The sequence below is a fragment of the Pedobacter sp. HDW13 genome, from assembly GCF_011303555.1.
In the GTDB taxonomy this organism is placed as follows: Bacteria; Bacteroidota; Bacteroidia; order Sphingobacteriales; family Sphingobacteriaceae; genus Pedobacter.
In genome coordinates, this window is sequence record NZ_CP049868.1 from 4,324,074 (window position 1) to 4,381,744 (window position 57,671).

Annotated in this window: 45 protein-coding genes (2 of these 45 cut by a window edge); 26 read left to right on the top strand and 19 right to left on the bottom strand. The window is 39.5% G+C overall.

Going from position 1 to position 57,671, the window contains the following annotated elements:
- The 4 genes from G7074_RS18475 to G7074_RS18490 form a co-directional block, all read left to right on the top strand.
- Positions 1 to 1,054: the end of a zinc-dependent metalloprotease gene (locus tag G7074_RS18475; protein ID WP_166210449.1), read on the top strand. 1,499 nt of this gene lie to the left of the window's left edge; only the last 1,054 of its 2,553 coding nucleotides appear in the window; the start codon falls outside the window, past its left edge; its stop codon occupies positions 1,052 to 1,054.
- A gap of 19 nt (positions 1,055 to 1,073) precedes the next feature.
- Positions 1,074 to 2,159 carry a TlpA disulfide reductase family protein gene (locus G7074_RS18480; protein ID WP_124562659.1) on the top strand — a complete coding sequence of 362 codons (1,086 nt, stop codon included), beginning with the start codon at positions 1,074 to 1,076 and terminating at the stop codon, positions 2,157 to 2,159.
- Between the two features lie 154 nt (positions 2,160 to 2,313).
- Entirely contained in the window at positions 2,314 to 3,558 is a 1,245-nt protein-coding gene (locus G7074_RS18485) for an amidohydrolase family protein (RefSeq protein ID WP_124562658.1), read from the top strand.
- A 189-nt stretch (positions 3,559 to 3,747) separates the two neighbouring features.
- A complete protein-coding gene (locus G7074_RS18490) occupies positions 3,748 to 5,382 on the top strand; it encodes an ABC-F family ATP-binding cassette domain-containing protein (RefSeq protein WP_124562657.1) in 1,635 nt (544 codons plus the stop codon).
- A 63-nt stretch (positions 5,383 to 5,445) separates the two neighbouring features.
- Here G7074_RS18490 and G7074_RS18495 read toward each other — a convergent pair whose 3' ends face one another.
- The 5 genes from G7074_RS18495 to G7074_RS18515 all read right to left on the bottom strand — a co-directional run bounded on the left by G7074_RS18495 (position 5,446) and on the right by G7074_RS18515 (position 10,717).
- Positions 5,446 to 6,915 carry a TolC family protein gene (locus G7074_RS18495; protein ID WP_124562656.1) on the bottom strand — a complete coding sequence of 490 codons (1,470 nt, stop codon included), beginning with the start codon at positions 6,913 to 6,915 and terminating at the stop codon, positions 5,446 to 5,448.
- Positions 6,916 to 6,931: 16 nt separating this feature from the next.
- Positions 6,932 to 8,296 carry an HlyD family secretion protein gene (locus G7074_RS18500; protein ID WP_124562655.1) on the bottom strand — a complete coding sequence of 455 codons (1,365 nt, stop codon included), beginning with the start codon at positions 8,294 to 8,296 and terminating at the stop codon, positions 6,932 to 6,934.
- The gene (locus G7074_RS18505) at positions 8,289 to 9,293 is read right to left on the bottom strand and encodes an ABC transporter ATP-binding protein (RefSeq protein WP_166210452.1); all 1,005 of its coding nucleotides are present in this window, start codon (positions 9,291 to 9,293) and stop codon (positions 8,289 to 8,291) included. Before G7074_RS18505 ends, G7074_RS18500 begins: the two co-directional genes overlap by 8 nt.
- Positions 9,294 to 9,446: 153 nt before the next feature.
- Positions 9,447 to 9,758, bottom strand: a complete 312-nt coding sequence (locus tag G7074_RS18510; RefSeq protein WP_124562653.1) for a hypothetical protein — start codon at positions 9,756 to 9,758, stop codon at positions 9,447 to 9,449.
- 275 nt (positions 9,759 to 10,033) lie between these two features.
- Positions 10,034 to 10,717, bottom strand: coding sequence for a phosphonatase-like hydrolase (locus G7074_RS18515; RefSeq protein ID WP_124562652.1), 684 nt, complete (start codon positions 10,715 to 10,717; stop codon positions 10,034 to 10,036).
- A gap of 244 nt (positions 10,718 to 10,961) precedes the next feature.
- On the opposite strand from G7074_RS18515, the gene G7074_RS18520 reads away from it, so the two are divergent.
- The 4 genes from G7074_RS18520 to G7074_RS18530 are packed head-to-tail and all read left to right on the top strand — an operon-like array spanning position 10,962 to position 13,636.
- On the top strand, positions 10,962 to 11,759 hold the full coding sequence (locus G7074_RS18520) for an alcohol dehydrogenase catalytic domain-containing protein (RefSeq protein ID WP_205944090.1): 798 nt from the start codon (positions 10,962 to 10,964) through the stop codon (positions 11,757 to 11,759).
- 35 nt (positions 11,760 to 11,794) lie between these two features.
- Positions 11,795 to 12,025, top strand: coding sequence for a hypothetical protein (locus G7074_RS26750; protein ID WP_205944091.1), 231 nt, complete (start codon positions 11,795 to 11,797; stop codon positions 12,023 to 12,025).
- Between the two features lie 6 nt (positions 12,026 to 12,031).
- Positions 12,032 to 13,279 (top strand): MFS transporter, encoded by a 1,248-nt coding sequence (locus tag G7074_RS18525; protein WP_233603994.1) that lies wholly within the window; start codon positions 12,032 to 12,034, stop codon positions 13,277 to 13,279.
- 27 nt (positions 13,280 to 13,306) lie between these two features.
- A complete protein-coding gene (locus G7074_RS18530) occupies positions 13,307 to 13,636 on the top strand; it encodes a hypothetical protein (protein WP_124562650.1) in 330 nt (109 codons plus the stop codon).
- 38 nt (positions 13,637 to 13,674) lie between these two features.
- Here G7074_RS18530 and G7074_RS18535 read toward each other — a convergent pair whose 3' ends face one another.
- The 5 genes from G7074_RS18535 to G7074_RS18555 all read right to left on the bottom strand — a co-directional run bounded on the left by G7074_RS18535 (position 13,675) and on the right by G7074_RS18555 (position 19,656).
- Positions 13,675 to 14,421 (bottom strand): succinate dehydrogenase/fumarate reductase iron-sulfur subunit, encoded by a 747-nt coding sequence (locus tag G7074_RS18535; protein ID WP_124562649.1) that lies wholly within the window; start codon positions 14,419 to 14,421, stop codon positions 13,675 to 13,677.
- A 20-nt stretch (positions 14,422 to 14,441) separates the two neighbouring features.
- A complete protein-coding gene (locus G7074_RS18540) occupies positions 14,442 to 16,355 on the bottom strand; it encodes a fumarate reductase/succinate dehydrogenase flavoprotein subunit (RefSeq protein WP_166210457.1) in 1,914 nt (637 codons plus the stop codon).
- Entirely contained in the window at positions 16,352 to 17,017 is a 666-nt protein-coding gene (locus G7074_RS18545) for a succinate dehydrogenase cytochrome b subunit (RefSeq protein WP_166210459.1), read from the bottom strand. Before G7074_RS18545 ends, G7074_RS18540 begins: the two co-directional genes overlap by 4 nt.
- Before the next feature lie 46 nt (positions 17,018 to 17,063).
- Positions 17,064 to 18,494 carry an anion permease gene (locus tag G7074_RS18550; RefSeq protein WP_166210462.1) on the bottom strand — a complete coding sequence of 477 codons (1,431 nt, stop codon included), beginning with the start codon at positions 18,492 to 18,494 and terminating at the stop codon, positions 17,064 to 17,066.
- Positions 18,495 to 18,633: 139 nt separating this feature from the next.
- Complete coding sequence (locus G7074_RS18555) at positions 18,634 to 19,656, bottom strand: porin (RefSeq protein WP_166210465.1); 1,023 nt, start codon at positions 19,654 to 19,656, stop codon at positions 18,634 to 18,636.
- A gap of 454 nt (positions 19,657 to 20,110) precedes the next feature.
- Here G7074_RS18555 and G7074_RS18560 point away from each other — a divergent pair, with 454 nt between their 5' ends.
- Complete coding sequence (locus G7074_RS18560; RefSeq protein ID WP_124562644.1) at positions 20,111 to 21,490, top strand: sigma-70 region 4 domain-containing protein; 1,380 nt, start codon at positions 20,111 to 20,113, stop codon at positions 21,488 to 21,490.
- 277 nt (positions 21,491 to 21,767) lie between these two features.
- Here the strand turns inward: G7074_RS18560 and G7074_RS18565 are convergent, their stop codons facing one another.
- From G7074_RS18565 to G7074_RS18595, 7 genes are all read right to left on the bottom strand, one after another.
- The gene (locus G7074_RS18565; RefSeq protein WP_124562643.1) at positions 21,768 to 22,664 is read right to left on the bottom strand and encodes a DMT family transporter; all 897 of its coding nucleotides are present in this window, start codon (positions 22,662 to 22,664) and stop codon (positions 21,768 to 21,770) included.
- A gap of 451 nt (positions 22,665 to 23,115) precedes the next feature.
- On the bottom strand, positions 23,116 to 23,676 hold the full coding sequence (locus tag G7074_RS18570) for a DUF4256 domain-containing protein (RefSeq protein ID WP_124562642.1): 561 nt from the start codon (positions 23,674 to 23,676) through the stop codon (positions 23,116 to 23,118).
- Positions 23,677 to 23,698: 22 nt separating this feature from the next.
- Entirely contained in the window at positions 23,699 to 24,277 is a 579-nt protein-coding gene (locus G7074_RS18575; RefSeq protein ID WP_124562641.1) for a YdeI family protein, read from the bottom strand.
- 61 nt (positions 24,278 to 24,338) lie between these two features.
- Positions 24,339 to 24,728 carry a DoxX family protein gene (locus G7074_RS18580; protein WP_124562640.1) on the bottom strand — a complete coding sequence of 130 codons (390 nt, stop codon included), beginning with the start codon at positions 24,726 to 24,728 and terminating at the stop codon, positions 24,339 to 24,341.
- 6 nt (positions 24,729 to 24,734) lie between these two features.
- Positions 24,735 to 25,199 carry an SRPBCC domain-containing protein gene (locus G7074_RS18585; RefSeq protein WP_124562639.1) on the bottom strand — a complete coding sequence of 155 codons (465 nt, stop codon included), beginning with the start codon at positions 25,197 to 25,199 and terminating at the stop codon, positions 24,735 to 24,737.
- A 1-nt stretch (position 25,200) separates the two neighbouring features.
- Positions 25,201 to 25,530 carry a helix-turn-helix transcriptional regulator gene (locus tag G7074_RS18590; RefSeq protein ID WP_166210468.1) on the bottom strand — a complete coding sequence of 110 codons (330 nt, stop codon included), beginning with the start codon at positions 25,528 to 25,530 and terminating at the stop codon, positions 25,201 to 25,203.
- A 178-nt stretch (positions 25,531 to 25,708) separates the two neighbouring features.
- Entirely contained in the window at positions 25,709 to 28,036 is a 2,328-nt protein-coding gene (locus tag G7074_RS18595) for a TlpA disulfide reductase family protein (RefSeq protein WP_166210471.1), read from the bottom strand.
- 227 nt (positions 28,037 to 28,263) lie between these two features.
- Between G7074_RS18595 and G7074_RS18600 the strand changes: the two genes are divergently transcribed.
- Complete coding sequence (locus tag G7074_RS18600) at positions 28,264 to 29,307, top strand: NAD(P)-dependent alcohol dehydrogenase (RefSeq protein WP_124562636.1); 1,044 nt, start codon at positions 28,264 to 28,266, stop codon at positions 29,305 to 29,307.
- A gap of 189 nt (positions 29,308 to 29,496) precedes the next feature.
- Here G7074_RS18600 and G7074_RS18605 read toward each other — a convergent pair whose 3' ends face one another.
- A complete protein-coding gene (locus G7074_RS18605) occupies positions 29,497 to 29,964 on the bottom strand; it encodes an Lrp/AsnC family transcriptional regulator (RefSeq protein ID WP_124562635.1) in 468 nt (155 codons plus the stop codon).
- A gap of 323 nt (positions 29,965 to 30,287) precedes the next feature.
- On the opposite strand from G7074_RS18605, the gene serC reads away from it, so the two are divergent.
- The 3 genes from serC to G7074_RS18620 all read left to right on the top strand — a co-directional run bounded on the left by serC (position 30,288) and on the right by G7074_RS18620 (position 34,198).
- Positions 30,288 to 31,385 (top strand): 3-phosphoserine/phosphohydroxythreonine transaminase, encoded by a 1,098-nt coding sequence (serC, locus tag G7074_RS18610; RefSeq protein ID WP_166210474.1) that lies wholly within the window; start codon positions 30,288 to 30,290, stop codon positions 31,383 to 31,385.
- A 12-nt stretch (positions 31,386 to 31,397) separates the two neighbouring features.
- Entirely contained in the window at positions 31,398 to 32,519 is a 1,122-nt protein-coding gene (locus G7074_RS18615; protein ID WP_124562633.1) for a DUF1015 family protein, read from the top strand.
- An 887-nt stretch (positions 32,520 to 33,406) separates the two neighbouring features.
- Positions 33,407 to 34,198: a lacto-N-biose phosphorylase central domain-containing protein gene (locus G7074_RS18620; RefSeq protein ID WP_124562632.1), complete on the top strand. Its 792-nt coding sequence runs from the start codon at positions 33,407 to 33,409 to the stop codon at positions 34,196 to 34,198.
- On the opposite strand, the gene G7074_RS18625 is transcribed toward G7074_RS18620, so the two are convergent.
- Positions 34,199 to 34,813 (bottom strand): DUF1543 domain-containing protein, encoded by a 615-nt coding sequence (locus G7074_RS18625; protein WP_240916350.1) that lies wholly within the window; start codon positions 34,811 to 34,813, stop codon positions 34,199 to 34,201.
- Between the two features lie 107 nt (positions 34,814 to 34,920).
- On the opposite strand from G7074_RS18625, the gene G7074_RS18630 reads away from it, so the two are divergent.
- From G7074_RS18630 to G7074_RS18690, 13 genes are all read left to right on the top strand, one after another.
- Positions 34,921 to 36,636, top strand: coding sequence for an FAD/NAD(P)-binding protein (locus tag G7074_RS18630; protein WP_166210477.1), 1,716 nt, complete (start codon positions 34,921 to 34,923; stop codon positions 36,634 to 36,636).
- A 916-nt stretch (positions 36,637 to 37,552) separates the two neighbouring features.
- The gene (locus tag G7074_RS18635) at positions 37,553 to 40,555 is read left to right on the top strand and encodes a TonB-dependent receptor plug domain-containing protein (RefSeq protein WP_166210480.1); all 3,003 of its coding nucleotides are present in this window, start codon (positions 37,553 to 37,555) and stop codon (positions 40,553 to 40,555) included.
- An 18-nt stretch (positions 40,556 to 40,573) separates the two neighbouring features.
- Positions 40,574 to 42,166, top strand: a complete 1,593-nt coding sequence (locus G7074_RS18640; protein ID WP_124562629.1) for a RagB/SusD family nutrient uptake outer membrane protein — start codon at positions 40,574 to 40,576, stop codon at positions 42,164 to 42,166.
- A gap of 23 nt (positions 42,167 to 42,189) precedes the next feature.
- Complete coding sequence (locus tag G7074_RS18645; protein WP_166210483.1) at positions 42,190 to 42,867, top strand: hypothetical protein; 678 nt, start codon at positions 42,190 to 42,192, stop codon at positions 42,865 to 42,867.
- Positions 42,868 to 42,876: 9 nt separating this feature from the next.
- Positions 42,877 to 43,899 (top strand): DUF5007 domain-containing protein, encoded by a 1,023-nt coding sequence (locus tag G7074_RS18650; RefSeq protein WP_240916351.1) that lies wholly within the window; start codon positions 42,877 to 42,879, stop codon positions 43,897 to 43,899.
- A 35-nt stretch (positions 43,900 to 43,934) separates the two neighbouring features.
- Positions 43,935 to 47,105, top strand: a complete 3,171-nt coding sequence (locus G7074_RS18655; protein ID WP_166210489.1) for a SusC/RagA family TonB-linked outer membrane protein — start codon at positions 43,935 to 43,937, stop codon at positions 47,103 to 47,105.
- A 40-nt stretch (positions 47,106 to 47,145) separates the two neighbouring features.
- A complete protein-coding gene (locus G7074_RS18660) occupies positions 47,146 to 48,639 on the top strand; it encodes a RagB/SusD family nutrient uptake outer membrane protein (protein ID WP_166210492.1) in 1,494 nt (497 codons plus the stop codon).
- 4 nt (positions 48,640 to 48,643) lie between these two features.
- Positions 48,644 to 49,363, top strand: a complete 720-nt coding sequence (locus tag G7074_RS18665) for a fasciclin domain-containing protein (protein ID WP_166210495.1) — start codon at positions 48,644 to 48,646, stop codon at positions 49,361 to 49,363.
- A gap of 32 nt (positions 49,364 to 49,395) precedes the next feature.
- Complete coding sequence (locus G7074_RS18670; RefSeq protein ID WP_166210498.1) at positions 49,396 to 51,099, top strand: DUF5008 domain-containing protein; 1,704 nt, start codon at positions 49,396 to 49,398, stop codon at positions 51,097 to 51,099.
- A 23-nt stretch (positions 51,100 to 51,122) separates the two neighbouring features.
- Complete coding sequence (locus G7074_RS18675; RefSeq protein WP_166210501.1) at positions 51,123 to 52,883, top strand: DUF4983 domain-containing protein; 1,761 nt, start codon at positions 51,123 to 51,125, stop codon at positions 52,881 to 52,883.
- A 12-nt stretch (positions 52,884 to 52,895) separates the two neighbouring features.
- Positions 52,896 to 54,842: a M60 family metallopeptidase gene (locus G7074_RS18680; protein WP_166210504.1), complete on the top strand. Its 1,947-nt coding sequence runs from the start codon at positions 52,896 to 52,898 to the stop codon at positions 54,840 to 54,842.
- A gap of 12 nt (positions 54,843 to 54,854) precedes the next feature.
- Positions 54,855 to 56,555 carry an alkaline phosphatase family protein gene (locus G7074_RS18685; protein ID WP_166210507.1) on the top strand — a complete coding sequence of 567 codons (1,701 nt, stop codon included), beginning with the start codon at positions 54,855 to 54,857 and terminating at the stop codon, positions 56,553 to 56,555.
- 239 nt (positions 56,556 to 56,794) lie between these two features.
- Positions 56,795 to 57,671 carry the 5' portion of a glycoside hydrolase family 2 TIM barrel-domain containing protein gene (locus G7074_RS18690; RefSeq protein WP_166210510.1) on the top strand. 2,288 nt of this gene lie beyond the right edge of the window, so 877 of the gene's 3,165 nt are visible here — the first part of the coding sequence; the start codon lies at positions 56,795 to 56,797; its stop codon lies off the right edge, out of view.

Genomic DNA, 57,671 nt, shown 5'->3' on the forward strand with positions numbered 1-57,671 from the left:
TGTGGCGCAGCCAGAAGATAACGTTAGCGAAGCCGGAATTTTTCCGAGAATTAACGATTACGATAAATGGGCCATTCAATGGGGATACAAGCCGATTTTTGGTACTGCAAATGCTGCGGCCGATAAAAAAATCCTCAACAAAATTACCATTGATAGCTTAGCATCCAACAAAAGACTTTGGTTTGGTGGCGAAGGCAGAGATTACGACCCACGTTCTCAATCTGAAGATTTAGGAGACGATGCGATAAAAGCAAGTCAGTATGGCATTAAGAACTTAAAGCGTGTAGTTCCACAGTTAATTTACTGGACCAGGGAAGATGGCGAAGATTATACCGATTTGAAAGAAATGTATAAAGAGGCAGTTGGACAGCTTTCTAAATATGCTTATCACGTAATTAAAAACTTGGGAGGTGTTAACGTAACTGAAAAAACTTACGAGCAGGCAGGTGCGGTTTATAAACCTGTTAGTCTGGCCAAACAGAAGGAGGCGATTAAATTTATTAACGATGAAATTTTTACCACGCCAAAATGGTTGTTAAACGAGCAGATTTTAAATAAGATCGATCCTAAATATGGTTTTGGTGAAGTTGAGAATTTGCAATCGGGTGTTGTTGCTTCGGTTACTTCTCAAAGCCGTCTATTCCGTTTAATGGTTAACCAACGCGATTATGGAAAAGGTGCTTATTCGCCTCAGCAATGGTTAAACGATCTGAAAAACGGTATTTTTTCGGAGATAAAAACCGGAAAGGCTATTGATTCTTACCGCCGCAGTTTGCAGAAAATGTATGTGGGTAGTATCATCACCATGTACAATAAACGCTTTGCATTACAAGGTTCGTTGGATAATATTCTGGCTGGAGTTACACCAACTGAAATTCTGCTTTATTCGAATGTTAAGCCCCTGGCGCTGGCGCATTTAAAAGATCTCCGCAAAGATATTGGTAGTGCTATTGGCAGAACGAACGATTCGGATAGCAAAATACACCTGGCTTATTTAAAACAAATGCTGGATAAGATTTTAACAGAATCGCCAATACCGGGATTAAACTACTAATATTTTAAAACAGATCGTGATGATGCTACAAAATATCAAAAACATTGCATTACAGGTTTTGATTCTGATGCTATGTTCTACTGTGTATGCGCAACAATTTGCGCATACCACAGGAAACATAGCAGGTTTGGGAAACGGATGGATTAAATTTTCTTATGAATTTGATGATACCCTTTATCAGGATTCTGTGCAGGCTAAATCTGATGCTTTTGAAATTAAAATTCCGCTGGTAGAAACGGCTATTTGTACCTTATCAACATCGGTTAATAAGCAAATTAGGATTTTTATAGTAGAAAATAGTCATGTTAAGGTTAATGGAGTAGCTGATAAAATTTACGAGCTTAATATATCCGGATCAAAGGAGAATGACCTGTTTAACGACTATAAAAAGAATTTAGCAGCAATTCCGGGTAAGCGACCCTCGTTATCCGGAAATCATGATGCCGATAAGGCTGCACTCAGTAAATATGCAGCAGCCCTTCAACTGTTAAAAGATAGTGTGCTAAACAATTTTATTTCGGCGAACCCGGATCGGGTAAGCTCAGCAATAGCGATTTTTAATATGTACGTTACTTATCCCGATAGGATAAAAGCGGCTGATGCCTATTCCAAGTTATCGGCTGGTGTTCGGCAATCAGGCTATGGTAAAGAAATAAAGCAATTTATCGATGCGGAAGCAATTACCATTGCTGGGGCTCTAGCTCCTGAGTTTTCTTTAAAAGATGGCGGAGGCAAAATGGTTTCACTAAAAGATTTTAGCGGGAAGTATGTGCTGATTGATTTTTGGGCAAGCTGGTGCGGACCATGCAGGTTAGAGAATCCCAATTTAATTAAAGCCTATCAGAAATTTAAAGGCAAGGGTTTTACCATTGTTGGCTTATCCATGGATAGCTCTAAAGAAAACTGGTTAAAGGCTGTTGAACAGGATAAACTTTCATGGATTCAGTTAAATGATCCAAAATCTACCAGTGGAAAAACTGCGGGTATATATGGCGTTAAAAGCCTGCCCGCAAACTTTTTAGTCGATCCATCGGGTAAAATTATTGCCAGAAATTTAAGGGGAAACGCTTTGGAAGAACAGCTCAATAGCATATTTAACAAGTAATTTATGAAAAAATAAGTCATTACAGACTTGAAAATTAACAACTGGGTAGAAGCAGTTGATGTTAATAGTAGTTAGATAATGATGCAGGACGACGGATGTCTCCTGCATTTTTTATGATGATAATTTTTAAACTTTTCAATCCATCAGAAAAAAAATGAAATATATAGTTCACAAATTGTTTAGCATTGTTTTTTTGTGGCTTTTAGCTTTGCCAGCTGTTTTCGCACAACAAAAACAAGAAGCAGTTTATCTCACCCTGAAAAACGTAAATATTGTTGATGTAGAGAAAGGAAAGCTAGATACCGGAATGACAATCCTGATCAAAAATGATCGGATTACAGCTATTTTTCCAGCTAAAAAAAACAAAACAAGAGGAAAGGTAATCGATTTGCAGCATCGTTTTATCATTCCCGGATTGGTTGATTCGCATGTACATGTAAGTAGTATTGGCGGTTCACCGATCGAAAGGTCCTATCAATATCTTGATTATTTGCTCAGGCATGGAATTACCGCTATTAGAGATCCTGCAGCAAATGGTGTAATCCTGCAAAAAGTTCAGCAAGATGTTAATTTGGGTATTAAGCCTGGTCCAGCTATTTATTATGCTGCATTTATGGCCGGCGATTGGTATTACAACCGGGATATGAACATTAGAAAAGAGCCTTATCACCCCTGGGAGCAATGCTTAAAACCAGGTGTTAATTTGGATAGTGCAATGAAAGTGGCGAAAAATTTTGGTGCTACCGGTGTAAAATTATACCATTCTTTTGATGCCGCTTTTTTAAAGGAAATTGTTGTGGCAGCCAAAAGAAATCATTTGCTGGTGTGGGGCCATGCCATGATGTATCCTGCCAGACCTTTAGAAGTGGTTAAGGCTGGGGTAGAAGTAATTTCTCATGCCAGCATGCTATCTGCTTTGATCAATGATCCAAAAATGAATTACCGGAAAGTTCCGCAGGCCTATAAAGACAGTGTTGGGGCAAACATTGATGTAAGCGAACTGGCTGCAGAAATGAAGAAAGGTAATGTGATACTGGATGCCACGCTAAGCGTTTCGGAGATAAAGGAGCAATGGATTTTTGACATTGTAAAAAAGCTTCACCGTTTAGGTGTTAAAATTTCTGCCGGAACGGATAAAATTACGGTGCTCAGCAATCCATATCCCCATTTGCTGGATGAGCTTAACTATTTCGTGAGCGATTGTGGTTTTAGTCCGGCAGATGCTTTAGCTGCTGCTACAATTATTGCTGCTGAAACGATTGGACAGGAGCAAAACATTGGAAGCATTAAGGTTGGGAAAAAAGCAGATTTTGTGGTAATTAAAGACAATCCCTTAAATGATATCAATAAACTAAAAGATCAATACATGGTTATCAAACACGGTAAGGTAGTTGAATAATAAACTTCCATTACAGTCAATCTTCGGGGCAAGGCAAAAAGTATTGTTTAGGTTCTCCTACAGCGCCAGTTAAAAGGGAGGAGCCAAATATTTTTGCCTTGCCTTGATTTACTTACCAAACGTTCTATTTCTCTCGTTATAATCCCGTCGCTTTCCCTTATCTTTGCGGCAATTCAATATTTTCATACTGTGATTAATGTAAATAACATCTCCGTTTCATTTGGCGGAACCACTTTGTTTAGCGATGTAACCTTTTCGATAAACGAGAATGATAAAATTGCCCTGATGGGTAAAAACGGTGCAGGTAAGTCGACAATTCTAAAGATTATTGCCGATGTAGCCAAACCTACAACGGGTAATGTAACGGGGCCGAAAGAAGCTGTAATCGCTTATTTGCCCCAGCATTTACTTACTCAGGATAAGGTTACCGTTTTTGAAGAAACCATGAAGGCTTTTGAAGAGGTTACCCAGATGCAAAAAGAGCTTGATGAGCTGAATGAGCAACTGACCATTCGTACCGATTACGAAACCGATGACTACATGAAGCTGATTGAACGTGTATCGGAGCTGAGTGAGAAGTTTTATTCGATCGAAGAAACGAATTACGATGCAGAGGTAGAGAAAGTGTTAAAAGGTTTGGGTTTCGAACGTAAGGATTTTACCCGCCAAACTTCTGAGTTTTCGGGCGGATGGCGCATGCGTATTGAGCTGGCTAAAATTCTGTTAAAGAAACCCGATCTGATTTTATTAGATGAGCCTACCAACCACATGGATATTGAAAGTATTCAATGGCTGGAAGACTTTTTAATTAACTCGGCAAAAGCGGTAATGGTCATCTCACACGACCGTGCATTTGTGGATAACATTACCAACCGTACTATTGAGGTAACTATGGGACGGATATACGACTACAAGGCTAAGTATAGCCATTATTTGCAATTGCGTGCCGATCGCCGTATACATCAGCTAAAAGCTTACGAAGAGCAACAGCGTTTTATTGCCGATAACCAGGAATTTATCGACCGGTTCAGGGGGACTTACTCTAAAACCTTACAGGTACAATCGCGTGTAAAAATGCTCGAGAAGCTCGAAGTTATTGAGATTGATGAGGTAGATACATCAGCATTGCGCTTGAAATTCCCGCCTTCGCCACGTTCAGGGCAATACCCGGTAATGGTAGAGGAGCTAACCAAAACTTATGGCGATCATGTGGTGTTCCAAAAAGCATCGATGGTAATTGAAAGGGGAGAAAAGGTAGCTTTCGTTGGTAAAAACGGCGAAGGTAAGTCGACCATGATCAAAGCCATTATGAACGAAATTGATTTTGAAGGCGGTTTAAAAGTAGGTCATAACGCCAAAATTGGTTATTTTGCCCAAAATCAGGCTGCATTATTGGACGAAAATCTAACCGTATTCGAAACTATTGATCAGATTCCGTTAACGGATGGTAGCATCAAAATTAAAGACCTTTTGGGTGCATTTATGTTTAGTGGCGATGATACAACCAAAAAGGTTAAAGTGCTGTCGGGAGGTGAAAAAACCCGTTTAGCCATGATTAAGTTGTTGTTAGAACCGGTAAACGTGCTGATTCTGGATGAGCCTACCAACCATTTGGATATGAAAACCAAAGACATTATTAAAGATGCCCTAAAGGATTTCGACGGAACCTTGATTCTGGTATCGCACGATCGTGATTTCTTAGATGGATTGGTGCAAAAAGTATTCGAGTTTGGCAATAAACGCGTGCGCGAGCATTTCGAAGATATTAAAGGCTTCCTGGCTTATAAGAAAATGGATAACCTTAAAGAAATAGAACAAAATTAATTTAAATATTGCAGGCCGTAAACTGAGTATAATCTTTTACAGCCTGCATCATTACAGCCTTTGCTAATTTAGCATGGCCCGCGTACCTGCCTTGTAATATAATTCTGCCAGTGCTTTCTGGTAGCCTGCAACCATACTTTCCTGCTTAATCTTCATCTCTATAAGCTTGGTTTCTCTACTGTTGATTAAAAAAAGCGTACTCTCGCCTAAATTAAACTTTTGATTTTCACCGTTTACAAGCATTTGCTGGTTTTCGATGCTTTTTAACTGTACTGCAAGTTGCGTAGAATAAGCCGACAAATCGTTGTAAGAGGCCATTACCTGGTTCCTGATTTCCCTTCCCGACTGTTGAAGATCATAATTTAGCTCTTGTTGTTTAATTTTTACCTCTCTTAATTTGCCTCGCTCAGACCTTAAAAAAAGCGGGAAAGCGAGCTCAACGCCGAATTTATAATTGCTCCAGTTGAAATCATAATATCCCGGTATATTGCTGTTAAAACCAGTTCGGCCGGAGATGAGGTTACCAATAACATTCAGTTTAGGCTTTAGCATTTCCTGGCGGTAACTTTTTTCAACAGCCAGTTGCTCGCCCTTACTGCGTAATTTTAAGATTTCAGGATGTTGACTCGCAGCTTGACCTAGCAACGTATCCAGCAGCTGTGGATTGGGCCGGTCCATTTTATTAACCATGTTTTGTGGTACCGCCTCGATCGGTAGTTCCAAAGGATTGCCTGCTTCGTTCCATAAATGGTTAGAAAGTACCAGCCTGGCATTTTGCAATTCGATCGCTGTTTTTTCTTTCTGGATAATCCGCTCCTGAACCGTAATATAAGCTTCAACCGAATCGATAACTGGTTTATCACCTATAAGCGTTTGTGCACTGAGGGCTTTAAATCTACGTTGAGCCAAATCCAGCCCCTCATTAACCAGTTCAAATTGTTTGTAAGTGTAGTACCAGTTCCAGTAATCTTTAACAACACCATACCAAACGCTGTTAATCTGTTTCAACTGATCGGCCTCTGCATACTGCACCATTATTTTCGATTGGCGAAGTGTACTTCTCCGTGCATCAATAATTAAACCTTGCCCAAGGGGGATACTTAGTCCTATAGCCGATAAACCTTGCCCATTGGTACGGCTTTCAGGGTTCACATAGGTACCTACATTGCGTTCGTAGCCCAATTTTAAATCAGCACCCGCAAGCCAAAGGGGAATTTTAAGCTCATTGTTCCATTTGTTGTAATATTCGGTATTGCCAAATAACTTCCGGCTAAAGCCTGCCTTTAATTCAGGATCAAAATAACCGAGTGATTGTAACACCTTTGCGCGTGCCGATTCGCTAAGCAAAGCAGTCTGTTTAACGATAGGATGGTATTTGAAAACCATCAGTTGCAAATCATCAAGGGCGAAAATCCTGGCACTATCGGTATTTTGTTTTACTGTTGGGCTGCTAGCGATTTGGGCAAAACTTAGTTTAAACGATAGTAAGATGAAGAGCAGTATTGTTGATGTTTTTTTAAAAACGATGTTCATTTTAATGCCTCCAAACCTATTTTTTGTCTTTAGTAATGCCTGCCGGTTCTTTTTCTAAACTAGGCGGAAAACCATTCAGCTGACGCCATATTTCGTACCAAAGCGGTACAGAACGCAAGATGATGCGGCCGTAAACGCCCGAACCTTGCCTCAGCTGAGGTGGCCAGGGTTCGTCTTTTGATGGAACCGGATTGGTTTGGCTCACCAGTAAACGGTATTTTCCGCCCGTGCTGCTCATGCGGTCGATAGAAAAAACTTTACCTGCAAAAGTACCCACTGCTACCGATGGCCATCCCGAAAATTGAACCGATGGCCAGCCTTCAAATTGCAGTCGTACATCGCTGGTATCCAATATCAGGGGTACGTCCATGGCGCTTACATATAATTCTGCCGCTACCATGGGCGATTTTGGCTGTAAAGTAGCTACCGATTCTCCTTCCTTAATGTTCTCGCCAATACCGGCTTTTAAGGTTTTAACAATGAATCCACTCTGGGGTGCACGCACTACATAAAGACCTCGTCTGATACTTACATTGGAAATATCGTTGCGCAATTTGGCAATATCGCCCTGTGCACTGGCCTTACTCGATATGGCCGAACTCATGTCTGATTGGGCCTTCGAAATCGATTCCTGGTACTTCGCCTTAATGTTATCGAGCTCAATTGAAGCGTTTAATAAACTCTGTGCCGAATTGTTTAGCTTGTTTCGCTGACTTATTACCTTGGCATTATCTTCCTGTAGTTTAAGGCGGCGGGTTTCAATGTCGGTAAGCGAGAAAAGCCCGTTTTTGTATCCTGTCTCATAGCGTTCTAAACGCACTTTTGTGGTTTCGTAAAACTTTTGAACTGCAAGCAGGTCTGCACTGTCAATGCTCACATAGTTTCTGGCCTGTAGCACTTTGTTTTCGGCGGCTTTCATCTGAAAGTGTAAACCATCGCTAAGGGCATTCATTTGTGCTTTAGTGGCATCAATCTTTTGTACGGCAGCAGTTTCGCTTCCCCGCTTGGCATCAAGCTGTTCTTTCAAACGTGTTGGTAGTTCCGGATCAAAATACGATTGGCTGGTTTCAGAAATTACGAGAATGGTGTCGCCTTTTTGCACCTCTTGTCCTTCGCGTACTGCCCAATGTTCTATACGTCCACCAATTTGGTTTTGCACCGTTTGGGGGCGGTCTTCTGGCCGTAGTGCGGTAACAGTGCCTCGTCCCGGAATGGTTTGACGGTAGGGAAGAAAAAGTAGGAGCACAAAAAAAGCAATGATAAAGAGTAGTATTCTGCCCAGTCGCTTGGTTCCCCTTGCATCTATAATTTTGCTGTTGGCATGTACCGAAAGCGTTTCCCAGTTCTGGAGCTGTGCCAGGTTGTTACTTATCTTACCCATGGTTATAATCTCCTTCCTCCAGCTCCAGGTCGGTTACTACCGCAAGTTTCTCACTACCGGTTATCATATCAAACACCGTGTTTAAATTGGTCATCAGCTTTTCGATGGCATAACTAATCTGCACAATAATTACCTCAGCGGCTACAAACTGGCCAAAAGTCATCTGTCGTTCTACAACGAAATAAGAGCCTAAAAGCAGTAAGGCGCCCATAAGCACGGTACGCATGGCCACAGCGCTAACAAAAAACTTTTTCAATATGCCAAAGTGGTCGTTGCGGGCCTGGATATAGTTTGCGGTAATCTTATCAGTACGTTCGATAATCTCTTTGCGCTTTGCCGGGCTTGACCGGTAGGTGTCCAAATCAGAAGCAATATCTTCCAGGTAGCCAACCACCTCGTATTTATAGCCAGACTCTTCAATGCTGGTACTTACTCCCTGACGATAATACAGCACCAGGATCAGTGCAATAACAATAAGTACGAAGGTGCCAAAAGCCATAAAAACAGGGTGATAGAAAGAAAGCAGTATTACGCTGAAAAAGATCAGCACTGCTGCGGCAACAATATCAACCAGGAGCTTGGTAAGGCCTTTCTGAATGGTAAGGATATCGAAAAAACGATTAACAAGCTCAGTGGGGTTTTCGCCCTCCAAAGCCTTCTTTTTAATTCTGGGCAGGCGGAAGGCAAACTCCAGTGCCGCCTTGGTAAAAATCTTTTGTTCCAGAAACTCTACCAGGGTTAGCTGGCCAATAAGGAGCAGACCACCAACCACAATGCCTACCAGAATTACTGCAATAAGAATGTAGGTAGAGCTGTACATGGCCCCGTTTGATAGCAGGTTGAAAACTGCACTGGTACCGAGCGGAAGTGAAAGGCCTATTAAGCCAATTAATATGGCATAAATATAAATGTAATTGATGGTTTTACGCTCTAAGTGGAGCATACGTACCAATCTTTGCCAGGGCGACGGAGTGCCGGCAACAGTATGATTTTTCATTTTTTTGATCTTAAAATCAGGCAGAAAAGGTTGCAATGCAACATCGATTAGCCTGGGATAAACGTGAACTTTTTTAGGACATAACCAATCCCAACACCTGCTAAAACAGGTTTAAAGAAAATAACATTTTGGAATAACAAGATATTCCTGGTATTAAGCAGTTAAATCGGGAGGCGGTGTAGGTACGTTTCTGGCCGGCGAACTACATAGGCGTAGTCCGTACAGGTATTGGTTAATGGCTAGGCAATCGCCAGGTGTTGGGTTTAAGCCAGTCAGATCCGATGATTCGTAAAGCAACAGTTTCTTTTTTAGTTTTTCGAAAGATTCCTCTTCTTTTGCCTTATTTTCTTCACCGCTTTTTTCAATGGCATAAGCATAATCGGTAGATAACAATATGGTTATTGCACTGGTAAAGAATTTCGTGGCAAACAGGACCAATACCATAATGCCGAAAATCTTTTTCAATAAATTTTTTCTTAATAACCTCATCATCTGATCACAAATATAGGATCGGTGAGGCATCTAAAACCATTCGGACAGTAAAAACAGGCACTTTTTTAAAAGCCTGACACAAATGTTATACTAACATTAAAACGAGATTAGAGAAAGGCAAAAAGCAGATTTATTGGCTAGACATATGAGCCCGGCTGTGGTGTGTAAAAATGAAAACGTCCATTAGTAAACAACAAGGTTGAGCTGTATACCAATGGACGCTAATTGAGTGCGCTAATTAGTGTAAATTAATTTGGAATAATATCCAGTATCTGTATCAAATGATCTATTACAGCATTTGGGTTTGCATTTTGCAACTGTTCTCTGGTATGTGCGCCTGTGGTAATACCGATGCTCAGGCTACAGCCTGCATTTTGGCCTTCTTCTATATCAATGCTCGAATCGCCAACTTTCATCACAGCACTGCCGTCAGTAATTTCATATTGTTTCATGGCCAGTAAAATCATATCCGGTTCAGGCCTGTTCTGTTCAACCTCAGAGGCTGTAATCAGCGCATCAAAATCTTTGCCTGGTACCCATCCAAGCCTGTTAAGTATGGCTTCTGCAGTTGGTCTGTCATATCCAGTATTCAATACCGTGCGGATATTCTTTGCTTTAAGTTTTTCAAAAAGATCTGTAGCGCCTGGCTGTGGTAAAATCTCTTCGGTTTCATAAGCTGATTTCAATTGCGTTATAAAATCATCATAAATGGCAAGAACCATTTCTTCGTTAAAATCTGCTCCATAAGTTTTAAGCACCGATCTGATAGCCTCTTTCTTCTCTTTTCCGGCGGCTACCGCTAATACCTGATCAAGATTGTACGAATATCCGGCTGCATTAATAGCATTCATTAGTGTTTTGTAAACCAGGTTATCTTCGTTTACTGTAGTGCCGGCCATGTCGAACACCACCATTTTAATTTCAGGGCGCATTTGCTATTGTTAAATGGGGTTAATTAAATAAGATTGTAATTTCAACCTGCTAATAAAGCATTTCGGCAACAAATATAATCATGTTAGTAATGCTAAACAAATGTTTAGTAAAAGTTAACATTTAAATTAACATTTGTTTACCTTTGTTAAACATTAGATGTTCACTTTTGTGGTATTGGCCCTTTAGGGTTGGTAACGCTAAACTAGTGTTAATGATAAAGTAACGCTAAGTATAAAATAATTTATGGATAAAGCAACTCTGGTTGTCTTCAACGGAGCGGGCACCGCTCTTGAAGAGATAAAAACCGATATTCCTGATTTAAAACCGGGAGAGATACTAATTAAAAACCTATATACGACCATTTGTGGTAGCGATTTGCATACCTATTGTGGCTTACGGCACGAGGCGGTACCAACCGTTTTAGGCCACGAAATTGTTGGCGAAATTGCAGGGTTTCATCCTGGTCACAATGGGCTTGATTATTTGGGAACACCACTCCAGATAGGTGATAGGGTAACCTGGAGCATTTTTGCATCCGATGCCAACTCAGAAAAAGCGAGGGCAGGAATGCCGCAAAAGGGCGAAGGTCTTTTTAAATATGGCCACGCGCAGGTTACTGCTACCGATGCATTGCACGGGGGACTTTCTACGCATTGTGTGTTAAAGCAAGGTACAACTGTTTTAAAGTTGAGTAAAGAAATCCCGCTTAAGGTAGCTGCTACCATTAATTGTGCTGTAGCTACTGTAGCAGGTGGAGTGCGCCTTTCGGGCAACCTGCAGGGGAAAAAGGTCTTAATTTCAGGCGTAGGATTATTGGGGTTAGTGTGTGCTGCCATGTGTAGTGCAGATGGTGCAACTGAAATTCATGTAGCCGATTTAAATGGAGAACGCCTGAAGCTGGCTGAAGCGTTCGGTGCCAATGTGCAGCATTTGTTAAATCAAAATCCTACGCTTCCAACAGATATTGATGTGGTTTTTGATATGAGCGGCTCTCCAGATGCAATGGAAATGGGCCTTGAGGCATTAACCGTTGGGGCATAGCAGTTTGGATTGGCGCAGTATTTAAAACCCGCAGTGTGGCCATTAATGCTGAGCAGGTGGTGAGGAAACTGAATACCATTAAGGGGCTTCACAATTATAATTACGATGATTTTGTGCAGGCAGTAAAATTTATAGAAAAAAATTATTCGAAGTTTCCCTTCCAGGAACTGGTTTCTGCTGAGTTTGCATTAACAGATGCCGAAAGTGCCTTTAATTTTGCGGTGGCAAATAAGCCCATCCGCGTTGGTATAAATATAGCCCCATAACCCCTAATGAGCAATGAGAAGGCAATAAGCCAAAAGTGGAAGATGTTGTTGGTAACCATGTTGTGTTACCTCTTCTTTTATACCGGCCGGCACAACTTTGGCTGGGCCGTAAAGGGAATGGTTGCTTCGTTAAACATTCCATACAGCACCATCGGCTGGATTAGTTTTTGCATGCTTATCGGCTATGCAATTGGACAGTTTATTAATGGCAACCTTGCCGATAGGTTAAGCCCAAAACTGATGGTAGTGGCAGGGGCATACCTCTCTATTGTAACCAATATTGCAATAAGTTTTTCGAGTAGTGCAACAGTAATTATGTTATTATGGGGACTCAACGGCTTTTTTCAGTCAATGGCCTGGGCCCCTGGTGCAAAACTAATTAACAACTGGTGGGATGAGCATGAACGTGGAAAAGCCTTTGGTTTTTATACCATGGCCGCAGGGTTATCTTCTGCGGTAACTTACTTAATCTCTATCATTCTGCTGCAACAAGGTATTGAATGGCGGATGCTTTTCAGGCTCCCTGTACTCTTGCTATTGGTTTCTGCGACCATCTTTCTAATTATAGCCAAAGATAAGCCTGAAGCTAAGCTTGATGAAAGTATGTTGGCGAAAAACGAGCAAACAGATTGGCTCGACCGCTATAAAGAGGCATTCAGGAATAAGAAATTTCTGTTTACCTCGTTGGCTTTTGGCTTTGAGAGTATGGCTCGTTACGGACTTATTTTTTGGGTGCCCGTGCATTTTCTGGGTAAAAACTGGAAAGATAATCCCGGAAATATCTGGGTTACGTTCCTGCTGCCGATCGGTATGGCGATTGGGGCCCTGTGTTTTGGTGTCTTATCGGATACACTTTTTAAAGGAAACCGGTTAAAGGCTATCGTGGTAGGTATGGCCGCCAGTGCAGCATTATCGCTGCTCATTTTCTTTGTACCATCGCAAGAGCTCGTGCTCAGCGGGGTGTTAATGTTGTTAACAGGTTTCTTTGTTTATGGGCCACAGGCTTGTTTCTGGCCATTAAGCCCCGATATGCTAGGTAACAAGCTAACGGGTACCGGTGTAGGCATTATGAACATGTGTGGTTATCTTTTTGCAGCCATAGGTGAGCCGTTTTTAGGTTATGTAATAGACGTTACCGGCGATAGCAATAATATTTTTATTGTAACTGCTCTGGCTTGCCTGATGTCGGCTACCATTGCATTTTTTGTATCCCGGTCAGGTAAAAACCACAGTTTGTCAGTTGCCGGATTTTAATGGCGCATAGCAATCCAGAGATGATTTATGAGTTTAAGAGGAATAAATAAACGTACTGTTGCCAATCTGATTGGTTTGCTCGATCAGTTGGAAGAACTTGATCGTTTATTAGGCAGCAGCGATGAAGAATGTAACGAGGTAAAGGCATTTAAACAGGATTTGAACGAAGCCTATCGGCAATATGAACGCATGCTTGCTGAAATAGCGGTGCATGTAAGTGTTTGTCAGGGTATTTATAATAAAATCAGGTTAAGGTTTATTCCTGAAAAATTAAAGGGTTTAAGACGCACGGTTCCACAAGACAGTTATGAGTTTATTTTGCTCAGGGAAAGTATTCGGAAAAGCCATTTGATATAAGGGTTGTTTGTTTTTTACTTTAAAAATAAGAACAAGACTTAAGGCTTAAATAACATAGACTTGTTGTATTCGTAATTCATACGTGCAATATTTAATACCGATATGGCCTGTGGGCACTCTACCTCGCATGCCTCAGTGTTAGAGCAGTGGCCAAAGCCTTCTGCATCCATCTGGCTTATCATATTAGCTACACGCGTTGCTGCTTCCAGTTTTCCCTGTGGTAACAAAGCCATGTGTGTAATTTTTGCTGAAGTAAATAGTGCTGCGCTTGAATTTTTACAAGTGGCTACACAGGCTCCACAGCCAATGCACGCTGCCGAATCGAAGGCATTTTCAGCAATCTGGTGCGAAATTGGAATACTATTGGCCTCAGGAGCCTGTCCGGTTGAGGTAGTAATAAAACCACCAGCCTGTATAATGCGGTCAAATCCACTCCTGTCAATTTTAAGGTCGCGAAGAATAGGAAAAGAAGCGGCCCGGAAAGGTTCGATATAAATGGTATCACCATCTTTAAAACTGCGCATATGCAACTGGCAGGTAGTAGTATTGGCTAATGGTCCATGGGCCTGCCCATTAATCATCACGCCACATTGCCCACATATTCCTTCACGGCAATCGTGATCGAATTCTATAACACGCTCTCCTTTTTGAATGAGGGTTTCGTTAAGGAGATCGATCATTTCCAGAAAGGACATGTGTTCAGATACTTCATTTAGCTGATAATCTGTCATCTTTCCGGAGCTATCCCTGTTTTCCTGCCTCCATATTTTTAAGTTCAGTTTCATAGTAAGAAATTTAAATTAACCTATTTATAACTGCGTATTGTAAGATCAACGTTTTCAAATATCAAGGGCTCTTTGTGTAATTCCTGTACCTGGTCATAGCCTTTCCATTCCCAGGCCGATACAAAACAGAAATCACGGTCATTTCTAACCGCTTCGCCATCCGCTGTCTGGTATTCCTCTCTAAAGTGTGCCCCACACGATTCCTCTCTGGTTAGCGCATCATAACACATCAGTTCGCCCAGTTCAAGGTAATCGGCTACTCTTCCTGCCTTTTCCAGCTCGCTGTTTACCTGGTTATCTCCGGTTATTTTAAGATCCTGATAAAAAGATGCTCTTAGTTCTTTAATCTCCTTAATCGCTGATAAAAGACTGGTTTTACTACGTGAGAGGCCGCATTTGTTGTACAACAATTTACCAAGAGCTTTATGGTAGTAATCGGCCGAAAGATGCCCGTTGATGTTTAAAAGCTGATCTAACTGTTTTTTAACGCTATTTTCAGCTTCAATAAAAGCAGGGTGGTCGGTATCTATTTTCACTGTATGAAGCTCTCCAGCCAAATAATCGGGAATGGTATATGGAGCAATAAAATAACCATCTACACAGGCCTGTAACAGCGAATTTGCTCCTAATCTGTTGGCCCCATGATCTGCAAAATTGGCTTCTCCTAAAGCAAATAAGCCAGGTATTGTGGTCATTAACTGGTAATCGACCCACAAACCGCCCATGGTAAAATGTGCTGCCGGCGAAATGAGCATGGGCTGCTCATATGCATTGATACCGGTTATTTTTTCGTACATGCTAAACAGGTTGCTGTACTTTTCCCTGATTTTATCTTTTCCCTGTTCACTAATGGCTTTTGAAAAATCGAGACATACTGAGTTTTTCATTGGGCCAACTCCACAACCTGCATCAATACGTTCTTTTGCGGCCCTCGAGGCAATATCACGCGGCGAAAGATTGCCAAACGCCGGATAGCGGCGTTCTAAATAATAATCTCTTTCTGTTTCGGGAATATCTTTTGGCGCTCTTGTATCATCCGCTTTACTGGGTACCCAAATCCGGCCGTCGTTCCTTAACGATTCCGACATCAGGGTTAATTTCGACTGATGTTCGCCAGATTGTGGTAAACTGGTAGGATGAAACTGAATCCAGCTCACGCCCGACATTAAGGCTCCTTTTTTGTGCGTCCGCCATATGGCAGAACTGTTGCAACCCATAGCAAGCGTAGAGAGGTAATATACTTTTCCGTATCCACCGGTAGCCAATACAACTGCGTTAGCTGCATAGCGCTCTATTTTTCCGGTAAGCAGATCGCGGGTAATGATACCTCTGGCTTTGCCATCTACCACCACCAACTCGAGCATCTCGTGGCGGGTATAGGTTTTTACTTTGCCCAAATGTTCCTGGCGCATAAGTGCCTGGTAAGCACCTAGCAGCAATTGCTGTCCCGTTTGCCCGCGGGCATAAAATGTACGCGAAACCTGTACACCTCCAAACGATCTGTTGTTGAGGTAACCACCGTACTCGCGGGCAAAAGGTACGCCTTGCGAAACGGCCTGGTCAATCAGTGCGGCAGAGCATTCGGCTAGCCGATATACATTGGCCTCCCGCGAGCGGAAATCGCCACCCTTTATCGTATCGTAAAACATTCGGTATACGCTATCTCCGTCGTTTTTGTAATTTTTAGCGGCATTTATCCCTCCCTGTGCAGCAACCGAATGGGCCCGTCTTGCAGTATCCTGAAAACAGAACGACTTCACATTGTAGCCTTGTTCGGCCAGTGAAGCTGCACAAGAGGCTCCTGCAAGCCCTGTGCCCACCACAATAATATCAAGTTTCTTCCGGTTGGCCGGATTAACCAGTTTAGCGTGCTGTTTATAATTGTTCCACTTATCAGCAAGCGGTCCTAGCGGAATTTTTGCATCTAATCTCATAATTGGCTATTTAAATAAACGTAAACAGGCATGGCCATAAAACCAAGGGTAATGGTTGCTGTATACACCCAGCCCAGTACTTTTATCCATCTTACATATTTTGGATGAAATATACCTATGGTACGTGCAGCACTAAAAAAGCCATGTAAAAGATGAAAACCCAGCGCAATTAAAGCTATTTCGTAAACCAATACATACCAGAGCTCACTATAAGCTTTGGTTACTATAGTGTACAGGTCTTTATTGCCTTTAGCATCAAGCGGAAGGTCGGTAAATTTGTACTGGTACCAAAAATCTTTCATATGGATGATTAGAAACAGAAATATAATGGTACCGAGTAAACCCATATTTCGGCTGTACCAAACACTGGCTTTTCCGCGTTTATCGTATGCGTATTTTGTTCCACTGGCGGCGGTATTTTTACGTGTTACCAGTATCGCATAAACGGTATGGCCTATAATCGATGTATACAGGATGTAGGAAATAATCTTAATAATGATGTTACCCGCCAGTAAATTGGAATACCAGTTAAATTGTTCGTGCGCTATTCCGGGATCGAGGAAAAGTTGCAGGTTACCAAGCAGGTGAATGACTAAAAAGAAGCATAAGAACAGGCCTGTTGCAGACATCCATAATTTATGCTGTAGCGAGGTTGTTTTCATAATAATGCAGTTGGTGAATGTTAAAAAAATAAACAATTGGTTTATGCTACCATAAACCAATCACTTTCCACCATAAACCGCCTACTACAAACCAAACGATCAAAAACAATACACTAATAAAAAAGCCTTGCTTCCACCAGTCTTTCATGTCAACATAAGTGCTTCCAAAAAATATAGGAGCGGGGCCATGGGCATAATGGGTTAGCGATCCCATCAAGGTGGCACAGGCCCCAAGAAATATAGCCAGCATGGTGCCCGGTACTCCAACAGATAAACCTACTGCTAAAAATACCGAATACATGGCTGCTGCATGTGCTGTACCGCTGGCAAACATGTAATGACAATAAGAATAAACAAGTATAATAATAGGAAAAGCCATCTGCCAGCTTAAATGTGCCATCTCTGCACCAACCAAATGTCCAAACCAGCCAATAAAACCAAGTGAATTGAGATAAGAACCCATCATTACTAAAGATGAAAACCACACAATGGTATCCCATGCTCCCTTCTCTGATTTAACATCATCCCAGGTGAGTACACCGCAAAGCAATAAAATAGATAAGCCTATCAATGCGCCTGTAGTGGCATCCATGGCAAACAAACTGCCGAAAATCCATAAAACAAGCAAGATGATAAAAGTAGCTACCATTAACCATTCTTGCAGGGTTACAGGTCCCATTTCTTTTAGTTTTGCGGCTGCAATGGCTGGAGCATCTTTTGTGCTTTTAAGTTCAGGCGGGTAAAATTTATACAGAAATAACGGTACCAATAAAAAACAAACTAAGCCCGGTATACCTGCTGCTAAAAACCAGCTACCCCAGGTGATGGTTATCCCAAGGTCTTTTGCAAATTTTTGTGCCATTGGATTACTGGCCGTGGCGGTAAGAAAAATTACCGAAGTAATCATGTTGGCATTATAGCTGCTTAAGGTTAAAAAAGAGCCTATTTTACGGTGTGTGTCGGCTTTTTCTGGTTCCGACCCCATATTAACCGCAATTGATTTCATAATCGGATAAATTACCCCACCAGCCCTTGCGGTATTACTGGGGATGGCAGGCGCCAATATCAAATCGGCAGTATTTAAACCATAGGCCAGTCCAAGAGAACTTTTACCGAAAATGCGGATAAAACTATAGGCCAGCCTTGTACCCAAACCGGTTTTGATAAAACCACGGGCAATAAAAAAGGCCAAACCTATGAGCCATATGGTAGCGTTTCCAAATCCACTCAGTGCATTGGAAATAGATTTAACCGGATCGCCTGGAGCTAAAACCTGTGTAGCAGCGCATAAGGTAATGCCCAACATGGCCATTGTGCCCATAGAAGCTGCTTTAAATATAATGCCTATAATCGTTGCTGCAAAAATGGCCAGTAAATGCCAGGCATTGGGTTTAACGCCTTCGGGTGCAGGGATAAACCAGATAATTAAGCCGATTGCAATGGTAACAAGTAGTGAACGTAAGTTAATTTCTTTCATAGGTTAGGAGTTTAAAAGCGTACCTGAAGTTGGATATAAGCTAGATTTCGGGTGTAGGTTGTAGTTAAGGGGACATCTGTTTTATACAAATCGAGTGCGGCCCCCACCTGGATGGCCGCGTAAAAATCGTCGGCAAATATTAAAGAAACATTTGGGATAATGGTTTGTCTGGGGTATTGGCCAGCTTATAGTTCTCATCAAAATACTCGTATCGCGATGAAAATTCAATGGCCCTCACTCTTGGCAGATTGTACGAATAGCGTAATACCGGAAAAATGTAAAATCCCTGCATGCGTACATTAGATAGTGAAGGTTTTGCCACAAGACCATTAAAAAGTGAAAGATTGGTGCCATTCTTGTATTCACCGCCAAGCGAGAGCTTCCAGCCTCCACCGAGTTTTGTTTGGGTTAATACATCGGCTCCCCAGGCATTGCCGGTGCCCGCCCCCATACTCCCGGTAGCAGCATTTATACCAACAATAAAATATTTCGTAATGCTTGTTTCAATCCGGCCATATACATTCTTCGAGTTATCATTATCGGTGGCCTGGTTTCTGTTATTGCCATTGTACACGCCTGCGTAATATCTTACCGGTAATTGTCCATCACCAGTTACGTTGCCAAATACCGAAAGGCCAATCTGAAAGCTTTGCCAGCCACTAGAGCCAAAGGCATAATATTGGTTGGAGTAATCGAGGGTTCTGATAATATCGACAGGTAAGGCATCTTCGATCCCGAAGAATGGCCTGAACTGCCCGGCCTGCACATTGAAATATTTGCTGAGCGTATATTTAACGTATGCATTCTCCAATACTTTTCCACTGGGATCGCTGTTAAATTCGGCGAAATTGAACATCAGATTGGCTGAGAAATGATCGTTCACAGTACCTTTTACCTGCAGCCTTGCACGCTTAAGCAGAAAGCTGTTGGTAACATGCCCGGTAGCAGACGGATCAAAATTTTTGCCGTTAACATCAACATTTTTAGTAAGCGAACCTACAAATCGGGTTTGTAACAAGCCTGCAAAACTAATTGAACGTTTATATGCAGAAAAATTAGTGATCGTATCCTGATCGAGCCCGCCAATATCTTTTTGCTGAGCCAGCAACGCAAGAGGGGCTATAAATACATAAATGACAATGAGTAGCGAGATTTTTTTCATAGAGCGGGATGATTAATTGCAATTTAAATAAAATTCTAAAAAAATAAAAAAAACAGTTTTTATGGGTTGTTATGTTGGTTTTTTTTGCAATGCATTATTATTCAGTTGATTGATTGTTTTTTTTTTGGTTTATTGGGACTGGAATGAGCTGGATTTTCGTCTGCCTTACCGGCGAAAAAAAATGTGTTCTTTATATTTGAATAGTGTGATTTTTATTTAGAATATACTTTTAAAGTTTAATGGGAATTACCTATCTTCATAATAGCTGCAAAAAAAATACTTTGGGCAAAGTTGGGTTGTTGCTTCATCCCCAGTGTATTAGATGAAATCTGTATATTGTTAAAATAGCCTGAGTAGAAATGAGTAGCCATTAATTTTTGAAAAATTGCTCTCTTTATCGCTTTCATAAAGCTGAGTAAAAATATTTATTCAGATTTAACTATCCCGATCTTTCATGAATTTAACGTACACCTGGACAATCTCAAAGAAAATATTACTCATATTTTTAGTCCTAACCATCATTTCAGCAGGAGCAGCTTTGATTGTGCTCAATACAATAACCGGTAAATTGGGCAGTGTTTCTAAACTGGCTACCAATATAGAGCATAGCCAGTCAGAGCCAGAGCAAATCCTCTTATTAATTCATCATGCAGAGGGCGATTTTCAGGAATCGATGCTCAATGCAGGAAGCAAAAAATATACTTCATATAATACCAAAATATCGAAGGTGTTTTTGATGATTGATACTTTGCTTAAAGCACAGGCAGATACTTCGCAGCTTACCGCATCACAAATTAAAAAGGTTAAGTTTTGGTACAATAAAAAATCGGCATTGTCTGATCAGCTTTATTCGCTTAAGCACAGCTTTGATTCGCTTTTAACCATTTATGCCGATTTTAATAAAGAAGCCAGTAAGGGGTTAAAAGAAAGTACAGTTACCGAGCATAAGTTTGACCGAAATGTTAAAGTAAAACTCGATACCGTACTAAAAGCCAAGCCTGTGGCCAAAAAAGGCTTTTTTAGGCGTTTGAAAGATGCCATAGCCAATAAAAACGAGGTATCCACTGTAGAAATTACTAAAAAAGAAAGTACCAGAGAGGCTACTTTAAGCAAAGAGAAAGAGACCAGTAATAACGACAGAAAAGCATATTTAAATAAGCTTAAATTGCTTCAACGTGAAAATGAGAAGCTTTTAAGTATGCAGAACGAACTGATTATACTCAATAGCCACATCAGCAATGAACTGGAGAATATTATAAATAATGTAAAAGACATCAATTACCAGATGATCGATGAGTTTAAGGTGCTTGCTCTTAAGAATTATCAGGAAACAACTGCCCTCTTAAACAAATTTTATCTCGGTGCGCTTGTTATAATTGTTTTGTTTGCAATCCTGCTGATTATTTTCATTATCAGATTAAACAAGGCTGAGCTTTTGTTGCGCGCTGAAAATGAGGAAGAGGTAAATAAAGCACAGCAAAAAATTGATGAGCTGGTTAAAAAGATCGAGTTGAATGAGCAAGACCGCTCGCCGGTAAAAATGGAGGAGTTGAAAGAGATTGTACAACTCGCAGTTGAAAACAACCCTGCCTTTTTGATTAAATTTAATGAGTTTGATACAGAATTTAGTAGAAAACTGCTCGAAAAAGCGCCTACTTTGGTTGCTGCCGAAATTGAATTCTGTGTATTGCTCAGGCTGAATTTCGAAACCAAAGAAATTGCACGTTACACCAAAACTTCAGTTAGATCGGTAGAAAGCCGGAAATATCGGATCAGAAAAAAACTCGATATTCCTTCAACCGCCGATATCAATATCTGGATGAGCCAGATTTAGTATTTATTAGGGTGTTTTAGCTTTGTTGCTAAAATTCGTCATTGCGAGAAGGCTTTTTGAGCCGACGAAGTCTGCCTGCAGCAGGCAGGCAATCTTACAACGATCACTATTTAGCGAATGCATTAAGATTGCTTCGTTCCTCGCAATGATAAGACTTCTAAGAGCCTCTGTCGAAAAAGCTGTCTAAACACCATGTAAGGTGTTTAGACAGCTTTTTCCAATTTTTTATTGGAAAAAGATTTATATCCAGCCTCGCTAAATAGCCGATTTCCTTGGCCTAATGGCCCGCAATTGTTAACCTGCTCCTTTTGTTCTTGTACCAGACACGGCACATTTGCAATGCCAGTGATGTTAGAATTAAAAACAGACCGATGTAAAAACTGGCAGACAGTACCTTATTTTCTTTATAAATAACAATAGCCAGAAAAATGGTGTAAAGCGGTTCGAGGTTAAAGGTTAGGCTTACCGTAAACGAAGAAATATGCTTAAGAGCATTGATGATTAACAGATACATAACCACCGTACACAGGATTGCTAAAACCAAAAGCCATCCAAAATCGTGTAGCGAAGGCAATAACGAGGTAGTTGGTGTAAAGTATAAGAATACAGGCATAATGAGTGTTAAAGCCAAAACGCCGCCCAACATTTGGTATAGTATAATGGTTTCTCCGCGGTAATTGCCAGCCAGCCGTTCGTTATAAACGGTATACAGCGCCGAAAATATCGACGATATTATGCCCAATATAATGCCAGTTCTAAAGCTGATATCCATCCCGAATATTAAAGCAATGCCGCAAAGGGTAAGGCCGCTTAACAGGAGTTCTTGTATAGAAAGTTTCTTTTTATTGATGGCAGGTTCGAACAGGGCATTGAAAAAACTGGTGAGTGCAAAACATACCACGCCAACCGATATATTTGAATATTTAATACTGCCGTAAAAGAATAACCAATGGAAACCCAGGATAGCTCCCGCAGCTCCCATCTTAATTTTTTCAGATAAACTTGTTTTTTGAAACTTGCCGCTTAGCGTTAAAACAACCAGAATAAAAACTGCTGATATAAATGTTCTGTACCAGCTAATTAAACCCTCGTTTAATGTTATTAAGCGGCCAAATATGCCTGTAAAACCAGCAAGTACCAATGCCAGGTGAAGTTGTATATATGCTTTTTTCATTTTGTTAAGAAAAGTAGTCTACCTTGCGCAACAGGTAGAGGTTAATAATGGGTTAAAGCCAGTAACAGGCTTATTGTTGTTGATAGATTTTAACCATAGCTTATTCAGCCCGATATTATTCCATATTCGGTAAATAGATTGAAAATAGATTTATTGCAGAGATCGATGCCTGTGCCTAAGCACATTGCAGCAGACGGCAATAAGTTTTAACTAAGGCGCTGGAGGCGAAATTACTTTTCTATTCATGATGGTTAGCATTTAATGACCATGTTTTGATGGCTTGCTAAACACGAAAGTAAGCAATTCAGGTTGGCTATCAAAATGAAAAAAAGAAATAGTGGGGTCAGGAGATGGGCTTAACAAGAGCTCTAAATTGAAAAATGGTAGCCTGTCGAAACGTTTTAAAATTGTTTGATAGCGAGCTTCGACAGGCTCAGTATAGTGACTTGTTTTAAACCCTTAATGAACCGCGGAAACCACGTGCTGCATAGTAAGATTCGGCACCGTTATGGTACACAAAAACAGTATTGTAACGGCAATCACAGAATAAGGCTCCACCTAATTTTCTGATGTCGGTAGGTGTTTGCACCCAGCTTGAAGTTTTAGTATCAAATTTACCCAATTGCTGTAAAGACCGGTATTCGGTTTCGGTTAAAAGCGTAATCCCCATGTCTTTTGCCATGTTTACCGCACTGTTGGCTGGTTTATGTTCTTTACGCGCTTCGAGGGCTTCGTGGTCATAACAAATACTGCGGCGGCCTTTCGGGCTTTCGGCTGCACAATCGTAAAAAATGTATTCACCTGTTTTTTCATCATAGCCAAATACATCGGGTTCGCCTCCAGTGTTTTCCATATCATCGAGTATCCACAATTTTGCTTCATTGGCTTTGAGTTTCGTTTTTACTTCATTCCATTTAATGCCTGTATGGCGATTCATGTTTTTCTCAAAACGGGTTTGTAAAATGTTCAATAATTCTTCACGCTGTTCGGGTAATAGTGTTTTGTTTTTCATGTTGGCAGTAATTGTTAAATGTTTAGTCGTCCAGGCCTTTTCCATTCATAATTTGGGGCATGTATTTTTCTACACGTGCTTCGCGGGTTTTGGCTTGTTTAGCTTGCGAAAAGTAGAAAAGATAGCCCCGCTGGCGGCCAGGAGTTAATGCTTCGAAAGCAGCTTTTAAGTCAGGTATACTGTCTAATTTGTGCTGAAATTCGGCAGGTATAGCAAAATCCCCGGTTTTTTTAAATTCTACCTTAAGACCGGCTTTTTCAACTTCGATAGCCTCGTAAATGTAGTTTTTTAATGTAGCCCGCATTTCTGCTATTTCGAGTGCCTTGGTAAAGCGGATTTGTCGTGCCGATTGTACATTTTCTGTTTGCTGAACTAAAATGCCATTCGGATCGCTTAATAAGGCCCCTTTAAAAAACAGAAAGGCACAATATTCTTTAAAATCATGTATTAAAACGATGTTGTTTTGCTGGTAGGTGTAGCACGGGCATCCCCATTTCAATTCCTCAGTAAGGCCACAATCTAACGCAATTGTTCTCAGCTGTTCTGTCGCTGTTTGCCAGTTTTTGGCATTGTTAAAATAAAAATCAACTTTAGGGTTCATGTTATTTTATTCAGTTAGATTGTTGTTAAAGAAAATGCACTTCTCAGTTAAAATAGCTGACTTATGGATTAAAATTAGCAAAAATAATTTTTCTATCCGCAGGCCTGAAATACCACGATAGTGCGGTGAGCATTAGAAGCAATACCGGACCAAAAAGGTCTTTTGTTGCATCGCCCATAGCCAGGTGAGAAAACACAGCGCCCGACATAGCAAAGAAAAAGCCTGCATAAGTCCATTCTTTTAGTAGAGGGAATTTAGGGATCAGCACAGCAATTACGCCTAAAATTTTCCAGATGCCCAATAGGGTGAGGAAGTATACCGGATAGCCGAGGTGTGCCATCATAACGGTTTCTTCCTTCATTTTCAATAACTGCACTATTCCGGTTGCGGTCATTCCCAGTGCCAGCCAAACGGTGGCAATCCAATAAATAATTTTGTTTCTCTTTGTCATGATCGGTTATTTTAGTTGATTAACGATTTGTTGTAAACGGTTGTGTGCCATGTTAATGCCCTGTGCAAAAGGCATGGCCAGGATCTGATCGCGCACCTCAACCGAACGGTATACCACATGCATGGTTAGCTTGCTGGTAGCATCGGTAAGTTTTTCAAATTGTAAGTACTCCAGTTGCACGCCAAAAGGTGTATTTTCCATTTCAAAAGTCCGCGTAATTTGCTGCTCTGGTGTAAATTCATGAATTACCCCGTTAAAGCCATGTTTATTACCCCGTGAGTCGGTGGTTTCGAACTGATAACTGCCATGTTTATGGCTTTCGAGTTTTAATACTTTGGTTCCCATCCATTGTTCTACAATTTCTGGCTCTACATAAGCTTTAAAAAGGAGTTCAACCGGAAGCTCAAATTCTCTGGTAATGAGTATTTCCTGTTTGCCATTTTGGGCATCGATCTTTGTTTTCTGTTCCATGTTAGTCTTTCTTTTTGACTTGATAAGCTTTCATTACTGATTCGAGTTTGTTAAAGCGATCATCCCACATCTGGCGGAAAGGCTCAATAAAATCGGCTACTTCTTTCATTTTTTTTGCATTAATGTAATAGAAAACTTCCCGGCCATTTTGCTTTTGCTCCAGTAGTTCGCATTCGGTAAGGATTTGCAGGTGTTTAGAAACGGTGGGCCGGGCAGTATCGAAATTTGCAGCAATGGCTCCGGCGGTCATTGCCTGCGAGGCCACCAGCAAAAGGATTGCCCTGCGGGTAGGTTCTGCTATGGCCTGGAAAACATCTCTTCTTAAATTCATTATGTAGCTATTTGACTACAAATATATACGTAGCTATTTAACTACGCAAATTTTTATTCATTTATTTTTAATAATGTGCTTCGCTTTCGTTAAAACAGGTACTTATGGGGTGTAATAAAAGAAAAAAGCCCAATAACCGTAAGGCTATTGAGCTTTATAATTGGATTTTAAACAATACTTAAAGTTGTTTTTCTAAAAGCTGCTTAATCTCTTTATTGTCTAAAAAGCCTAAATGTGGGTTAACCACCTTGCCTTCTTTGCTTACCAGCACCTGGTGTGGAATGCCGGTAATTTTAAATTTGTCGGCAAGGTATCGCCAGGCATCATTGTCAAGTCTGTAATGCTGGCCTTTAATGTTGGGTGTCATATTCTGATAAGTAGCAAGTGGCGAGGTTTCGTTTGTGATGTAAACAAAGGCCACATTACTATCTTTCATCTCTTCTTTTAAAGGTTTTATCTCTTTTATTCCATTCAGGCAGGGGCCGCACCAGGTTGCCCAAAAATCAACCAGGATAACCTTGCCAGCATATTTGCCCATAATATTATCAAATATTTTATCGGCTTCAACTTTTGGTGTTTCATTTACAAAATATCCACCAGCAGTTTTATTGATTTCAATCTGCTTTAAGATTTCATTGTTTTTTAGTTCGATATATTCTTTTAAGAAAGGATTGCTAATCTGTTGTTTGGCTAAGGCAAGGTGTTTTGTATCAAGTGGAGTTAGCTGAGATACAACGGGTTCTGTAATATCCTGCGATCGCATTAAATCAATCAAAATGCCCTGCTTAATACCGGTTGCCGAATCTAAAGTTGTGTAGTAGCGGTTCTTAAAAGCATTGCTTACAAAGTCATTGATAAAGCTTTTATGATCTGCATTCCATTTTTTTATTATCGGTGCGCTTGCACTATCTGTACTAAGACTTAAACCATTTTCGCTGATTAATTTTTCGAAAGCAATATCGTTTTTGCTCAGTTGCCCGCCACTCAATTTTAGTGCAGCTGTAATGTCTTTGTAATTGTATGTGTAGCTGTCCATTCTGAAGCCGGGTATAAATTTAATCCGGTTGATAAATGTACTGTAACTGTTAGAAATCACATTCAGCTCATTGTTAAAATCGCTGTTGTTAATGAAGTTGTAATAATCGGCCGGGTAGGCTTCTACTTTAACTGTTGCTATATCTGGTAGTTTAAATGCACTTCTGTAAGCATATTCATAATTCCAGTGGTATTCCATTATGCGGTTTGCATATTCCAAAAGAATGTCCTTTTTCTTTACCTGATAAGCTTTGGCCGAAACTTTACCCAGTTGATTAAGCGAATCTAATTTAGTCTGTTCAATGGCTTGCAGGCCAAGTAGGTAGGTTTTATAATCGTTGGGTTTCATGTTCACCAGCATTTCTTGTATACGCTGGTAGTTATACTGGTCGATACTGTTTAATTGCCTCAGATTTTCATTCAATTGTGCGGCATTGCCAGTATATTTAATGGGGCCATTTCCCAATACCACAAAGAGTGTTTTGCCAGGCTCCAGATAGATGTCATTTTCATCCGCTACATCAGAACGCAAAAATACCCTTTGCAGATGGTACACTGGTATTTTGCGGTAGAAGTAGCCATTAGGCTCAATATTAACCAGGGCATTTTCCTGCTCGCCAGTAATAATATTATCGATGGCCAGCATCAGGGTTTTGGTATTCAGTTTAGCTGAATAGTTTTTAATGTATCCGCTAAAAACAGCACTGTCGTTTTTTAATAGCGGAAGCTGATAAACTTCCTTACTTAAAATCTGTGCACAGCTTTCTTTATTACTGCTTAAGCGTGTTGAAAGCTTGCCTATGGTTAGGTTAAGCTCGTTGTCGGCCAGTTTTTCTATGGTAATTTGTTTGGTAGCCTTGTTGTTGCTTAGGGTAAGGCTGTAGTGGTCACCCTTTTGTGTAATTGCCTGGTAAGTCCAAGCCTGCTGATCGAGTACCACGGCTTTATTGTAAAAAGCGATGGTTAAATCGCTGTTTTTTAGGTTGTACCATTCGGTGTACAAAGAAGGAGGTAGGGGTGTTTGCTTTTTTATGAGTTCAATGTCGTAAATTTTCCAGCCATCGCTGCTGTCTTCGCCGTAATCAATCATGCTGGTTGTGGTAGCTATTTTTGGGAAAATAAGTTCGTAGCTTGTTTTTCCGCTGGCAGGCATGATATACTGTTTGTTAAAAGGAATACCTTTTGTGGTTTTGATAAACAATTTTTCCTTTGCACCATTTACCTGTATATAGGTGTTTTTGGGAATGCGGATCCAATTTCCGGCAGGAGCAGTGGTTTCGAAGTTTAAAACGGTTGCGGTATCACTCAGGCTAATTTTAACAATTTTTAAGTTCGGGTTTTTTCCATCAAAGCCAACCAAGGGATCGGTAATCGTTTTTTGGGCTAAACTGGTTAAGCTAACTGGTGCTAGCAGGCAAGTTAAGGCCAGGCCTTTAAGCAGTTTGTTTAAGGGGGTGGGTGAGGAGTTCATGGGTTGTTAATTTGATTAGACAACTAAATTAAATAATTAAGCTATCCCTAAGCCTTAAATAATGTTAATTTTTTTTGCAGGTACATGAAGGTGTAGATGAAGCGTAATAGGGATGCCCGGCGCTAAATAATTGTTTGAATTTTATAATCAATTATTTGAATTGCGTAATTTTAAGAAACAACTCTGCCTTAAATTTGTAGGAGTATAATACTTTAAAATTTAAACTTATGATAGCAACAAAAGGATATGCGGCGCAAAGCCCAACAACAGATCTTGCACCATGGAACTTCGAGCGTAGAGAAGTTGGGCCACATGATGTGCAGTTTGAAATACTTTTTTGTGGTGTTTGCCACTCCGATTTGCACCAGATTAAAAACGATTGGTTTCCAGGTATCTTTCCAATGGTTCCGGGGCATGAGATTGTTGGTCGTGTGGTTAAGGTTGGCGATCATGTAAAGAACTTTAAGGTTGGCGATTTAGCTGGAACAGGTTGTATGGTAGACGCCTGTATGGTTTGCGAAAACTGTAAGCAGGATTTAGAGCAATATTGCCTTGAAGGAAATACGCAAACCTATAATGGTTTAGAACGCGATGGCAAAACACCTACCTACGGTGGATATTCGGATAGCATTGTGGTTAGGGAAGAGTTCGTGCTTAAAATTGCCGATAACTTAAATCTGGCTGCGGTTGCCCCATTATTGTGTGCCGGTATTACAACTTATTCTCCTCTACGTCATTGGAAGGTGGGTAAAGGCCATAAATTAGCGGTTTTAGGCTTGGGCGGATTGGGCCACATGGCTGTTAAATTTGGTGTAGCGTTTGGTGCAGAGGTAACGGTGTTAAGTACTTCGCCTAAAAAAGAAGCAGATGCTAAAAAACTGGGTGCTCATCATTTTGTGGTGACTACCGATCCTGAACAGATAAAAGCTGCTACAGGTACATTCGATTTTATTCTGGATACCGTTTCGGCAGAGCACGATTTTAACATGTACCTTTCTTTACTAAGAACAAACGGAATTCATATTTGTGTAGGCGTGCCACCAAAACCGGCAGAAATTGCTGCGTTTAGTTTATTGGGTGGCAGAAAAAGCCTGGCTGGTTCTGGTATCGGGGGTATTAAAGAAACTCAGGAAATGCTTGATTTCTGTGCCGCCAATAATATTGTTTCGGATATTGAAATGATTGATATCAAAGATATTCATAATGCATACGAACGCATGGAAAAAGGCGACGTACGTTATCGCTTTGTGATTGATATGGCTACTTTGTAATCTGCCTGATTATTCAACAGGGAAAAACCGGAGCAATGATTGTTCCGGTTTTTTTGTTTAACCAGTCAACTGCAATAGATCTCGGGCTTCGTTGCGTGCTGCTTAAAGTCGTCATCAGGGAAGTTCAATTAACCAGCTAACCAACTAAAGAGACCAGCTAATGAACCAATGACCAATGAACAATTCAACCTATAATGCATACGCCGTCTCCGCCTTCGATTGCGAAAGCACTAAAAAACTCTGAATATTACCCACATAAGCCAGGGTACCAATATTATCCCTTAAAAAATTATTATAAGAAACCATATCCGGCATGGCTACCTTTAGCATAAAATCGAAATGCCCGGTTAGGTGGTAACATTCCATTACTTCAGGGTATTTATCCATTTCGGCTTTAAAAGCTCTGATCACATCTTCTGAATGGAGGTTAAGTTGAATGTGTGGAAAGGCGATGAAATGAGATCTCAGCTTGTCAATATCAACTAGGGCTACTGTCGATTTGATGTAGCCATTCGTTCTGAGCTTTTTAATGCGCTCAACTATGTGCGTCATGCTTTTTCTAAGCTTTCCCGAAACTTCCTTGTAGGTTAATAATCCATCGCGTTGTAAAAGGTTTAGGATTTCAATATCGGTCTGATCAACTTTTGGCGGCTGCATGTAAATACTTAGTGTATAATTGTATATTTTTTGTTCGCTTTTGTAAAGACTAAAAATAGTTAAATTAATTATATTTAAGTTAATTTATTGTCAATACTGATTAAGTTACTTAGTGTATTTAATACATTAATAGTGAAATTTTGTGGATGCCAATAAGAATTATATTCTGTTGGCTTGTTTTCTTAGCCAAATAAACCAAATTTTTGGGATGTTAAGGGGTTTGAAAAAAATAATTTTTATCAAAAAAATAGCTTGTTACTGTATAATTTGCTTAACTGCTGATCTTTATGTCGTAAATTATTAAACCAAATATTGTATTTCTCATGCTTAAAAAACACAACTTCGGCGCAGGTCCTTGCATATTGCCATCGACTGTAATGGAACAAGCTGCCCAGGCGGTTATCAACTGGAATGGGATGGGTTTGTCTATTTTGGAGGTTTCTCACCGATCGCCTGAATTTGAGGAAGTGGTACTTAAAACACAGTTGCTGGTCCGCGAGTTATTGTCTGTTCCCGATCACTATTCAGTACTTTTTTTACAGGGCGGAGCAAGTACACAATTTGCCATGATTCCAATGAACTTTTTAAGTGCAGGAAAAAAAGCAGCTTATCTCGATACCGGTTATTTTGCAATAAAAGCCATTAAAGAGGCTAGGTTATTTGGTGAAGTAGATGTTGTAGCATCTTCGAAAGATAAAGACTATGCCTATATTCCAGATCATCATGATGTGGATGCCGAATCTGCCTATATGCATTATACCTCAAATAATACGATTGAAGGAACAGAGATATTTAATTTTTCAGCCAGTGGTGTTCCATTGGTATGCGATATGTCCTCAGATATTTTTTCGAGAAAAATTAATGTAAGTGATTTTGACCTGATTTATGCAGGTGCGCAAAAGAATATGGGACCAGCAGGCATGACCCTGGTTATTGCTAAAAATGAATTTCTAGATCGTGCAAAGAAGGAAATTCCATCTATGATGGACTACCGTATATTTCGCGATAACATGAGCATGTACAATACACCGCCAGTATTTTCTATTTATGTTGCCATGCTTAATCTTTTATGGCTTAGAGATCAGGGTGGGGTAAGTGGAATCGAGCGTTGTAATATCGAGAAGGCAAAACTGTTATATGCCGAAATAGACCGGAATCCACTTTTTTATGGTACTGCGCAGGTTGCACACCGCTCTCGGATGAATGTTACTTTTCAGGCAATTGATAAAGAAGTAGAGCAGGCATTTTCAAAATTTGTAGCCGAAAAAGGCATCGTGGGGATTAAAGGTTACCGTACCGTTGGCGGCTTCCGTGCATCACTTTACAATGCACTTCCCTTATCAAGCGTAGCAGTATTGGTAGAGGCCATGGTTAGTTTCGAAAAAATATACAGTGATAAAACAGTTCTTGAACTCGAATAAATCTATAAAAAGATGATAAAAATTTCTCCTCTAAAGGCATTAAGGCCAGGGAAAGGCATTTTTGATCTGATGATCTCTGACCAGGTAAATGGTAAGGGACATAAAAATGAACAGCTTTCTTTTGAAGATATCATTAATTTGTTTGGATGTGCTTTGGACGATCAACCAGCCATTTATATTTACGAAGTTCGTGGTGATGCAGGCGTAATGCGTGGTGTTTGGGCCACTATCGATCTTTCTGAAACGGCAGCTGAAGCCATTAAGAGACATGAAGAAACTGTATCGTCGAAAGTAGAATTGCTTAAAGCCGATAGGAGGAGTAAGACCACAGAAAAATCGCCTATATTATTGGTGCATAAGAAAGATAAAGCTTTAGATGCATTGATTGATTATGTGGTGCGCACGCGCAAACCGCTGGCTACCGAGTGGTCGCAAATGGGACATTTTCTATATCAGGTACTCGAAGAAGAGGTGATTGAAAAATTTGTGCACCAGTTTAAAGCAATTGAAGCCGTTTACCTGGCCGATGGGCATCACCGCCTGGAAGCCGCCTGCTCCCTTCAAAAAAATATCCCTCAGCAAATCAGCTCGCTCTTTGTTTCTGCCGATGTAATTTCGATAGCCCCTTTTCACAGGATTGTTTCTGCTACCGATATTTCATGGCCAATACTGATGGAAAAGCTTGGCCAATATTATTACATTTCAAAAATCCCCAATAATAAACCTTACAAACCCGATCAGAAAAACAGGCTGGGACTTTGTTTTCAGGGAGAGTGGTATCAACTCGATTTAAATAAAGCTTGGGGATCGCTATCTGTTAAGCCCGATACGGTGATTTTGCAGGAGATGATTCTTTCGGAAGTGCTGGGGATACATCAACCTAAAGAAGATGAAAGGCTAACCTGTTTTCCCGATTGCAAATGGCCTCAGTTTCTCAGCCAATTGAGCAATGATACCCGGGCTATTGGTTTTTCTCTTTTTGCCATGACCGCCGATGCTTTTATTGCAGCCGCAGAAAAGGCTGAGTTTTTGCCACCCAAATCTACCTGGATCGCTCCTAAAGTTCCGCAAGGCTTTATGGCAAGCAGCCCCGTAGCCATTACGGCAAAAGGAGAACAGTTACGGATGAATTAATAAAATAAATGCAATGTTCGATCTCGATTTAGAAAGCATAGGACAAGTAACCGCCACGGTGTTAATTGTTGGCTTTTTTGTAGTCGCCTGGTATAAAAGGCGGTATTAAGGCAGGCTATGCCTTTAATAAAAGCTGTTGGAGCACCTTAATTCTTTGAAAGATAATAAGCCAGAATTTTTCCCTCAAATTACGCAGATTGAAACGGAGAGTTACAAGTAGATTAAAGAGAGCTGATTCTTCAGCGCATTAATAAATTGTGCTATTGATAAAATCTGCGGGAGATGATAAGTTGAAGTTTTTCCCTCAAATTACCCAGATGAAAACGCAGAGTCGCAAGTAGATTAAAGGGAGCTCATTCTTTCAGCGTATTAATAAATTGTGCTATTAATAAAATCTGCGGTATCATCTTAAATCTGCGGGAGATGATAAGTTGAAATTTTTCCCGCAAATTACGCAGATTGAAACGTAGAGTTGCAAGTAGATTAAAGAGAGCTGATTCTTCGGCGTATTTAATAAATTGTGCCTATTAATAAAATCTGCGGTATCACCTTAAATCTGCGGGAGATGATAAGTTGAAGTTTTTCCCGCAAATTACGCAGATTGAAACGCAGAGTCGCAAGTAGATTAAAGGGAGCTCATTATTCATCGTATTAATAAATTGTGCCTATTAATAAAATCTGCGGTATCACCTTAAATCTGCGGGAGATGATAGATTGAAATTTTCCCTGTAAATTACGCAGATTCATAATCCCATTTATATTGATTAATCAAGATCTGCTTTATTTAAATCCTGGCTAAAAATGTATCAATGCCGTTGAAATTCGGAGGCAGATGAATTGATTCCCAGTAAAATTTATACTTTTGGTTTTCTAATCATACTCTTTTTATGAAATTACTTTTTAGATTTTGCGTAGCGGGCTTATTAACTGCATCATCAATTGCTGCCAGTGCACAAACTGTTACACTCGATTACTTTTTTAACCGCGAAACCCGTAAAGACAAGCAAGGCAAAGAAATCCGTTTTCATTACCTGTGGAGTGAGCGCGCAAGCAGTGGTTTTTCTATTTTGGGCAATACTTTTAAGAAAGAGGGCTTTAAATTAGATTCGCTCGAAACAGCACCTACAGCAGCAAATTTAAAAGGAAGTGATGTTTATTTAATTGTCGATCCCGACAGACCAAAAGAAAACCCCAAGCCAAATTATATAGAAGCCGAGCATATCAAAGCCATTTCTGCCTGGGTAAAACAGGGCGGGGCATTGGTGATGTTTGCTAACGATAGCGCCAATGTAGAGCTGCCACACTTTAATAAGCTGGCTGGTGTATTTGGAATACATTTTAGCAATGAAATGCAAAACCACGTAATTGATGATGCCCATTTTGAAGATGGTGCTATTGTAACCAAAAACAACCCGGTATTTAAAACTGCTTCAAAAATTTTCATGAAAGATGTGTGCGCCATCGAAACCAAAGGTGCAGCAAAACCTGTATTGAAAAATGGTGCAGGTGCAACTGTTATTGCGACTACAAAATATGGTAAAGGCAATGTAGTTGCCATCGCCGATCCATGGTTATACGATGAATACGTAAATGGCCGTTTGCCTAAAGAGATGGGCTTCGAAAACGATAAAGCGGCTGTTGATCTGGTTAAATGGTTAAAAACCCTGGCCAAAAAATAATTAAAGTTTATCCAGTTTAAAATAACCTAAATGAATTTCATCTTCTGGTAAGCCGGTTGATTCGGTAATTTCTATCTGGTATTTTTTCCTGGCCTCCTTATTTAATATATCTTCTATTTTATAGATATCATCAACGTCAATTCCATATTTTTCATCAATATGTGAATTGGCGCCTTTGATTGATTTTGTTTTAAAAAATAAGGTCTTCTTAGCCTCCTGTATGGCTTGTGCCCGCTCATCGTGTACCGATAGTACAATGTAATGCTGTTCGTAAAGCAAGCCTGATTGATATCCGCCAAGGTTGATGAAAAAGAGTTTCTTTACCCCGGTGGGCGTATCGTTACTTCGTGGCACTACTTTAATCCGGTATCCCTCCACATAACTTACTTCGCGCCAGCCATCCAGGTGGATACTGTTGCCCGCTTCGGGCCAGAAAGCTTTTATTTCCGTTATTAATTCCTTTAAACTGTGTGCTATCCCAAAAAAATAGTCGTGCTGCTCTACATTTCTTTTAGGCGCTTTCGATCCCAGTAAAATCATAAACAATTTGGGTGGTGTTAGTCCTTTTTCCTCCATTTTGTTGCCAAACGTATTGATGTCCGATAAGACTAACAAGATTTGTTACGATTGGTTTCTGAAAAGAAAATAAGGCTGGCAATTTTCCCTGAGCTAAAACAATTTTAGTTTTTAAAGATTATAAGGTTTACAAATCACATTAATTAATGGGTAAGGGAAAATTAAATAAGCGAATCGCCATCATTGGTGGCGGACCAAGTGCGCTTTTTATGTATAAAAGACTTGTCGAATCGAAAAGGAAAGACCTGCAAATCGATATTTTTGAACGAAAAGACTATCTGGGAGCCGGTATGCCATACAGTACCGAAGGAGCAAACAACGAGCACATTACCAATGTATCTGATAACGAAATCCCGGTAATTTTTAATTCCATTGCAGAATGGGTCAAAACGGCACCTAAACCGTTGCTGAAAAAATTTGATATCGATCCCCAGAAATTTAATGAGTATAAAGTGCTGCCAAGGTTATTTTTTGGTGAATATCTGATTGCACAATTTGAGCTATTAAGAAGTTTTGCTACCAAGAAAGGAATCATAACAAAGGTTCATCTCAACACTGTGGTTGAAGATGTGATCGACCATCCGCGTAAAAAGGAGGTAGTTGTAAAGCTGCAGGAAGGTGGTTGGTTTGAGTTCGATAGTTTAATTATTTGTACCGGTCACAACTGGCCCAAAAAGTACGAAGGTAAAATCGAGGGTTATTTCGATTCTCCTTATCCGCCTCAAAAAATGTTGTTAAAACTTAATCATCCTGTTGGCTTAATGGGTTCATCGTTAACCGCTATCGATGCGGTAAGAACACTGGCTAAGGCAAATGGTAAATTTATAAACGCTAAAGATGGCAAGCTCAGTTACGAACTTAACAAGGATAGTGAAGGTTTCAAGCTCATTATGCATTCCAGGAATGGGTTATTACCTGCCATCCGGTTTCATTTAGAAGACCCACATTTAGGTAAGGGCGAAACCTTACTCAAAACAGAAATTCAGGAACATATTAAAGCAAATGATGGCTTTGTGAGCCTCGATTTTTTATTTGAGCAGAATTTTAAAGCCAGGTTTATTAAAGAAGATCCCGGTTTCTACAAAAAAATAAAAGATTTAACGCTTGAAGAGTTTGTAGCAAACATGATGGCTTCCAGGGAGAAGAAAGAGCCTTTTGAGCTTTTTAAACAAGAGTATATAGAAGCCGAAAAATCCATCCGTAAAAAGAAATCGGTTTATTGGAAAGAAGCACTTGCTATTTTAAGCTTTACCATGAACTATCCTGCCAAATATTTATCGGCGGAAGATATGGAACGACTGCAAAAAGTATTAATGCCCTTAATATCCATTGTAATTGCATTTGTGCCACAAAGTTCATGTAGAATCTTATTTGCTTTGCATGATGCCGGCATTTTAGAAATTATTGAAGTTGGTGATGATAGTGAGGTTAAACCCATTAAAAAAGGTGGAGCCAATTATCATTATTACAACAGCCAGAATAAAAAGGTTGTGAGGCATTTTGAGACTTTTGTTGATTGCGTTGGGCAGCCCCATCTCTCTTTTAAAGATTTTCCATTTAAAAGCCTGGTTAAAAAAGGTAAAATCAGTCAGGCCAGGCTTGCTTTTAAGTCAGCCGAGGTTGGCCAGGAAACAAAACAGGGAGGTAATAAACAAGTTAGAATTGTAGAAGGGAAGTACTTTTTAAATGTGCCTGGTAGCACCATCAACGATTATTTTCAGGTGGTAGATAAAAAAGGAAATAGCAATGACAGGGTTTATTTAATGGCAGTGCCGTATATGGGAGGCTATAATCCGGACTATTCAGGTCTTGATTTTTGTGAGGCAGCGTCAACAATTGTCACCCAGCAAATTTTAATTTGAAATACTTGATGATTTTGTCTTTAAATGTAGCGCTAAGTATACTTAATTTTAGGTATTATGTGTATTCTTTTTTAATCTCTTTATTTGTGTAATGTGTTGTTTATGAGTGTTTTGACTTTTGTTTTGTTTTGTTTGTGCTCTTAAAAACAAACGTTTGCGCTTAAATTGTGTGTAAATTGTTTTTCTTGACTTTTCAGTCTGGTTTACACTAGTGTCAAAAACCTAAAGATTAGCGTATTATCCTCATAGTTTTAATTTTTGGTCACTCAATTATATTGTCATCTTGACGTTTATTGTATTTTGCCGTTTGTTAAAGGAATATCTCTATAAAAATCGACAAAAACTGTCGGGTATTTTAAAGGTTGAAAGCTTTTATGTTGCTTTAGTTTGTTTTAAAGGCATTTTTTAGGCAAACGTTTGCGTTAAGAAAAATTAAAATTGAACTTTCTTAATCTATATCTTGCATTAACAAAATTAAAACGAGCCAAATATTTTTTTAGTACAATAGCTTTAAAATGCTTTCTGCCAACCAACAGGAAACACAATTAGTAAGGCAATGATAAACCCTTAACCGGGAAATAACAGCAAACAAACAATAACTAATGGTTCTTGCCACAATATTTTTGTAGCAAGGATTAATAACTAATCCTAATTAAACTCTATGGTCAAAAACTTTACACTTTGTCTCCAGGTATTCTTTTAAGAAAATAACAAACAACCAAATGGTTCTTGATGCAATTCTTTTTGCAGCAAGAATTATAACTAATCATTCTAATTCCCATACTATGTTCAAAAAATTTACGCTTTGTCCACTGGCATTCTTATGCCCAAAATTTTCTGCCAGTAACAGTCTGTTACCGGTCTTTTAGCAATTGCATTTTCATTTAACACTAAAAATTTAATAAAAACTATTCAAATGGTTAAAATTTACACAAGCATTTGTTTTGCCTTGTTTTTATCTGTTTTTGGATCTCAAACTTTACACGCCAATACGGTAGTGGTAAAGGGGGGTAATAGTGTGTATTTTGCTTTTCAGCAAGATACTACGAAAGCTAAGAAAGAGCCATCAACATTTTCTGTAAAAACAGATACAATAGGGCAAATGATTAAGGCGTTGCAGAAATTTAAGGCTGTACGCGATACGATTAACATCCGTTCGGCAACGCCAATTCCAAATTTGTCATTACAACAGATTATTAAAGGGAATTTGGCAGGAGTTTACGTACAGGAGCCAAATGGCGAGCCAGGAACTGAACAGAGCATTATTATACAAGGAGCTTCCGGGCAATTGTTTACAAAAAAGGATATTTATGCACTACAGCCGGCAGTTTATTTAAACGGTGTGCCGTTGGTAGCCGATAACCCTTTTGCTTTTGATGTACAGAAGTATGACTACAATAGGGTTGGTCCGGCAACTAATTTACTTTCTCAGATTAGTATTGATAATATTCAGTCTATTTCGGTGATTAAAGATCCATTTGAGCTGGCCAAACTTGGACCAAATGCAGCAAATGGCGCAATATATATTACTACAAAGAATGCAAGGGCAGCCGGTCTTCGTGATATTAGTGCAAACGCTTATTTTGGTTATGTAACTGCACCCACTGTAAATACAATTAATGGTGTTTACGAAAATAATTTCAGAAAACCATTTTATCAAAAATATGCAACTACCGAGAATTATGCAGGTTATGCTTCTTATTTAAGAGATTCTACCAATACCGCATATTACGGGCCATCTAACTGGAATGATGTCTATTATAAAAATACACCAACCTTTTCGGCTGATTTAGGTATTACAGGTGGTGGCGATCGGGCAAATTTCAGATTTTTTGGTTCAGGTACTCAAAATGCTGGTAATGCCGATGATACCCACATTAATAAGTATAACTTATTTTTTGGAATTAACATGGCGCCGTTTAAATGGCTTACTGTTTCGAGTAGCGTAAACGCAGCCCGTTTAGATCGTACCAGAAACCGAAGCCTGAGAGATCGTTTTGCAGAAACCAGGTATATTCCTGATTTATCAAATCCCTTATCACCAAATGCCTCTATATATGGAAGCTTTTTAGGCGAAAATGAAAAAAATGTTGACAATAACCGCTCTAGTATATTAAATGGAAATTTAATAATAAGTGCTAAAATCAATAAAATAACCCTCGCTTCAAGTCTAATTTTTGATTATAATGAAGGGGTTAGAGATTATTTTACTCCCTCTACCTTAATGGATGGAGTAAGCTATGTATCTAATTATTTTGGCTATAGTCAGCGTTTGTTACAAAGCAATACGGCTTCTTATAAATATGAAATTAATAAAGCAAATACAGTTGATTTTGAAATAGGCCAGAGCTTTCAGGGCGATACTTATAAATATAATTATGCAAGGGCTTATAATGGACCAAATGATTATGTAAAATTAAACCTGGTTGACGGTCGTGAAAAGATTAACGATGTCGATAACCCTGATTATCTAAATACCCTGGCTAAAGGTGGATTCTATGTTTTTAGATATATAGACAAAGAACGGAACAATTTAATGTCTTTCTATGGATCAGCCAAATACAGTTATAAAAATCTGTTAAATGTAAGTGCCCTTTTAAGAAGAGATGGTTCTTCGAACGGACAGCCAGACAGCAGATGGGTAACTACACCAGCTTTTAGCGCCACCTTTAATTTAAAGGAGCAGTTCTTAAAAGACAATACTTTTTTTGATAACCTGAACCTAAGTGCAGGTTGGGGAAGAAATTTGAGAGTTTTCCTTGACGACAGATATGCAGCAGGTCCTCAGTACCGTTCAGAAAATGGATGGTTTGAAGAGCCAACTATCCCAGGTTACGGAGGTAGATTGGGAATAAACAGACCATATGAAAGTGGCTTTATTGGTTATGGAATTAGCTTGCCTTTTTCTGATCGTACCAGTATAACCCTAGATGCATCTTTCCTGAAAAACAGAATTAATGCAGCAATTAGCGCTTATAATCGTAATGATAATAATAACATTGTTGGCGTACCAGTACCTTTTGAAACAGGTTATAGTGTTAACTATCAATCGGGAATGGATATTAACAATAAAGGTTTAGAACTCATGTTGAACGGAGTAATCATCAGTAAACCAAAAGGGTTAAACTGGAATACTACCTTAAACATCAATTACAATCACAATGAACTTAAAGCATTACCTAACGGTTTAAAGGAAGTAGTTGTTGGAGATAATAAACTTGCTGTTGGTAAACCTGTTGGAAGTTTTTGGTTGTATAGCAACAATGGAATTTACAATACCAATGCCGATGTACCTGCAGGAAGAACCTTTAATGGTATTCCAATGAAAGCTGGCGATCCTAACTGGGCAGATTATAACGGCGATAACCGTGTTGATAGTAAAGATAAAGTTTTAACAGGTAACAGGTTGCCGAAATTTGTAGGTGGCTGGAACAATACCCTGGCCTATAAAAACTTTGATCTTAATTTCAACTTCATATTTGCATTGGGGCAAAAAGCAATTAATCAATATGAAGCTACCCGTTATGGATTTATTAATCGTGAAGCAAGTAACGATATCAATTCGGTTAAAGAAGTTTCTTCTTGGCAGATATTTGACAATGAAAAAGCATATCCAATTTACAATCCATGGAGCGATGTTGATGCTTATCGTGTAGATCAGGACCTATTCCTTGAAGATGCTTCATATGTAAAATTAAGATCGGTAACATTAGGTTACGATTTCGGTAAAACATCATTTTTTAAAAAATCGGGTAAAACAATAAGAAGGGCATATTTATATGCAACCGCGATGAACTTGTTTACCATAACCAGGTTTACAGGTGCAGATCCTGAACTTGTAAACTATACCGGATACTACGATGGAGCCAATTTAACCATCCCTAGAACTTTTGTATTAGGCTTTAAATTGGATTTATAAAATAATTATACAATTAATATGAATGATATAATCAATAAAGAAAATAGGTTTTACAAAACTGCTGCTGCAATTTTGGTATTACTAATTGGCTTTGGAAACTTTTCTTGTAAAAAGATTGACGATGTACAATCGACAAGATTATCTACCGAAGAAACCAACTGGAAAACCTTAGAAGATGCCAAAGCCAATCTGCTATCGGTATATGGTTTACTTCGTTCGGCTACTGTAGCTGATAACGGCCACTGGATCATGGGCGATTTAAGACAAGGTGATTTTACTATTACCAATCGTGCCGATTTAAAGGCAGTTGTGAATGGCCAGCTAAATGCTTCTTACCCGGTAATTAACAGGTTAACCAACTGGAGAAGATTTTATGCAGCCATAAATGCGGCAAGCCTTTTTATAGAGCGGGCAAAAGAGATTAAAAGTTTAGATCCACGTTATACCCAAATAAATTTTGATGTAGATGTTGCACAGGCCAGAATGCTTAGGGCTTTTGCTTATTTTTATATGAGCAGAATTTGGGGCGATGTGCCTTTGCTTACCTCATCTCACGATGGTGAATTTGTACAACTGGCCAGAACATCACAACAAAAAGTACTGGCTTTTGCTACCAACGAATTGTTGGCTGCGGCTAAGGTTGTACCTTTTAGATATGGTGGTACCGATCCGATTATGCCAGGCTTATATTATGGCGCAAACTGGCCTTCATGGAATGGTATCGTTTTTACACGCTTATCAGCTTATATCATTTTAGCACACATTGCTGCATGGCAAGGTAACTATATCGATGTGGCCAACTATTCTAAATTTGTTTTGGACAATCAATCTACCCAATATTTTGTAGATGGCGCTAACCCGTTGGATTATATTGATATGAATGCGCTAACGGAAAATCAGAACAACTATAGCCCGTTTGCATACAAAAGAGCGAACCTTATGGTGGGTTTCCCTTTTGAAGCTGGTAATGGTTTATCAACTGCCAACGGCCACATTGAGCAATTAACGCTGGCTTATCCTTTTATTCCGAAATCACAGCCAGAAATGTTTGTTTCTAAAGATACCATCATCAAGGCATTTTCAGTTCCATTTGATTTAAGGTTCAGCAGAGATCCAATAACAGGTTTATTGAGAACGAATTATTTCTATGGTTTTGAATCTGAACGTCCAATTTTTAATAAAATAAAGGTAATCTATCCATCCAACACTTCCGGTAATGTTACCTTATTCAGTTCATCGATGGTATTTAGCCGCATGGAAGAAATTACCTTGTTAAGGGCTGAGGCACTAGCTGTTTTAGGGCAGAACGATCAGGCACTTAATGCGCTGAACAGGGCCTGTTTATTAAGAGGCTTTGGTTTTACCACCAGCACACCAGATTTAGTTGCTGCAATTTTTCAGGAGCGTAGAAGGGAGTTAATGGGCGAAGGCTGGAGATGGTACGATATTGTACGCTACAATAGAATTAAAAACCCGCAAACTGTTTTTGCAACCAAAGGTGGTAAGTCGATGACGTTTAAGGAGTTTGAGGCTGCCGGAGGTATTTATTGGCCAGTATCACAAGATGTAATTAATGCCAATTCATCAATTACCCAAAATCCATACTGGTAACCATTAACCTAATCAGATTTAGAATGAAAAATTTATTATATAAAAAGAGCACATTTTTTCTTTTGGGGCTTATTGGCTTATTCTTTACTGCCTGCAAGAAAGATGTTACGCCTTATCATGATTATGTAAATACACAGCAAACCTTCAATGGTTCTGCAATGGATTATTTAAAGGCCCAGCCTAAAGGCACCTTTGATTCCTTGTTGTTGGCTTTAGATCGTTACCCATTCCTGAAAGACTCCTTAACGAATCAAAAAGTAACACTTTTTGCCCCGGTAAACAAAAATTTTGAGGCAGCAGAGAAGTACCTAAACTTGGTGCGTAAAAATCAGGGTAAAGCACCCGTTTATTTGTCAAATGCAGATCCGGTTCAATTGGGCGTAATGTTATGCAAATACATCATCAGAGGCGGTAGAACTACGGATGCATACATCAATAATGCAGATGGAATGTTACTTAAAAACATTGTAATCGATTATCAGATGCATGTTAAATATGTAAAATTAAGTTCAGCAGGTTATGTTGGCGGAGGCCCTGCATCACTTAATTTTAGCGATACCTATGGTTCTATCTTTTCCAATACCTGGGTAACAACAACAACCAACGCGGTTAACATTAAAACCAACAATGCAATTATCAATATCCTTACACCAATACACAATTTTGGTTTTGACGAATTCACAAACAGATTGAACAATTAAAAAGTGATGATGAAAAATAAATTAAATCTATTGCGTATATGCTTAATTCTGGTATTGGGTAGCATAGCCTTATCGGCATGTAAAAAGAATTTACCTGATGAACGTTTATCAATAGCCAACGATTCTCAGTACACCCAATATTTATATCAACCGGTTTTAGGTAGAAATACTTTGTTTGCCAATAACTTTCAATACGGTAACTCTAGTCGTCCTTTGGATTTTAAAATTGTAAACATGCGCACCTTTAACGGGGAGCCGGCACCAGAGTTAACCAACAACTACCCCGTAACCGTTTGGAAAACTGCCTACGATGGGACCGAGAAATCCCTTGCAGCGATCGAAGCGAAACGTACTATAGAAAACCATCCGTTATTCGAAGTAAGACCACACTCTGGTGAGTTTATGATGTGGGCTGCGGCCAACTCAAATATGGTAAAGGCACAGCCAGATTCGGGCTACGTTTTTGATGTAGAAATGTCAAATTCAGGAGGTAGAAAGTACTATCAGAATTTCCGTTTGCGCCCTTTGCGTGAGCGTCCGTATGAGCCATCAAATTTAGACCCTATAACAGGGCAAGGTACCTCAGTATCGGTTAATCCTACCAGTGTATTTATCACAGGCGAACGCGGACAGTTACTCAATACCAGAGATGACGTGCAGGTTTTGTTTAAGAAAACAGGAAATGGTAACAGTCTCACTTTCAAATTCGCAGATACATTATCTAATCCTATTGATCCGAATAAGTTTGCCGCTACTGATTGGGCTAATTTAGTACATGGCTTTAACATGGTTAAAGATGCTGGGAAGGTAAAATACGAGGTGGCTTATCCAATACCTTGCAGTGCTTATCCAACTAAGTACACTACGCTGTCAGGAGATCAGGCGAGGGTTGTTTTCAGGTTTAACAGGCAGGCATTTGGGAATATACAACAACAGTGTTTCCTGTCCTTCAACTTTAATATTTACCAAAAAGGAGATTGGGAAATCACTTTCTGGTTTAAGCGTGATAAACCAAAATTTGATAATGATTAATGGAACAGTATAAACTAAAACAAAACATATTTCCAATGAAGTATTTTTACACCATAGTTATTTTATTGATTTTTGGTTTCCAGAATTTAGCTATTGCCCAGCAACGCATTGTTGTAACCGGGACAGTTATTGATGGTTCATCAAAATCAAAAGAAACCATACCCGGAGTTAGTGTTACCAGCGGAGGTAGTTCGTTAGGTATTACCGATAATAACGGTAAATTTAGGGTAACGGTAGCTAACAACGGTTCTTTAACCTTTAGTTATGTAGGTTACGAACCTATCACAGTTAAAGTAAACAACCGTACTAATATTTCGGTTACCATGGGGGTTGATAATAAAACCTTAAAAGAGGTAACAGTTACAGCTGGTTATCAAACCAAAACAAAAACATTGATGACCGGTTCTGCTGTAACCATTTCCGGAAAAGATATCCAGGGACAACCAGCCAGTGATGTAATGTCGCTATTACAAGGTAAGGTGGCAGGTTTAAATATTCAGAACAATACAGGTTCTCCTGGTTTCAGAGGTAGCGTAACCATACGTGGTATATCTAATATCAATGTTTCGGGTTCTGGAAGTTCTTCTTTCTTAACACCTACGTCGCCATTATTTGTAATTGATGGTGTACCGGTAGATGATAATACCGATTACTCATATGGTTTTCAACAAGCAGGCCCTGGTGTTTCGCCAGCTTCTCAAATTCCACCAGAGGATGTTGAAGATATTACAGTATTAAAAGATGCTGCCGCTACAGCCCTGTATGGCTCGAGGGGTGCATACGGTGTAATTTTAATTACCACCAAGCGCGGTAATTCAAAAGTGCCAGTAGTGCGTTACAATGGTTCAGCCTTTATGTCAACAGTTCCGCAATTGCGTTCAGTAATTGGTGGTAAAGGTGAGCGTTTGTTAAGAATTGATCAGATTTTACGTTACGATACAACTTATAATCATGCCATCGATTTAATAAACTCTACACCATTCTTATCTGATAGTTTAAATGCCTATTACAATAACTCAACTGATTGGCAGTCTTATTTTTATCGCCCAACTTTTAACCAAAACCACAATTTAAATATTTCTGGAGGCGATACCAAGTTTAACTATAAAGTAGCCTTAGGAATTTACGATGAAAAAGGTATTCAACAGAACACAGGTTATTCTCGTTATAACCTGAACATGAATATGATTTATTCACCTAGTCGAAAGTTTAGACTCGAAGGGCAGTTAAATAACTCCATACAAAATCAGCAAACGGGAAGTGGGAACGGGCTCCAGAACGCTGGGATTGCGAAAGGAGGAAGCTCGTCTTCCTTACTGCCAGCCCCCTCGCTCTACTCATCTGTTGATGCTGTATTGGGGGCATTAACTACCGATAACGATAATAAGGTATTAAACACTACTGCAACCCTAAATGGAGAGTACGAAATTGTACCAAATTTAAAATTGGGTTCTTATTTAAGTTATACCGGAAAATCGAGTACAAAAGATAATTTTTCACCGGCGGCATTAAATTCAAACCAGGCAGAGTACTATACCTATAATGATAGGGCTACTACTTTATACAACCGTAATCAACTTTCGTATGTATATTCATTAAAAGAGGCTGGCGAAGATGCACACAACTTTTCAGTTTTTGCTTTCTCTGAGCTAAGGGCTTCTTTCTTTAAATCGGATGCAATATTGAACGATCGCGTAGTAAACGATCAGTTAAGAGGGCCGTTAACCAATATGACCGATTACCTGACTTCAAAAGGGGGAACAATTGGTTATACCGATTTAAGAAGTATTGCTTTTGCCGGTGCTTTCTCTTATAACTATAAGCAGAAATATGTAATCGACCTGAACTATCGTGTGGATGGACTATCTACCAACGGACCAAACGCCGGTTACAAGAAAAACCCAGCAATAGCGGTAAAATGGAACTTTGATAGAGAAGCATTTTTAAGCAATTTGAAATTTTTGGATTATGGTGATATCCGTTTAAGTTATGGTTCAAATATTACTCCAAATGGTAATATTTATCAGGCTTATGGTAAGTATTATGGCGGTGGCCGTTACAACAACAGCAATACTGTAGTTTCAGATTTAGAGTTTCTGCCAAACTTAACTTTAGAGCCAACAAAAGCCACAACTTATAACGCAGGTTTTGATGTTGGTATCTTAAATGGAAAATTCAGTTTATCAATGGATGCTTATTATAAACAAACAGACAACAGTTTCAGAGAGAAAAAGCTATCTGTTGCTAATTCATTTGATAAAATTGGTTCTACAGAAATTAGTAACGTTAACTATGGTTGGGAGTTTCAGGCAACAAGCCGCCCGTTAAACGCTACCAGTCCGTTCAAATTAGCTTTAAGTGCGAATTTGGCAATTAACAGAGAGATTTTGGCCGCATTGCCTGATGGATTAAGAGAACAAATTTATTACGATGCAGCTTTAGGTCAGGATACGTATTATCGTTTAGGTATCAATTCACTATCTAATTACCTGTATAATACGAAAGGTGTTTACAGCACCAATGCTCAGGTTCCGGTTGATCCGCTTACTGGTTTACCATACCGTGTAGGTGCCAATGGTAAATTAAATTATTTCAAAGCCGGAGACCCTATTTTTACTGATTTAGATGGTAACTATGTATTAAACGAATATGATAGGGTAATAGCAGGTAACTCGCAACCGCAAATTACAGGTGGTTTTACCTCGTTGTTTCAGTATAAGAACTGGAGTTTGGAGGTTAATACATCTTTTACACTTAAGCGCGATATCTTAAATAACAGTTTGGCAGCTCAGTTTGCCCGTTTCAACACTCCGCTGGGTAATGACAAAGGTGAAATATTCGGATTGGTTCCACTTTCTGAATATAGCTATTGGGCAGCGCCGGGCGATATGGCCATGTATGGTAACCCATTAGATTTTGTTAGGGCAAAACTATTAGATCCATATAGATCTAATCAAACCCTGTTTCAGGAAGATGGATCGTATTTTAAATTAAACTCAGTAAAAGTGTACTACATGTTTAATCAAAAATTCACACAAAAATATGGTATGAACAGAGTAAGTGTTAACCTAACTGCTTCTAACTTAGGTTTTATAACCCGTTACTCAGGTCCAAATCCAGAAAATGTTACCTCTTTAGGAAGAGATGACTCTGGAGGTTACCCAATTTCAAAACAATTTGCATTAGGCTTAAATATTGAATTTTAAATCGGATATGATGAAAGCGAAAAATATAAAATATTTACTAATGGCTACTTTACTATTGTTCGTAGCCCCAGGGTGTAAGAAGTTTCTTAATGTAGAACCTATTGATGCATTATCTGGAAACAATTTTTGGCAAACCAAAAAAGACGTAGAAGGTTTTACCAATGGAATTTACTCCAGGTTGAGAAATAAAATAGGCTCGAGTGTGATTATGCCAGCGCTCGACGTTCGTGCGAATTTCGTAACAACAGTGGGTACAATTGATAATAACGGAAACAATGTTTTCAATAACTTAATAGCCAATAACTTAAAGGCTGCTGTGAATGGCAGTACCACTTACGATGGCAGATTAAGGGGGATTATGGATTGGAAAGCCTGGTACGATATTATTGCTGCCAGCAATATCCTGTATTATGAGGTAGATAATGTTCCTGGTAACAACCTATCAGATAGCGAGAGAAAAAGGTATAAAGCCGAAGCAGTATTTACGCGTAATTTAAGTTACATGTTTATCTGCAAACTATTTGGCGATGCCATTTACTATACCGAAGCTTATAATAGTAAAGCGTTGCCACGAAGCCCTCAGGTTGAAGTAATGAAAAAATGTATTGCAGATATGAATGCTGCAAAGAACGATCTTCCCGAATCATATACAGATGCTTCTTTAGTTGGTATAAGGCCAACTAAAGCAAGTGCAGTAGCTTTATTAATGCATCTAAATATGTGGGCAGCTGCCTGGGATACCGGAGATAAGACTGGTTATTATAAGGCAGTGCTGGCACTTGGAGAAGAGATGTCCACTTATAAAAATTATACGGTGTTGCCAGTTACTGTAGAAAATACCAAACGGATTTTTAAAGGGCGTTCGAGCGAAAACTTATTTAGTATTTTGCAGGATTACAATTATGGCGAGATATTTTCAAGCTTTTCCAATTATTCATATTTCTTTTCTCATTATCCTGTTCGTGGTGCTACAACTAAAACCACCAGTTTTATGACATATGAAAAAGATTACATCAATAAACTGTTCCCTGCCGGTGTGCCTGATGCAAGGATTAGCACCTGGTTCGAAAATTACGATGCTGGAAATAACACCTTTCAGTTTAAAAAATTCATAAATGTATATTCAACCGGATCAGGAGCAAGTTTAACGGTAAATAGTGATGATAGCGCAATTATTTTCCGCTTGCCCGATGCATTATTATTAGCGGCAGAGGCTGCGGCAGAACTTGGTGATGATGTTACTGCGAAGGCTTACGCCAACCAGGTTAGAGTTGCTGCAGCAGCACCCTTATTAATCTCAAACGGCGAGGAATTGAAAAATGATATTTATAAAGAACGGTGCCGCGAATTAATTGGCGAAGGTCAGTTCTTTTTCGATCTCGTACGCACAAAAAGAGCTATAAGTACTGATTATTCGAAAGCGGTAATCAGTGTGTCTAACTTTAACAACGGTGCATGGACCTGGCCTTTACTCATCAGTAGTGCTGAGCGTACGGCTAATCCATATTTGATAGGTAATAATTTTTGGAATTAAGAAGATGAAAATAGAAAACATAAATAAAGCATTTTTATTGGTAATGGCCAGCGTGCTCTTCATGCTTGCGGGTTGCAAAAAATACTATTTTGATACAGGCGTGCACGATCCAAAGTTTAGTGGAAGCAGTTTGCAGTACATGAAATCAAAGAAACCTTTCTTTGACAGTACTTTAACAGTAATTAATCTGGCTGGGTTGAATGATGTGCTGGATAAAGAAAATGTAACCTTTTTTGCGCCACCAAGCGGTTCGGTTTTTAAAAGTATTAAAAGATTGAACGAGTATTTGAGAATAAATGGGAAAGATACCGTATCGCAACTTAGTCAGATAAAGCCCGAAGTATGGAGAAACACCCTTTCACAATATATTTTTAAGGGTTCCAACTTGTTAAAAGATTATCCACAAAGAGATACGCTTTCATACATTGCTTTTCCAGGTCAGAATTATACTGCCTATAATGGACGTATCATGAATGTTGGTGCAATTTTTAGCGATGCAGGTGGGGTGAAATACGCAGGTTACCGTCAGTTATTTTTGGCCTATATTCCGGATTTATCAAATCCACAGGTAGCACTACAAAATAATCCGGTGGCTACATCCGATATCCAGACTACAAATGGCGTGTTGCATGTATTAACCAAAATTAAACATAACCTCGGTTTTAATACCGATACTTTCATCGATCAGGTAGTTGCAGCGGGCATTTTACCGCCTACACCATAGCTAATTATTTATTTATATTAATTAATAGATACATGTTAACAAACATAAAATATAGAACAGGCTTATTGGTGGCAATGGTAATTTGCCTTGTTAGCCTCATGGTTTCTTGCGAAAAAGGAAAGGGACTGGCCGATGATCCTTACGCTGGTGGGAAACAGGTATTGGGTATAACTTTTATCTCAAAAACTACCGACCCTGATATTGTAAACGCTGGCTCAACCCTAAATCTTCAGGTAAATGGATTAATGAAGTATAAAGATAACTTTAAGCTTTATGTTAATGAGATCGAAGCCGAAGTATTGAATTATACCGACAGTACAATTCAGTTTAAGGTACCTTTAACGGCCAGTACCGGTAGCGTTTGGATTACTTCGCAGGGTCAAAGTTTTTTCGGACCAATTGTTAAAGTTGGTGGAAAAGTAGCAGTAGATCCTACCTTTAAAATTGTAAATGGTGCCAGTTCAGTTTCTGCATTCGGTATAAATACAGTTTACGATGCCGAAAAACTACCTTCGGGCAGGTTTTGGCTTACCGGCGGATTTACTACTTTTGAGCAGAAAGGGTCATTATTAACTCCTAATGGAGGTATAGTTCAGGTAGATGCAGACGGGGCTTATATTACCAGCGATATTAACTTTGGAAAAGGAGTTGCCGGGGGCTTTGGAATTATAACCTCAATTAACAGAATATCAAGTGGTTCTCAAAATGGCAAATTTATAATTGCTGGCAGTTTCTCTTCGTATAACTCTTACCGTGCTAACCGCCAAACACTTAGCAATATTGCCAGGTTAAATGCAAATGGTACTTTAGATACCGTCAAAACAGCAGATAAAGATGCTCAGGGTAATTCATTGGTGCCTATTGTTAATCCTAAACCCGGCGAAACCTGGAAAAATGGTGATACTGTAGCGGCCTTTAATGCTGGTGTAGATGGTTTTGTAAGAAAAACATTTATTTATGGCGAGCAGATTTATATCGTGGGTAATTTTCAGAATTTCAGAAGAATGTATTATCCAAATTCCAGTTACGATGAGAAGGTATATGATATAACCAAAATGAAACAAATGGTTCGGGTTAATGCAGATGGAACTATGGATTCTACCTTCCATTATAATAAGAATACCCGCCAAAGTGCTGCGGCTGGAAACGGTGGGATTATCGATGCCATGATGCAGACAGATGGAAAACTTATTTTGGTAGGGTCGTTTACGTCGTTTAACGGTGTAACAGCTAACCGGATTGTGCGATTAAATTTAGATGGTTCTGTAGATCAGACTTTTAGTGCAGGTACCGGAGCTAATGACGATATTTATTCGATCAGGTACAATGCTACAACCGATAAAATTGTAATTAGCGGCAACTTTAGCTCCTTTAATGGAAAAGCATCCTCTGGTGTTGCTTTATTAAATTCAAATGGGTCTGTAGTAAGCACTTTTAACGGCTCGGCTATTACAGGAGGTATTGCTACTTTCGCTGCTCAGCTTAACAATGGTAAAATAATAGTTGCTGGTTCATTCAAGAAATATGCCGATTATTTACGTCAGGGCTTTATGATATTGGAAGCCAACGGACAGTTAGCTGTTGGCTACAACAATACAGGTGGTTTTCAGGGTAGGATTTACGATATGATTGAAACTCCGGTAACCAATGGTTCGCAGGTTATTTTAGTTGGTGATATTTTTAGATTTAACTCTATGCTGCCACATAACGTACTTAGGCTAGTCATTTCTAATTAACTGTACACTTTAATTTTATAGATATGAAAAAAAATATAAGATCAGTTTTTAACATAAAAACGATAAGTGCAGCATTCCTTTTAGGGTTTATTTTACTCCACTCGGCCTGCAATAAAAATTTTGATAATGTTTTGCCTAAATCGTTCAGAAACGATACACTTGGCTTAGGCAGCAATTCAAAAAAAGTGTTATACATTATATTGGATGGCGTAAAAGGTTCAGTAGTGAGCAGTTTAGCACCAGCCAATCTCACACAAATTACCAACAATGCCATATTTTCTTATGATGGTGTTGCTGATTACCAGCGTAACACCATTACCAATGCAGCAGCATGGACTACTATGCTTACCGGTGTTGATTATACCAAACACAATGTAAGCACTGAAACTTTTACAGGTTTGAATTTACAAACCACACCGACGTTATTTAGTGGAATAAAATCAAGTTTGGGAAATGTAAGGACAGTTTCTTTAGCTTCAACAGCTGCATTTAACGATAATCTGGCCACTGATGCTACTGTTAAACAAACCCTGGCCGACGATGCCGCAGTTAAAACTTCCGTTATTGCTGAGTTAGGAGCCGGTAATCCTTCATTACTGGTGGCACAATTCCACAGTGCAGAAGTGGCAGGTATGGCCAACGGCTATACCGGGGCTACAACAGCATATACTAGCGCAATTAATACACTAGATGGTTACGTAGGAGAAATTTTGACTGCTTTAAGGGCTAGAAAAACCTATGCGCAGGAAAGCTGGTTAGTAGTGGTGGCCTCAAACAAAGGTGGTGCTGCAACTTCAGGTGGTGCACCAGGTTCAAATATTTATGCAGACGATTCGCGTAATACGTTTGTAGCTTTTTATAACCCCAAATTTAAACCGAATGCCATAAATAAGCCTGATGTAACTAATCTGCCCTATGCAGGAGTTGGCGCAAAGTTTAACGCAACTAATGCTGCGATACAAAGTGACGCCAATTTTTTAAATTTAGGTACAAATATAGAGGCTACCATTCGTTTTAACATCCGTTGGGATGGAAGCACCGGGAATTCAGGTTACCCTGCAATTCTCCAAAAAAGAGGCGTTACCAATGGGATAACGGCAGGAGTACCAGGCTGGGCTTTTATCAAAGATGATGGTGGGATTATTAGTTTTAATGCGAGCTTCACTGGCGCTACCGGAAACTCGCAGGCAAAAGGACCGGCATCTCAAAAACTGGATGATGGAAAATGGCATGCTGTTGCGGTAAGGTTTTTTAATAACGGTACTACCCATACTGCCAGTATGTTTGTTGATGGTATACCTGCGCAAACGGCTAATTTAGGCCTAACTGCAGGCAATGGAAACTTAAATACCACATCACCTTTAACTTTTGGAAAATATACTAATGTTGATTGTTTTATTACCGAATTTGCAGTTTACAATATAGCCATTCCTAATGCTGATATTATTGCAAACAGTAAAAAAACGCCGCTAACACCAATTACTGATCCATATTACAATAATTTAGTAGCTTATTTTAAAACCAGTGAAGGTGTTGGTAATGTATTGAATGATGCCTTAGGTAAAGCTCCCGCAATGAATTTGGTGGGCACACCCAACTGGACAAATTACGCTGATATTTCTCCAAATCTCTCTCCTGCTATATCCGAGGCGGCTTTTAAAGCAGTGCCAAATGGTGTCGATATCCCGGTGTTAATCTACAGTTGGTTAAATATTGCCGCACCAGCTAAATGGTCTTTAATGGGGAAATTTTATGCCCCGGTTGTTTCTTATCCAACCAACTAATTTAAATTGTATATGAAAATTAATCATTTCACTATATCATGCGCTGCAGCTTTATTATTAAGCCTGGCAGCTTGTAAAAAATATGGTTACGATATACCAGATGGCTATCCTGATGATTCTCAGAATGTAGCAGCAGGTAAAATTGATACCAATATGAAGATAATCGATAAATCGATGTATGCAAAAGCAAGGGTGTTCCCGGGGCTGGTTGATCAATCAGAGCCTCGTGTTCAAAATGCCAAGTTTACCTTAGATTTAAATTTTACCGATCAAACCGCCGATAATTTGCGTATACAGGTAGCGCCTGAGCCACAATACAGTACAGGATATTATGCCGCACCTGGCGAACTGGTTAAAATCGATGTTCCGGCAGGTATTGAAGGTTTAACCGTTCAGGTAGGCGGGCACACCGATAATCTTTCTGGTAAGTCTCCCTTATTGCGCGATCCGGTTATTTACATGCGCCAGCAACTGTATGCTGGTGCAAACTATGTACGTAATTTATATGGTGGTACCATTTATATCCGTGCAGGCAGGGCCTATCCAAATCCGGTAGAGTTTACCATTACCAATGCCTGCGTTTCTCCCGATTTTATTCTCGGCCAAACAGTAGATGCAGATTGGGTAAATAAAGTAAAAGCTTCTCAGGTGCCTTGGTTAGAATTGCGTAGTAAACGCGTAATTTTCCTGGTGCCAAGAGATAAAATTGTAGCAACATTTAGCTCATCAGAGCCATATACTAACCCAACAGTAGCATTGGGCAAGTGGAACGATGTATTCGATTTGGATTACAACGCCTGGATGGGTTTATCAGATAATGCAGCTGATGCAAAAGATAAAAGCCCGCAGGGGCCATGGCGAGGAATATTGGATATTCAGCTATCGGCAGGTTACGGCCATAGTGGTTTCCCTTTTGTGGGTTTAAATGACAATGAATGGTTTAAAGGTTTTACAAGTCTAAAAAACATTACCACCAGTGCAGGTCAATGGGGTTCTTATCACGAGTTTGGGCACAACTGCCAGCAAACTAAAGTTTGGAGCTGGAGTACTTTAGGCGAAACCACCAACAACCTGTTCAGTTTTAAGGTTGCCAATAGGATAGGAGCCGATTATAACATTTTGCACCCGGCAGTTTCAAGCGGTTTCCCTCAGGCCATTACTTACGCTACTGGTACAGGAACCAAAAATTTTGATGCAGATGCGGCAATGAATGATCCGTTTAAACGAATGACACCGTTTGTTCAGATCTTTGAAAAATATGGTTATGGTGCAATGACTTATTTGTATTCGCAAGCCCGCCATGCTGATCGCCTCAATAACAGCGATATTACCATGCATAATTTTGTGTATGAAAAACTTTCTGATTATACGCAAACAGATTTAGGTACATTCTTCGATGCCTGGGGCATTTTAATCAGCCCAAGCGTTAGGGATAAGGTATTGGCTAAATATCCTGAATTAACCACTCAGTTATGGACCTATAATCCATTAAATAAAACAGGTGGTACTGGAGTTATACCTGTTCAAACTTACCCTTATATTTTGGCAATTTCTTCAGCACAATCTGGAGATGGTGATCCAAAGTTTTTAGTCGATGGTGTAATCTCAAATGCCTCTTACTGGCATTCGCAGTATTCTCCAACTCCAACAGCTGCTCAAACTTTTCCAATATCAATTGTAATTAAAGCAGCAAAATTACCGATTAGTATTAAGGGGGTTACTTTTGCCCAAAGACAGAACAATAGCGGCGCATATGCTAAAGATGTAGAAATTTTTACCAGCACCGATGGTACAACTTACACTTCAGTAGGTACTACTACGCTACCTCAAAGTACCGCTAAATACGACTATAATTTCTCTGCAGGTAATGTAACTGCCCGTTATGTAAGAGTGGTAATTAAAAATGGTGCAAATGCAACGTACACCAACCTGTCTGAATGTAATATCATTAAACCTTAATGTTTGCGAATTATGAAATTTAACAATAAAATATATAACATACTTTTAGGCGTTTGTGCAATAGGCATTTTAGGCTATACGGGTTGTAAAAAATACGATAACCCTCCTCCGATATATGAAGAACTAAAACCCCTTAATAGTGTTCAGAGAAAGGTAATCTTAATCAGTATTGATGGGGTTACAGGTAGCGAATTAAAGGCTATTAATGCGCCCAATCTTGCTGAACTGCAAAAAACATCTAAGTATTCTTTCGAGGTGCAAAAAAGTGGCGTTGGTAACGACGTAGCTTCGTGGGTAACCATGGTAACAGGGGTAAGTTTTGCTAAGCATTCTATAGGAACCGATAATTTCGAAAGAATACAAGATCCTAATGGCGATGATCATGCGGAAATTAAATCGTATAGAAATGTTCTGGATTACATTACCCAGTATAAGGCTACAAAAACCGCAGTTATTACACCTTGGGATAATTTGCGTAAATATTTAAGAAATGCTGATTTTTCTCCTGTGGTAAGCACCGATTTAGCTGTTAAGGATAGTACTATTAATGTTTTAACTAAACAGGATGGTGTTGGTGCAGTTATGGTTCACTTCAGAGATGCAGAAACGGCAGGAGGCAATGGTGGCTTTGTGGCAAGTAATGCCAATTATAAAAATGCCATTTTAAAATCTGATGAATATGTGGGTAATATCATAACTGCTTTAAAAGCAAGAAAAAACTATGCAAAGGAAGATTGGTTGATTATTCTTACTACAAATCATGGTGGTAGTAGTGTAAATCCGCAGTCGGGATTTTTGATCGCTTCGAATAAAAATTTTAAACAAGAAGAGATAAAGAAAAGAGGATTTAACACACCATTGTTTAACAGTACCAGTATAGGTGCACAGGTTAATAATGATAATGGTTTATATGATTCTGGATCGAATAAGGATTTCACTGTTCAGATGCAAGCTAAATTTAACAGCGAGAATTATTATGTAGGTTTCTTATCAAAAAGTACCCTCATTAGCGGTAGTACACAAACTGGATGGATGTGGTTTCAAACCGATTCAAAAAAGTGGAATGTTTCTTTTGGAGGTACAAATAACGGTTCAGGTACTGGTAGGCAAGAGGTTAATGGAGGAGGTATAGTTTTCGATGGTGCATGGCATACTTTAACCATGACGGTTAAATATATTAATACCACCACCAGAACGGTTACGTTGTATACGGATGGAGCACAGAACGCAAGTATAAATATCAGTGCTCATAAAAGTTTATCGACTTCTGAAAAGTTAACCCTGGGTTATAAACAGTTTTCGGGCGGTACCGGTTTAAGTTTTCAGGGAGCAGAGTTAGCTTATTTCAATGTCGCGTTAGATGCAGCAACGGTTCAGGCAAATGTGGCCTTAAAAGACATTACCAAACACCCGAACTATAGCAATTTAATTGGCTATTGGCAAAATAACGAAGGAACGGATGCTTACCTGGCAAATAAAGCACCAGGAGGCTACGACATGGCGCTTTACGGGCCGTTTACCTGGAAAGCCATGGGAACAGATGTACCACCATCGGTAACGCCTGATGCAAATGCAGCAGGTAAATCCATAGCACTTACACCGGCAACTGTTAGTGCAAATATGTTGTACTGGATGAACATTAAAATCTTGGCAGATTTTGGCATTGATGGTAATCCTTTCTTAAATCAGTATGAAATAGAATTCTTAAAATAGTAGTTAGTTTAGTTAGTGAAACCCTTGCCTCCGGAGGAGGCAAAGGGTTTTTTCTGTTTAAAGGGATTTTATAAGCGCATTAATAGTATAATTTCTACACCTTAGTACTAATCAATTCCAAATAACGTAACCGTTCAGTAACATATTTAAAACTCAAACGTTTGCGCTAAAATATGCTTACCATAATCACCCAATCATCCGTAATTTGGATGCACAAAACCTAATATTATACACACACAATGAAGAGAAAATTAACCATTTTATTTACCTCATTATGGGTAGCCGGTCAAGTTGGTGCACAACAACTGCCAGCCGAGCTGCAAACACCTGAAGTGGTTTCGGTAAACCGTTTGCCTATGCGGGCCTCGGCCTTTGCTTTCGAAAGCCAGGAGCTTGCCGCTAAAAGAGCTAAAGAAAAATCAGCCTACTTTTTATCCTTAAACGGAACCTGGAAATTTAACTGGGTAAAAGACCCACGTAAACGACCAACAGATTTTTATAAGGTAGATTTCGACGATAAGGGATGGGATAACTTTAAAGTACCTGCAAACTGGGAAGTAAACGGTTACGGGCTACCTATTTATGTGAATCAGCCATACGAGTTTGCCGGTAGGCAGCTTACAGGTAACCGCATGAATCCGCCTTTCGATATCCCGGAAGACAACAATCCGGTAGGTTCATACCGCAGAAAAATCAATATCCCGGCTAATTGGGGCGATAAGCAGGTATTTATCAGCTTAGGAGCAGTTAAATCGGCCTTTTATATTTGGGTAAATGGCAAAAAAGTAGGTTACAGCGAAGATAGCAAGCTGGCAGCCGAATTTGATATCACCAAGTACGTAAAACCAGGCGAAAATACAATTGCCCTGCAGGTGTACAGGTGGAGCGACGGCAGTTATTTAGAGTGTCAGGATATGTGGCGCATCTCCGGTATCGAGCGTGAAGTGTATCTGTATGCTACCCCGAAACTGGATATCCGTGATTTTAAAGTATCAGGTACGCTCGATGCAAGCTATACCAACGGACTGCTGAATGTTGATTTAGCCGTTCAGAATTATAAAATAGATCAACGCACCAACCACAGCCGACCTGATAGTTTTTATGTAGCACTCGATC

What these genes read in the sequence shown, in the direction of transcription:
- G7074_RS18540 (WP_166210457.1), bottom strand. Translation starts at nt 16,355, where the DNA reads ATGAGATTAGATGCAAAAATTCCGCTAGGACCGCTTGCTGATAAGTGG.
- G7074_RS18555 (WP_166210465.1), bottom strand. Translation starts at nt 19,656, where the DNA reads ATGAAAAAAATCTCGCTACTCATTGTCATTTATGTATTTATAGCCCCT.
- G7074_RS18605 (WP_124562635.1), bottom strand. Translation starts at nt 29,964, where the DNA reads ATGCAGCCGCCAAAAGTTGATCAGACCGATATTGAAATCCTAAACCTT.
- G7074_RS18480 (WP_124562659.1), top strand. Translation starts at nt 1,074, where the DNA reads ATGATGCTACAAAATATCAAAAACATTGCATTACAGGTTTTGATTCTG.
- G7074_RS18590 (WP_166210468.1), bottom strand. Translation starts at nt 25,530, where the DNA reads ATGAATTTAAGAAGAGATGTTTTCCAGGCCATAGCAGAACCTACCCGC.
- G7074_RS18530 (WP_124562650.1), top strand. Translation starts at nt 13,307, where the DNA reads ATGAGTTTAAGAGGAATAAATAAACGTACTGTTGCCAATCTGATTGGT.
- G7074_RS18655 (WP_166210489.1), top strand. Translation starts at nt 43,935, where the DNA reads ATGAAGTATTTTTACACCATAGTTATTTTATTGATTTTTGGTTTCCAG.
- G7074_RS18645 (WP_166210483.1), top strand. Translation starts at nt 42,190, where the DNA reads ATGAAAAATTTATTATATAAAAAGAGCACATTTTTTCTTTTGGGGCTT.
- G7074_RS18600 (WP_124562636.1), top strand. Translation starts at nt 28,264, where the DNA reads ATGATAGCAACAAAAGGATATGCGGCGCAAAGCCCAACAACAGATCTT.
- G7074_RS18675 (WP_166210501.1), top strand. Translation starts at nt 51,123, where the DNA reads ATGAAAAAAAATATAAGATCAGTTTTTAACATAAAAACGATAAGTGCA.
- G7074_RS18640 (WP_124562629.1), top strand. Translation starts at nt 40,574, where the DNA reads ATGAATGATATAATCAATAAAGAAAATAGGTTTTACAAAACTGCTGCT.
- G7074_RS18630 (WP_166210477.1), top strand. Translation starts at nt 34,921, where the DNA reads ATGGGTAAGGGAAAATTAAATAAGCGAATCGCCATCATTGGTGGCGGA.
- G7074_RS18500 (WP_124562655.1), bottom strand. Translation starts at nt 8,296, where the DNA reads ATGGGTAAGATAAGTAACAACCTGGCACAGCTCCAGAACTGGGAAACG.
- G7074_RS18560 (WP_124562644.1), top strand. Translation starts at nt 20,111, where the DNA reads ATGAATTTAACGTACACCTGGACAATCTCAAAGAAAATATTACTCATA.
- G7074_RS18520 (WP_205944090.1), top strand. Translation starts at nt 10,962, where the DNA reads ATGGATAAAGCAACTCTGGTTGTCTTCAACGGAGCGGGCACCGCTCTT.
- G7074_RS18595 (WP_166210471.1), bottom strand. Translation starts at nt 28,036, where the DNA reads ATGAACTCCTCACCCACCCCCTTAAACAAACTGCTTAAAGGCCTGGCC.
- G7074_RS18565 (WP_124562643.1), bottom strand. Translation starts at nt 22,664, where the DNA reads ATGAAAAAAGCATATATACAACTTCACCTGGCATTGGTACTTGCTGGT.
- serC (WP_166210474.1), top strand. Translation starts at nt 30,288, where the DNA reads ATGCTTAAAAAACACAACTTCGGCGCAGGTCCTTGCATATTGCCATCG.
- G7074_RS18570 (WP_124562642.1), bottom strand. Translation starts at nt 23,676, where the DNA reads ATGAAAAACAAAACACTATTACCCGAACAGCGTGAAGAATTATTGAAC.
- G7074_RS18650 (WP_240916351.1), top strand. Translation starts at nt 42,877, where the DNA reads ATGAAAAATAAATTAAATCTATTGCGTATATGCTTAATTCTGGTATTG.
- G7074_RS18665 (WP_166210495.1), top strand. Translation starts at nt 48,644, where the DNA reads ATGAAAATAGAAAACATAAATAAAGCATTTTTATTGGTAATGGCCAGC.
- G7074_RS18670 (WP_166210498.1), top strand. Translation starts at nt 49,396, where the DNA reads ATGTTAACAAACATAAAATATAGAACAGGCTTATTGGTGGCAATGGTA.
- G7074_RS18585 (WP_124562639.1), bottom strand. Translation starts at nt 25,199, where the DNA reads ATGGAACAGAAAACAAAGATCGATGCCCAAAATGGCAAACAGGAAATA.
- G7074_RS18615 (WP_124562633.1), top strand. Translation starts at nt 31,398, where the DNA reads ATGATAAAAATTTCTCCTCTAAAGGCATTAAGGCCAGGGAAAGGCATT.
- G7074_RS18680 (WP_166210504.1), top strand. Translation starts at nt 52,896, where the DNA reads ATGAAAATTAATCATTTCACTATATCATGCGCTGCAGCTTTATTATTA.
- G7074_RS18660 (WP_166210492.1), top strand. Translation starts at nt 47,146, where the DNA reads ATGGCTACTTTACTATTGTTCGTAGCCCCAGGGTGTAAGAAGTTTCTT.
- G7074_RS18505 (WP_166210452.1), bottom strand. Translation starts at nt 9,293, where the DNA reads ATGAAAAATCATACTGTTGCCGGCACTCCGTCGCCCTGGCAAAGATTG.
- G7074_RS18545 (WP_166210459.1), bottom strand. Translation starts at nt 17,017, where the DNA reads ATGAAAACAACCTCGCTACAGCATAAATTATGGATGTCTGCAACAGGC.
- G7074_RS18550 (WP_166210462.1), bottom strand. Translation starts at nt 18,494, where the DNA reads ATGAAAGAAATTAACTTACGTTCACTACTTGTTACCATTGCAATCGGC.
- G7074_RS18485 (WP_124562658.1), top strand. Translation starts at nt 2,314, where the DNA reads ATGAAATATATAGTTCACAAATTGTTTAGCATTGTTTTTTTGTGGCTT.
- G7074_RS18635 (WP_166210480.1), top strand. Translation starts at nt 37,553, where the DNA reads ATGGTTAAAATTTACACAAGCATTTGTTTTGCCTTGTTTTTATCTGTT.
- G7074_RS18495 (WP_124562656.1), bottom strand. Translation starts at nt 6,915, where the DNA reads ATGAACATCGTTTTTAAAAAAACATCAACAATACTGCTCTTCATCTTA.
- G7074_RS18535 (WP_124562649.1), bottom strand. Translation starts at nt 14,421, where the DNA reads ATGAAACTGAACTTAAAAATATGGAGGCAGGAAAACAGGGATAGCTCC.
- G7074_RS18515 (WP_124562652.1), bottom strand. Translation starts at nt 10,717, where the DNA reads ATGCGCCCTGAAATTAAAATGGTGGTGTTCGACATGGCCGGCACTACA.
- G7074_RS18525 (WP_233603994.1), top strand. Translation starts at nt 12,032, where the DNA reads ATGAGCAATGAGAAGGCAATAAGCCAAAAGTGGAAGATGTTGTTGGTA.
- G7074_RS18580 (WP_124562640.1), bottom strand. Translation starts at nt 24,728, where the DNA reads ATGACAAAGAGAAACAAAATTATTTATTGGATTGCCACCGTTTGGCTG.
- G7074_RS18575 (WP_124562641.1), bottom strand. Translation starts at nt 24,277, where the DNA reads ATGAACCCTAAAGTTGATTTTTATTTTAACAATGCCAAAAACTGGCAA.
- G7074_RS18620 (WP_124562632.1), top strand. Translation starts at nt 33,407, where the DNA reads ATGAAATTACTTTTTAGATTTTGCGTAGCGGGCTTATTAACTGCATCA.
- G7074_RS18685 (WP_166210507.1), top strand. Translation starts at nt 54,855, where the DNA reads ATGAAATTTAACAATAAAATATATAACATACTTTTAGGCGTTTGTGCA.